General features: G+C 53.9%; 38 protein-coding genes and 1 pseudogene. 13 read left to right on the top strand and 26 right to left on the bottom strand.

All coding sequences use genetic code 11. The features are described from left to right. Positions 1–118: 118 nt before the first annotated feature. The 5 genes and pseudogenes from ACTH5D_RS08230 to ACTH5D_RS08210 all read left to right on the top strand — a co-directional run. Positions 119–358 (top strand): annotated as a pseudogene (locus ACTH5D_RS08230) (double zinc ribbon domain-containing protein); the annotation flags it as partial. 141 nt (positions 359–499) lie between these two features. Beyond that, complete coding sequence (locus ACTH5D_RS08225; protein ID WP_441670082.1) at positions 500–871, top strand: ComF family protein; 372 nt, start codon at positions 500–502, stop codon at positions 869–871. A 34-nt stretch (positions 872–905) separates the two neighbouring features. Next, positions 906–1880, top strand: a complete 975-nt coding sequence (locus tag ACTH5D_RS08220) for a serine/threonine protein kinase (RefSeq protein WP_441670078.1) — start codon at positions 906–908, stop codon at positions 1878–1880. A 280-nt stretch (positions 1881–2160) separates the two neighbouring features. Continuing rightward, positions 2161–2712, top strand: coding sequence for a GTP cyclohydrolase I FolE (gene folE, locus ACTH5D_RS08215; RefSeq protein ID WP_441670076.1), 552 nt, complete (start codon positions 2161–2163; stop codon positions 2710–2712). A 117-nt stretch (positions 2713–2829) separates the two neighbouring features. Next, the gene (locus tag ACTH5D_RS08210) at positions 2830–4287 is read left to right on the top strand and encodes an NAD-dependent succinate-semialdehyde dehydrogenase (protein ID WP_441670074.1); all 1458 of its coding nucleotides are present in this window, start codon (positions 2830–2832) and stop codon (positions 4285–4287) included. 113 nt (positions 4288–4400) lie between these two features. Here the strand turns inward: ACTH5D_RS08210 and purH are convergent, their stop codons facing one another. The 8 genes from purH to ppa form a co-directional block, all read right to left on the bottom strand. Beyond that, on the bottom strand, positions 4401–5999 hold the full coding sequence (gene purH, locus ACTH5D_RS08205; RefSeq protein ID WP_441670072.1) for a bifunctional phosphoribosylaminoimidazolecarboxamide formyltransferase/IMP cyclohydrolase: 1599 nt from the start codon (positions 5997–5999) through the stop codon (positions 4401–4403). A 64-nt stretch (positions 6000–6063) separates the two neighbouring features. Next, positions 6064–6387 carry a DNA-binding transcriptional regulator Fis gene (fis, locus tag ACTH5D_RS08200; protein ID WP_441670070.1) on the bottom strand — a complete coding sequence of 108 codons (324 nt, stop codon included), beginning with the start codon at positions 6385–6387 and terminating at the stop codon, positions 6064–6066. Then, positions 6384–7412 carry a tRNA dihydrouridine synthase DusB gene (dusB, locus tag ACTH5D_RS08195; RefSeq protein WP_441670080.1) on the bottom strand — a complete coding sequence of 343 codons (1029 nt, stop codon included), beginning with the start codon at positions 7410–7412 and terminating at the stop codon, positions 6384–6386. Before dusB ends, fis begins: the two co-directional genes overlap by 4 nt. A gap of 110 nt (positions 7413–7522) precedes the next feature. Next, positions 7523–8437 (bottom strand): 50S ribosomal protein L11 methyltransferase, encoded by a 915-nt coding sequence (gene prmA / locus ACTH5D_RS08190; RefSeq protein ID WP_441670068.1) that lies wholly within the window; start codon positions 8435–8437, stop codon positions 7523–7525. 117 nt (positions 8438–8554) lie between these two features. Continuing rightward, positions 8555–9895, bottom strand: coding sequence for an acetyl-CoA carboxylase biotin carboxylase subunit (accC, locus tag ACTH5D_RS08185; protein ID WP_441670066.1), 1341 nt, complete (start codon positions 9893–9895; stop codon positions 8555–8557). 31 nt (positions 9896–9926) lie between these two features. Further along, a complete protein-coding gene (gene accB, locus ACTH5D_RS08180; protein ID WP_441670064.1) occupies positions 9927–10382 on the bottom strand; it encodes an acetyl-CoA carboxylase biotin carboxyl carrier protein in 456 nt (151 codons plus the stop codon). A gap of 303 nt (positions 10383–10685) precedes the next feature. Next, positions 10686–12569 (bottom strand): protein-disulfide reductase DsbD, encoded by a 1884-nt coding sequence (gene dsbD, locus ACTH5D_RS08175; RefSeq protein WP_441670062.1) that lies wholly within the window; start codon positions 12567–12569, stop codon positions 10686–10688. Positions 12570–12766: 197 nt separating this feature from the next. Then, entirely contained in the window at positions 12767–13297 is a 531-nt protein-coding gene (gene ppa, locus ACTH5D_RS08170; protein ID WP_441670060.1) for an inorganic diphosphatase, read from the bottom strand. 269 nt (positions 13298–13566) lie between these two features. Between ppa and ACTH5D_RS08165 the strand changes: the two genes are divergently transcribed. Further along, positions 13567–15282, top strand: coding sequence for a protein kinase domain-containing protein (locus tag ACTH5D_RS08165; protein WP_441670058.1), 1716 nt, complete (start codon positions 13567–13569; stop codon positions 15280–15282). Positions 15283–15394: 112 nt separating this feature from the next. Here the strand turns inward: ACTH5D_RS08165 and ACTH5D_RS08160 are convergent, their stop codons facing one another. Beyond that, positions 15395–16654 (bottom strand): 6-phosphofructokinase, encoded by a 1260-nt coding sequence (locus ACTH5D_RS08160; protein ID WP_441670056.1) that lies wholly within the window; start codon positions 16652–16654, stop codon positions 15395–15397. 153 nt (positions 16655–16807) lie between these two features. Next, entirely contained in the window at positions 16808–17476 is a 669-nt protein-coding gene (gene rnt, locus ACTH5D_RS08155) for a ribonuclease T (protein WP_441670054.1), read from the bottom strand. A 226-nt stretch (positions 17477–17702) separates the two neighbouring features. Between rnt and ACTH5D_RS08150 the strand changes: the two genes are divergently transcribed. Beyond that, positions 17703–18923 (top strand): argininosuccinate synthase, encoded by a 1221-nt coding sequence (locus tag ACTH5D_RS08150; protein ID WP_441670052.1) that lies wholly within the window; start codon positions 17703–17705, stop codon positions 18921–18923. A gap of 78 nt (positions 18924–19001) precedes the next feature. After that, positions 19002–19358 (top strand): HlyU family transcriptional regulator, encoded by a 357-nt coding sequence (locus ACTH5D_RS08145; RefSeq protein WP_441670050.1) that lies wholly within the window; start codon positions 19002–19004, stop codon positions 19356–19358. A 48-nt stretch (positions 19359–19406) separates the two neighbouring features. Here ACTH5D_RS08145 and ACTH5D_RS08140 read toward each other — a convergent pair whose 3' ends face one another. Genes ACTH5D_RS08140 through ACTH5D_RS08125 form a run of 4 tightly spaced genes read right to left on the bottom strand, consistent with a single transcriptional unit; the run spans position 19407 to position 24782 of the window. Further along, positions 19407–22139 (bottom strand): ATP-binding protein, encoded by a 2733-nt coding sequence (locus ACTH5D_RS08140; protein WP_441670048.1) that lies wholly within the window; start codon positions 22137–22139, stop codon positions 19407–19409. Positions 22140–22141: 2 nt separating this feature from the next. Further along, complete coding sequence (locus tag ACTH5D_RS08135; protein WP_441670046.1) at positions 22142–22351, bottom strand: hypothetical protein; 210 nt, start codon at positions 22349–22351, stop codon at positions 22142–22144. Next, positions 22348–24411: an exonuclease domain-containing protein gene (locus tag ACTH5D_RS08130; RefSeq protein WP_441670044.1), complete on the bottom strand. Its 2064-nt coding sequence runs from the start codon at positions 24409–24411 to the stop codon at positions 22348–22350. The genes ACTH5D_RS08135 and ACTH5D_RS08130 overlap by 4 nt, the downstream gene beginning before the upstream one ends. Further along, positions 24408–24782, bottom strand: a complete 375-nt coding sequence (locus tag ACTH5D_RS08125; RefSeq protein ID WP_441670042.1) for a response regulator transcription factor — start codon at positions 24780–24782, stop codon at positions 24408–24410. Before ACTH5D_RS08125 ends, ACTH5D_RS08130 begins: the two co-directional genes overlap by 4 nt. A gap of 348 nt (positions 24783–25130) precedes the next feature. On the opposite strand from ACTH5D_RS08125, the gene ACTH5D_RS08120 reads away from it, so the two are divergent. From ACTH5D_RS08120 to ACTH5D_RS08105, 4 genes are read left to right on the top strand one after another with little or no spacing between them, the layout of a single operon-like run. Beyond that, positions 25131–26807 carry a carbon starvation CstA family protein gene (locus tag ACTH5D_RS08120; protein WP_441670040.1) on the top strand — a complete coding sequence of 559 codons (1677 nt, stop codon included), beginning with the start codon at positions 25131–25133 and terminating at the stop codon, positions 26805–26807. Positions 26808–26837: 30 nt separating this feature from the next. Next, on the top strand, positions 26838–27140 hold the full coding sequence (locus ACTH5D_RS08115) for a cory-CC-star protein (RefSeq protein ID WP_176483397.1): 303 nt from the start codon (positions 26838–26840) through the stop codon (positions 27138–27140). Between the two features lie 51 nt (positions 27141–27191). Beyond that, the gene (locus ACTH5D_RS08110) at positions 27192–28199 is read left to right on the top strand and encodes an ArsA family ATPase (protein ID WP_441670038.1); all 1008 of its coding nucleotides are present in this window, start codon (positions 27192–27194) and stop codon (positions 28197–28199) included. Further along, positions 28199–29263, top strand: a complete 1065-nt coding sequence (locus ACTH5D_RS08105) for a tRNA-queuosine alpha-mannosyltransferase domain-containing protein (RefSeq protein ID WP_441670034.1) — start codon at positions 28199–28201, stop codon at positions 29261–29263. The genes ACTH5D_RS08110 and ACTH5D_RS08105 overlap by 1 nt, the downstream gene beginning before the upstream one ends. Before the next feature lie 28 nt (positions 29264–29291). On the opposite strand, the gene nth is transcribed toward ACTH5D_RS08105, so the two are convergent. The 11 genes from nth to ACTH5D_RS08050 all read right to left on the bottom strand — a co-directional run bounded on the left by nth (position 29292) and on the right by ACTH5D_RS08050 (position 40175). Next, a complete protein-coding gene (nth, locus tag ACTH5D_RS08100; protein WP_441670032.1) occupies positions 29292–29930 on the bottom strand; it encodes an endonuclease III in 639 nt (212 codons plus the stop codon). A 66-nt stretch (positions 29931–29996) separates the two neighbouring features. Then, positions 29997–30710, bottom strand: coding sequence for an electron transport complex subunit E (locus tag ACTH5D_RS08095; protein WP_441670030.1), 714 nt, complete (start codon positions 30708–30710; stop codon positions 29997–29999). Continuing rightward, positions 30707–31342 (bottom strand): electron transport complex subunit RsxG, encoded by a 636-nt coding sequence (gene rsxG, locus ACTH5D_RS08090; RefSeq protein WP_441670028.1) that lies wholly within the window; start codon positions 31340–31342, stop codon positions 30707–30709. Before rsxG ends, ACTH5D_RS08095 begins: the two co-directional genes overlap by 4 nt. After that, positions 31339–32373: an RnfABCDGE type electron transport complex subunit D gene (locus ACTH5D_RS08085; protein WP_441670026.1), complete on the bottom strand. Its 1035-nt coding sequence runs from the start codon at positions 32371–32373 to the stop codon at positions 31339–31341. The genes rsxG and ACTH5D_RS08085 overlap by 4 nt, the downstream gene beginning before the upstream one ends. Continuing rightward, positions 32370–34052 (bottom strand): electron transport complex subunit RsxC, encoded by a 1683-nt coding sequence (gene rsxC / locus ACTH5D_RS08080; RefSeq protein ID WP_441670024.1) that lies wholly within the window; start codon positions 34050–34052, stop codon positions 32370–32372. The genes ACTH5D_RS08085 and rsxC overlap by 4 nt, the downstream gene beginning before the upstream one ends. Then, positions 34036–34647 carry an electron transport complex subunit RsxB gene (rsxB, locus tag ACTH5D_RS08075; protein ID WP_441670022.1) on the bottom strand — a complete coding sequence of 204 codons (612 nt, stop codon included), beginning with the start codon at positions 34645–34647 and terminating at the stop codon, positions 34036–34038. The genes rsxC and rsxB overlap by 17 nt, the downstream gene beginning before the upstream one ends. Positions 34648–34659: 12 nt before the next feature. Continuing rightward, positions 34660–35241 (bottom strand): electron transport complex subunit RsxA, encoded by a 582-nt coding sequence (gene rsxA / locus ACTH5D_RS08070; protein WP_441670020.1) that lies wholly within the window; start codon positions 35239–35241, stop codon positions 34660–34662. A 180-nt stretch (positions 35242–35421) separates the two neighbouring features. Further along, positions 35422–37458 (bottom strand): methionine--tRNA ligase, encoded by a 2037-nt coding sequence (gene metG / locus ACTH5D_RS08065; RefSeq protein WP_441670018.1) that lies wholly within the window; start codon positions 37456–37458, stop codon positions 35422–35424. Between the two features lie 103 nt (positions 37459–37561). Further along, on the bottom strand, positions 37562–37843 hold the full coding sequence (locus ACTH5D_RS08060) for a hypothetical protein (RefSeq protein ID WP_096280222.1): 282 nt from the start codon (positions 37841–37843) through the stop codon (positions 37562–37564). A gap of 115 nt (positions 37844–37958) precedes the next feature. Continuing rightward, complete coding sequence (locus ACTH5D_RS08055; RefSeq protein ID WP_441670016.1) at positions 37959–39140, bottom strand: 1-acyl-sn-glycerol-3-phosphate acyltransferase; 1182 nt, start codon at positions 39138–39140, stop codon at positions 37959–37961. Between the two features lie 105 nt (positions 39141–39245). Next, entirely contained in the window at positions 39246–40175 is a 930-nt protein-coding gene (locus ACTH5D_RS08050) for a recombination-associated protein RdgC (RefSeq protein WP_441670014.1), read from the bottom strand. A gap of 190 nt (positions 40176–40365) precedes the next feature. Between ACTH5D_RS08050 and ACTH5D_RS08045 the strand changes: the two genes are divergently transcribed. Beyond that, entirely contained in the window at positions 40366–40800 is a 435-nt protein-coding gene (locus tag ACTH5D_RS08045) for an acyl-CoA thioesterase (protein WP_441670012.1), read from the top strand. Here the strand turns inward: ACTH5D_RS08045 and ACTH5D_RS08040 are convergent. Continuing rightward, a partial coding sequence (locus ACTH5D_RS08040; RefSeq protein WP_441670010.1) for a hypothetical protein occupies positions 40797–40980 on the bottom strand: 184 nt, incomplete at its 5' end. The two genes, ACTH5D_RS08045 and ACTH5D_RS08040, sit on opposite strands and share 4 nt — an antisense overlap.

Below are 40980 nucleotides of genomic sequence, written 5' to 3'. Positions count from 1 at the left end.
CCTTACGGCACTAGAACCTAAATCTAGCGTGTCTACCAATTCCACCACATCCGCGAAGACGAGGCGTATAGTATCATTTTTGTGATACAAGTCAACGCCTAGTTTGATATTTGTTTAAATGGGTGAAGAGCGGTCTATGTTGTCTAAGAAATCGTTTTTGCAGCAACTATTTTTGAAGCAATGCCTGCAAAAAGGGAATTATTGGATAAAGCAAAACATGCCGGGCTATTGCGCTTTTTGCCTAGCTCCTGCGGCGCGGGGGTGTGGGTGGTGTGATGCGTGTGCCGATGAGCTTCCATGGAATTTATATGCCTGCAGCCAATGCGGTGAGCCGGTGAAGCACGGCCAGCGATTATGTGGTCATTGCTTAATAGAGCCTCCGGCCTTTTTGGCGACTCAGGCGGGGCTGCTGTATCAGGGCGTCATTAAAGAGCTAATACATGATTTTAAATTCAACGCCTCACCTAGGGCTGGGGTATTGATTTGCGAACTGATGTTAATGACGCAGCCCCAGCTAACTGGGCAAGCGTTCGTGTCAGTACCGATGCACCCTGCAAATGCCCATGAGCGTGGATTTAACCAATCATATTGGCTGGCGAAACAGCTCAGCCACAAGTTGGCGGTTCCATTGCACACTGCTCAGCGAGTTAAGAGAAGCCGTCCCCAGCGCACGTTGAATCGCCGCGAGCGAGCATCCAATTTAGCCGATGCTTTTGCATTTCAGATGCCGCCACCGGAGCATTTGGTGATCATTGACGATGTGGTGACGACCGGCGCAACTGGGCATGCAATGGCATTTGCCGCGCTGGAGGCAGGTGCTAAGCGCGTCGATATTTGGGCGGTAGCACGTACACCCCTGGGCAAGGATTGATAGAATAGGTTTTTTGTCGACCCAGGAGTGACCTATGTCACACCCGTTTAGCTCTCTTTCGCCCGATTTAGTGATGTCTGCAGCCGAGTCGCTTGATATTTGGCCAGCGGGTGAGCCTTTCGCGCTAAATAGCTACGAAAACCGCGTGCTAATGTTTCGCGATGAGGATGGCAAAAACTGGATTATTAAGTTTTATCGGCCTGACCGCTGGTCAGAGGCGGCTCTTCAGGAAGAGCATGATTTTTTACAAGAGCTGGCTGACAACGATGTACCGATCGTGGCGCCTTGGCGAAACGCTCAGGGCCAGTCGCTACATCAGTTTAAAGTATTTAATTTTGCGTTATTTCCTCACTGTCCTGGTCAGGCCCCAGAGCTTGATAACCCTGCTCACTTATTTGCGATGGGCGAGGTGCTAGGGCGCTTACACAAAATCTCCGCTAAACAAGTTTTTCAACATCGCCCGCGATTAGAGATGGCGAGCGGTATCCTTGAGGCTCAGCAGCGTGTGCGGACAAGTGAGCGATTGAATGGTCATCAGCGTCGAGCGTATGAAAACGTCATTACGAAAGTACATCAGCAGCTTTCAAAGCACAGCGTACCTGCTAGCAGCATGATTCGGTGCCATGGCGACTGTCATTTAGGCAATGTGCTCGGCCGCGATGAGCAGTTTACGCTGGTCGATTTTGATGACTGCCTTATGGCGCCCGCGATTCAGGATATCTGGATGATGCTTCCCACCGACGATCCGCAGTGCTGGGGAGCACACTTGAATGAGATTACCGAAGGGTATGAGGAAACGCTGCCGTTTCCGACGGAGCAGATGTCGTTAATTGAACCGCTAAGAAGCTATCGGTTGATTCGTCATACTGCTTGGCTGGTATCGCGCTGGAATGACCCCGCTTTCCCTCGGGCGTTTCCGTGGTTGGCGGATAGCGGTTACTGGGATCAGCATATCCGCCAGTTAGAGCAGCAGTGCCTACAGTTAGAAAACCCGCGTTGGTTGGCATAGCGCGGGAGGGGAGTGGCCGCGTAGTGTGTGGCGCTGAGCTGTGTTTTCGCATTGCCTTGTTATCTGCGACGCTGCCATAAATGAGAGGCTTACGTTAAAATAGGTTATTCCAGACAATAATGGTTCAGTAGTCTTTCTAGCTATTTATGTACATTAACTGCTGGCCAAGACACTCGTAAATTTTATATTTAGACAGATCTAATATTAATTCGCGTAAAGAAAGAATTGACGTAGGCGTCAGTCTTTTTGCATTTGTGCACCGTTTTTGATGAGGCTTAACATGTCCGATGATATTGCTCACCACTATCGCCAGATAATCACTGCTTTGGGAGAAAATCCCGATCGCGAAGGATTGCGGGATACGCCAAAGCGGGCAGCGAAAGCCATGCAGTTTTTGAATGCGGGCTATAATCAGTCGCTGGGAGAAATTATTAACGGTGCCGTGTTTGAGTCGCACACAGACGAAATGGTGCTGGTAAAAGACATTGAGCTTTATTCAATGTGTGAACACCATCTGCTGCCCTTTATTGGCAAGTGCCATATCGCCTATCTACCTAATGGCAAAGTTCTGGGACTATCTAAATTTGCGCGCATTGTTGATATGTTTGCGCGACGTATGCAGATCCAAGAAAATCTCACCCTACAAATCGCCGATGCCGTTCAAGAAGTCACGCAGGCAAAGGGCGTCGCAGTGGTCATTGAGGCTCGTCATCTTTGCATGATGATGCGTGGCGTAGAGAAGCAAAACTCCAGTATGACCTCATCCGTCATGCTAGGCAGGTTTCGCAGCGACCAGGCGACCCGGCAAGAATTCCTAATGCTGATTAATTGAATCTGGTGCCGCCTGCCGATAAGAAAGGCATGCTAGAAACTTGGTTTATAGGGGGATTTCGTCTTAGCATGAAGTGTTAATGAGCCTACACGGCCATCATTTGGTCAGGAGTCTGTCATGGAAGCGCTTAAAGAAACGCAGCTGTATTGTCCTTTTGCCTATATCGACGGCAGCTGGGTTGCAGCCGATAGCGGCGAGCAGATCACGGTCTTGAATCCGGCAACCGGTGAGGCTATCGGCAATATTCCGCGGTTAGGTAAAGTTGAGACAGAGCGGGCCATCGATGCCGCAGATGCCGCTCTGCCTGCATGGCGTGCATTGACCGCTCAGGAGCGCGCCGACTTATTATTAAAGTGGCACGACCTAATGCTTGAGCATCAGCAAGACTTAGCCATGCTGATGACCTACGAGCAGGGCAAGCCGCTTAAAGAAGCCGCGGGCGAAATTGCCTATGCCGCAAGCTTTTTGCGCTGGTTTGCTGAAGAGGCTCGTCGCGTTTACGGTGAAACGATTCCCGCGGCAAATGCCAATCAGCGTATCGTCGTGACTAAGCAGCCAGTAGGCGTTGTGGGCGCGATTACCCCGTGGAACTTCCCAGCGGCGATGATCACCCGCAAGGCGGGCGCTGCACTGGCCGCTGGCTGTACGATTGTCGTCAAGCCAGCGAGCCAGACGCCATTTTCAGCCACGGCATTAGCGCTATTAGCTGAGCGTGCGGGCATTCCGCGCGGGGTTTTTAACGTAGTGCCGGGCAGCGCCAGTGATATTGCGCAAGCGATGACGCACTCGCCGAAGGTGCGCAAAATAACCTTCACCGGTTCTACCGAAGTGGGTAGTCAGCTGATGGCGCAGGCGGCTGAGCATATTCAGAAAATCTCGCTAGAGCTGGGTGGTAACGCGCCTTTTATTGTCTTTGAAGATGCTGATTTGGATGCCGCTGTAGAAGGTGCTATGGCGGCCAAGTTCCGTAATGCGGGGCAGACCTGTGTATGCACCAACCGCTTCTTAGTCCAATCCAGTGTCATCAATGCGTTTTGCGAAAAACTGGCTGCAGCGATGGTTAGCGAACTGCATGTCGGTGATGGCACCAAGGCGAATATCAATATTGGTCCGTTAATCGATGAAAAGGCGGTTAAGAAAGTCAGCGAGCACGTGCAGGACGCGATAGATAATGGCGCTGAGCTGCTGCTGGGTGGGCATCCCCATCCGTTGGGCGGTAATTTCTTTACGCCGACACTGATTAGCTTTGCCACCGATAAGATGAAAGTGGCTCATGAAGAGACGTTTGGTCCGCTGGCCGCTGTCTTCCCGTTTGACGATGAGCAAACTGCGATAGCAATGGCCAATGACACTCAGTATGGCCTGGCCGCATATTTCTACTCGCGTGATCTGGCTCGCGTGTGGCGCGTCGCTGAAGCGCTCGAATATGGCATGGTAGGGATTAATACTGGCGCCATTTCTAACGCAGCGGCACCGTTTGGTGGGGTTAAAGCATCGGGCTTAGGTCGCGAGGGCGGTCATCAAGGGTTGGAAGAATACCTTGAAACAAAATATCTATGCATTGACCTTGGCTAGCGCTTTGAAGCCTGTCTTTTAATCGGCAGCCACTGTCATTAACAAGCCCCATTGGCAGAGTGCCAATGGGGCTTTTTATATGCTGGGCGGGCCAGCGGTGCTAGTGAAAAGGCTTAGTGGCGGAAGTGGCGCATACCGGTAAATACCATGGCAATGCCTGCTTCGTTGGCAGCATCGATCACTTCCTGGTCACGCATTGAGCCACCCGGTTGAATGACTGCGGTAATACCTGCTGCTGCCGCGGCATCAATGCCATCACGGAATGGGAAGAAGGCATCAGATGCCATGACCGACCCAGGCACTGACAGGCCTTCGTCTGCGGCTTTGATGCCCGCAATTTTGGCTGAGTAAACGCGGCTCATTTGTCCTGCGCCCACGCCCACTGTTTGCCCATCTTTGGCATACACAATGGCGTTGGACTTAACGAACTTAGCCACTCGCCAAGCAAAGGCTAGGTCGCGCAGCTCTTGCTCGCTGGGAGCGCGCTGGCTGACAACCGTCAAGTCCTCGCGTGCCACCATTCCCTCATCGCGCTCTTGTACTAATAGCCCACCGTTGACGCGCTTGAGATCAAATGCAGCCTGGTGTTCGCCTGACCAATGATCGCTGACATCCAGTAGGCGAACGTTCTGCTTGCTGGCCACAATAGCGGCAGCGTCATCGCTAATCCCGGGGGCGATAATCACTTCGACAAACTGGCGATCGATAATTGCCTGGGCGGTTTCAGCGTCCAGCGCTGTATTGAAGGCAATGATGCCGCCAAATGCACTGGTAGGGTCGGTGGCGAAGGCTTTGTCATAAGCCGCTAGCGCTGTTGAACCGACGGCAACACCGCAGGGGTTGGCATGTTTGACGATCACGCAGGCGATCTCTTTAAAAGCCTTTACGCATTCAAACGCCGCATCGGTATCGGCAACGTTGTTATACGACAACGGTTTGCCTTGCAGTATTTTTGCCGTGGCAACGCTTGGTTCGCTAGCCTGCGAATCAACGTAGAACGCTGCCTGCTGATGGGGATTTTCGCCGTAACGCATATCCTGCTTTTTATGCAGCTGAAGATTAAAGGTGCGAGGAAATGTTTCATCTGCAGCGTCAACCTTGCGGCCCAGGTAGTCGGCAATAGCGCCATCATAGCCGGCGGTGTGTTCGAATGCCTTGACCGCTAAATCGAATCGCGTTGCCGTGCTTACTTGACCATTTTGAGCGGCCAGCTCACCAAGTACGCGAGCGTAGTCAGCGGTATTCACGACTATTGTTGTATGCGCGTGGTTTTTAGCGCAGGCGCGTACCATGGTAGGGCCGCCAATATCGATATTCTCGATAGCATCTTCTAACGTGCAATCAGGCTTAGCGACAGTTGCGGCGAAGGGGTAGAGGTTAACGACGACCATATCGATAGGGGTAATGTCGTTTTCGGCCATGACCGCATCATCCTGGCCGCGCCGTGCCAAAATGCCGCCGTGAATTTTGGGGTGAAGCGTTTTGACACGGCCATCCATAATTTCGGGAAAGCCGGTATGTTCAGACACTTCTTTCACCGCAATGGCATTTTCTTGCAATAGCCGGAAAGTGCCACCGGTTGAAAGCAGTTCAACGCCGTGCTCAGTTAGACTGCGGGCGAATTCTACAATGCCAGTTTTATCAGAAACGCTTAGAAGGGCGCGGCGGACGGGAGTAGCGTTACTGTCAGTCAAAGTAGGGTTATCAGCCATGAGGATGCTCGTGTGCAGCGTTGTGAAGTCAACGCGGGTAAATAAAAACAACAACGCCCCATTGTTATGGGGCGTCGCCTTCGATAAGTCCGTAAAGCTTTAGCTTTTTACGCAGGGTGCCGCGGTTCAGGCCCAGTGCATCAGCGGCCCGGGTCTGGTTGCCGTCAGTGTGCTCCAGGACGGAGGCTAGTAAAGGAGCTTCTACTTCGGCCATCACCATGGCGTATAGGTCGGTTGCCTGGCTGCCATCGAGATGCTCGAAGTAGCGGCGCATCGCTGTTTCCACGGCCTCCCGCAGAGGCTGCGGCGGTGTGCTTGCCGCTGGGTTGGCCAGCATGCCGGTGAGGTGAGAAACAGTATCGCTAGAGAGAAGATCGCGTTCGGTCATGCAGCATAGCTTCCTTTGGCTAGCAAACGTATGGCGGCATCGGGAGCCATCGCGTCGTTGATCCAATCAAATTGCGTTTCGGGTGATGCTAACGCATTGAACTGCTGCTTCAGCGCGTGCTGTTGAGGCGGCGTAAAGCGCGGGTCGTCGCTGAGGTACCAGCCGACATGTTTGCGCGCTATGCGTACGCCCATCGTGTCACCATAAAAGTCATGGAGCGCGCCAACGTGCCCATTAAGCACCTGCTGGCGCTCGGCTAGGCTGGGTGGCGCCATTCGCGTGCCATGCTGGAAATAGTGGTTAATCTGTTGAAATATCCACGGATTTCCCTGCGCACCACGGCCTATCATGACAGCATCCGCACCGGTATAAGTGAGTACTTCGGCGGCTTTTTCAGGGCTTGTTATGTCGCCGTTAGCAATCACCGGTATCGAGAGACGAGATTTGATGTCGGCAATCGTGTCGTACTCTGCCTGTCCAGTATAGCGCTGTTCGCGATGTCGGCCATGTACAGCTAGCGCTTGAATGCCTGCGGCCTCGGCCAGTTGAGCAATGCGAAGGGCGTTATTCGATGCCGCGCACCAACCCGTGCGTATTTTAAGCGTCACGGGAATATCAACGGCGCCCACCACCGCCTGCAAAATGTCAGCGACCAAGGCTTCATCGCGAAGCAGGGCAGACCCTGCCGCTTTATTACACACTTTCTTGGCGGGGCAGCCCATATTAATATCAATAATCTGAGCACCTAGTTCAGCATTCAGGCGGGCTGCCTGGGCAAGCATATCAGCATCACCACCCGCAATTTGCACCACGCGGGGGGCCGGCTCGCCCTGGTGGTCCATCCGTAGCTGTGATTTACGAGTATGCCATAGGCTAGGGTCTGACGTGACCATTTCACCCACCACCCAGCCAGCACCCAGCTGTCGGCATAGCTGACGAAACGGGCGGTCGGTAACGCCAGCCATTGGTGCCAGGATTGCGCGATTTGATAATCGGTAGCAACCAATGCTGGGTAGGGTGTTCATTAACGTCATGGCGTAGGCTTTTTGGGTGCTGGTCTGGCGACGAGTAAGCGCGCTTTCAAGGGTGCGTATGATACGCCTACTCGCCGTTAGGTTGAAGGCAGCAGGGTGCTTTAATCTGGGCGCTGGCCTGAGAGCCTTACCCAGCCTTCACGAATCACCGGCTCTTGCATGATGATGCCCTGGGCCGTGTAGGCTTGCTGAACATCGTCGGCCTGATTGGCTAAAATGCCCGATAGCGCAATGCGCCCACCTGGGGCCACGTGCCCGGCAATCATCGGCGCTAGCTCAACCAGTGGGCCCGCTAGTATGTTAGCGGTTACCACAGAGTAACGAACGTCATCGCTTAACTGCTCAGGGTAATAAAGCGATAGCTGCTGTTCGGCAATGCTATTACGTTCTGCGTTATCACGACTAGCTTGTAATGCCTGGGGGTCAATGTCGGTAGCGTCGGCATGGTGTGCGCCAAGTTTTAGGGCGGCGATAGCCAGAATGCCCGAGCCACAGCCTACATCAAGCACATGCTGTTGCGTTAAGTGGCCCGCCACTGCCAATTCATCCAGCCACTCTAGGCACAGTGCGGTAGTCGGGTGCGTGCCGGTGCCAAACGCAAGGCCAGGATCGAGAATCAGGTTGACCGCGTCTGCCTCAGGCGGCTCGTGCCAGCTGGGCACAATCCATAGCCGCTGCCCCATGCGTAGAGGGGTGAAGTCATCCATCCACTCACGCTCCCAATCGCGGTCGGCAAGTAGCTCATACTCGATCGTGGGGCAGGGTTCGCTCGCCATTTGCTCCGACCAGGCAGCCTCGATGCGCGCTAACATATCGTCAACGCCTTCAAGGTCATCATAAAGCCCTGTCAGAATCGTGTCTTGCCAAAGCGGAGTGGTGCCGCGCTCAGGCTCAAATACCGGATCGTCGTGGGCATCTTGAAGGCCAATGGCGGTCGCGCCTTCTTCGAGCAGCAGCTCTTCAAGAAATTCTGCTTGCTCGGGTGCGACATGAGCTTTGAGTTGAAGCCAGGGCATGCAGGTTCTCCGCAAGGCGAATTTAAAAATAGTGACAGTAAAGACCACTACAGTAAAGACAACTACGGGGTGGACGTGGCCACCCCGTTGGGTATCGAACATAGCGCTGGAGTGACGTTAGCCGCCGAGTTTCTTTTCCAGGTAGTGGATGTTGACACCGCCTTCGCGGAAGTGGCTGTCACGCACCAAATCTTTCTGCAGGTCGATATTGGTTTTGATACCTTCCACAAGTAGTTCATCAAGCGCATTGCGCATGCGCGTCAGCGCTATTTCGCGGTCTGCGCCCCACGTGATCAACTTGCCGATCAGGGAGTCGTAATGGGGAGGCACGGTGTATCCGGTGTAAAGATGCGAGTCCATACGCACGCCCAAACCACCCGGCGAGTGAAACAGCGTCACTTTCCCTGGTGAAGGCATAAAGGTGCGAGCATCCTCGGCATTGATCCGGCACTCGAAGGAGTGACCAGCGATCTTCACGTCTTCTTGACGAATAGACAGCGGGAGGCCGGAGGCAATGCGCAGCTGTTCTTTGACGATATCAACGCCGGTAACCATCTCAGTAATCGGATGTTCGACTTGAACGCGGGTATTCATCTCAATGAAGAAATACTTGCCGTCTTCGTACAAGAACTCAAAGGTGCCGGCGCCACGATAATTGATTTTAATGCATGCCTGGCGGCAGGCTTCAAGCACCTGCTCGCGAGCTTTCTGATCAAGACCGGGGGCTGGGGCTTCTTCAAGCACTTTTTGATGACGGCGCTGAAGAGAGCAGTCGCGATCATACAGATGGATAGCGTTACCTTGGCCATCGGCTAGCACCTGCACTTCTACGTGACGCGGCTTCTCGAGGAATTTTTCCATGTAGACCGTGCCGTCACCAAACGCTGCTTGTGCTTCGGTACGCGTAACGGTAATCGCCGACAGCAGGTGACCTTCAGTATGCACCACACGCATGCCACGTCCGCCGCCGCCAGAGGCTGCTTTGATGATGATCGGATAGCCGATACGCTTCGCGGTCGCTAGATTGATAGCATCGTCATCGCCGAGTGGCCCGTCGGAGCCGGGAACCGTTGGTACGCCGGCTTCCTTCATTGATTGAATCGCGCTGACTTTATCACCCATCAGGCGAATCGTTTCTGCGCGGGGCCCGATGAAGGTAAAGCCTGAGCGCTCTACCTGCTCGGCAAAGTTGGCGTTTTCCGACAGAAAGCCATAGCCCGGGTGAATGGCCGTTGAGTCAGTCACTTCGGCCGCGCTGATAAGGGCCGGTATATTCAGGTAAGACTGCGCTGACGATGCCGGTCCGATACACACGGCTTCATCTGCCAAACGAACGTGCATGAGTTCACGATCAGCTTTGGAGTGTACCGCAACGGTTTTAATGCCCAGTTCTTTACAGGCCCGTAGGATACGAAGGGCAATCTCGCCGCGATTCGCGATTAATACCTTGTCCAGCATGGGAGAGTCCACCCGTGTTGAAAATGAAAGATTAAGCGATAACGATCATAGGCTGATCGAATTCCACCGGCTCGCCATCTTCCACCAGAATAGCTTCCACCACGCCGTCACGGTCAGCTTCAATCTGGTTCATCATCTTCATGGCTTCAATGATACATACGGTATCGCCTTGCTTAACGGTGTCGCCTACTTCCACAAAGGATTTAGCGCCCGGTGCCGGGCTGCGGTAAAAGGTGCCAACCATCGGTGAATTAACCGCCTCACCGCGGTAGCTGGCGCTGGCAGTTGGTTCAACATCCACAGGCGGAGCGCTTGCGGTCGGCGCATAGGCAGGTTGCGCATACTGGGGCATTGGCTGCTGCTGCCAAGTAGCACCGTTCGGATGGCGGCTTATGCGGACTGATTCTTCGCCTTCCTGAATTTCAATTTCACTAATATTGGATTCTTCGAGCAGCTCAATCAGTTTCTTAACTTTGCGGATATCCATGGCATAGCCCCATCAATGTCATAAAAGGTAGTCACAGAGCAAGCTCAGCCTCTAAGCGGAGGTGCAATGCGGCGCTGAATTAGCGCAGTAAACCAAATTTTAAAATGATGAGAACGCGGCATGTTAGTGAACGTTACCTCGTTCTCACCCCTAAAAAGGAAGTTTTTAGCTAATATGGGAGCGGAGTTTGCCGAAAAAGTGCCACGATGTCCAGCAGCAGGCCCGGCAGCCCCGAAGTCGTCGTAGAGGATGCATGTGGAGATTTGGCTGCCACTATTCACGCTGCGAGTTCTTTTTTGCATGTCATTGAGCCGCTATCCACTGGCTGACAGATTCAAGATGTTGCTGAAGCTGGTCGGCCGTGACCTCGCCCTGAATGCGGGCATCGCGCAGTTCCTGGCCTTGATTAAAAAATAGCAGACTAGGGGGGCCAAATAAGTTGAACTGGTCGAGAAGCTCTCGGCTGTTGCTATCGGTGTGTGTGACATCGGCAGCAATCAGCTTATAGCCGCTTAGCGCTGCGGTAACCCGTGCATCTGGATATACATCGCGTTCCATTAATTTGCATGAAATGCACCAGTCGGCAGTGAAGTGCACAAACACCGGCTGATGGCTGTTTTTTGCGTTAGCAATTTCATCCTCAAGAGCGCTCAATGCATCGACTTCAGTGAAGCTGAGTGCCTGTGCCTGTACAGCGTTTGCTGGATTGGAGACTGCCGCGAGTGGACGCAGCGGATTGTTGCCCCCTTGGGCGGCTCCGATCACCAGCAGTATGCCCCAGGTCAGTAGCATAAGCGCAAGCGTTTGGCGCGCACGCGGCCAGCCTAGCGGCTGATTGATGTTTAAAGCGCCTAACGCGAGCGCGCTCCCAATCGCTAGCGCAGCCCATAGCAGCAGCGCGACGGGCGCGGCGACCAGGCGTTCTATCATCCAAATAGCCACCCCCAGCAGCAGCAGGCCAAAGCCAATTTTCACGCCGTTCATCCAGGCGCCGCTGCGTGGGAGCAAGGTGGCGCCGAATGTACCGACTAAAAGAAGGGGCACACCCATGCCCAAGCCCAGCGCAAACAGCACTGCGCCGCCAAGCGCGGCATCCCCGGTAGACGAAATAAATACCAACGCGCCCGCTAACGGCGCCGTGACGCAGGGTGACACCACTAGCACTGAAAGGGCGCCCGCTACCGCTAAGCCCGCAGGGCCGCTACGCTGAGCGCGCGTCTGCCAAGCATCAATGCGGCTGGTTAAGCGCGGCGATAAATTGAGGTTGAACGCGCCAAACATTGCTAAAGCAAAGAGTGAGAAAAGCACCGCGAAGGTGATTAGGACCGGTGCTGACTGCAAGCGCGCCTGTAGATTAAGCCCGGCGCCAAACAGTCCCATCAATACGCCCACAAGCGCATAGGTTGCTGACATACCTAATACATAGCTGGCGGAAAGTACAAATGCCCGAGAGCGAGTAGGATTCTGGCCGACCACTATCGATGACAGAATGGGAATCATCGGCAGCACGCAGGGCGTAAAGGTAAGCCCTAAGCCGGCGATAAAAAATAGTCCCAGCGCCAAAGGCAGGCTTGCGCTGCTAATCAAGCTGCTGAAGCGGCTGTCTTCACTTTGGGGGGCTGAAAAGTCACTCTGCATTGCGGTGTCAGCTGTCACTTGTCCTGAAACGCTGGCCGCTGCGTCGGAGCCGCTATTATCGGCCTGCCAGTTAGCGAATTGGCTGGGTGGCTGTGTCTCACTGGCCTGAAGATCCACTTGTTCTGGGGGGTAGCAGAGTCCCGCGTCCGCGCAGCCTTGAAAGGTTAGAATGATATCTAGCGGGCCTGAATAGGGAGTGCTTAAGGGAACCTCAAAGACTAATTGATCCCTGAATACATACACATCTCCCATGAATTCATCGTTGATAAACGTGCCCTGGGGGATGTTCGGCTCGCCTAGATCGACGCTTTCGATTTGGCTGCTGACCGCAAACTGGTGGCGATAAAGGTAATATTCATCAGCAATGTCAACGCCGATATAAAGGGTGTCTTCATCATGCCAAGCCGTGGGCTCAAATGCCTCCATTACGGGTAAAAATGCGTCTTGATTGCTAGAGGGAGAGAACCACTGGGCGTGAGCCATCAGCGGTAGCCCGATAAGGAGCAAGGCGAATACAGCAAATCGGCTTAGGTGCTTAAAAGGTAACAAGGTGCATCCTCAATCAATGGCATCACAATGAGAGTAAATAGCATACCGCAAGCTGAAGTGTCTGACGTGCTCTGCGGTGACATGACGCGGCCTCTCGTGCGCTAGCTCGTATTGCTAGGCTGATAACGCAAAAGGCCGCCCGAAGGTGGCCTTTAGATGCATTAAGCGGGTATGAATTCCCTCTTAGGTGCTAATTATTATGCTTTTTGATAAGCGCTAACGGATTTTTCAATCGCTTTGCGTGCAGCATCGGCACCTTCCCAAGACTCTACTTTTACCCACTTGCCTTTTTCTAGGTCTTTGTAGTTTTCGAAAAAGTGAGCGATTTGCTGACGCAGCAGTTCAGGGAGGTCAGTGACTTCCTGAATGTTGTCGTACAGCGCGCTCAGCTTGGCATGGGGCACACAAATCAGTTTAGCGTCTTCACCGGCTTCATCGGTCATGTTCAAAATGCCAACCGGACGAGCACGGATAATGCTGCCAGGCTGAACGGGATGCGGTGTGACGACTAGGGCGTCAAGGGCATCGCCATCGTCGGCTAGGGTGTGGGGAATGAAACCATAGTTGGCTGGGTAAAACATGGGGGTGGCCATAAAGCGGTCAACGACCAGCGCGCCCATATCCTTGTCAATTTCATATTTGATCGGGTCATGGTTAGCTGGAATTTCGATCACCACGTAAACGTCGTTGGGGAGATCCTTTCCGGCAGGGATATTATCGAAGTTCATCGTTGATTCCTTGATAGTACAGTGGCTGAGTCTTGCTGCGGCTAAGCAATCGTTTCAGAGGCTTTGATGGCCGGAATTATACGAATATGGCTAGACGATTGCCAATGCGGCATAACAGGAGACCGAGAAAGGTTGGCGATTTTATAACATTTCAGCGCTTAAATAGGCGAGAGACACTTTGAATCTGCCGATAGAGACGTTTGGTGAGCATCGCTCCTGGTTCACAGCGTGTATCATAAGAGCTCGAGTCGACAGCCTAGGAGGATGCCTTGTCGCACGCCCAGTTGCTCATCAGTTATGGCCAAGCGTTTGTCGCCCCCGATCGGCGCCTACATCGAAGTTCAATGTCAGTACGCTTTCCTGAGGCACCGCTACTGCGCGCTAAAGGTGGCTGTGCCGTGATTAGCGACTCGATTTCACGCAACACCATGGCCAAGCAGGCCGGAGACCTTAGCGTACGCGGATTTCTGGCTGACTATTTTTCAACGCCTGATCACTGGGATGTCAAAACATCTGCCACCCGCGTACTGCGCGCACTGAATAGCTGGTGCTATAGCCAAAGCCAGCATGTTAAAGAGGGCAGCTTCGTTTCCTCTATGTCTGCCATGGTCTTTCGTGGCCGCGAAGCTCATCTGTTTCATATGGGCGATACGCTGGTCTTCCGCCTGCGCGGTGCAGAGTTTGAGCAGCTAAGCCGCGACCACGTGACGGACGTGGGCGGCTACCGCTATCCTTCACGGGCGCTGGGCATGGACGGCAGTGTCGACATTGATTACACCCATATCGCGTTAAAACAGGGCGATTTATTTCTTTTCACTACCCAGGGCGTACGCGGCACGCTGCTGCCGTCAGACTACGTGCGCTTGATTCGCCAAGACGCGAGCGATTTAGACGCTGCCTGTGAGCGTTTAGCGGATGAGGCGAAGCAGCGCGCCCAGGAGCGTGGCTATGGAGGCGATCAGTTTTGCTTCCAGCTAGTTCGCATAGATGAATTGCCGGAGGAAACAACCGAGCGCCCTGGGCAGCTCTATGGCGATTTGCCCATTCCCCCTGAGCTGGCGCCGGGCGATCGCTTAGATGGTCTTGAGGTGCTCGCGGTGCTCTCACGAACCGCACAGTCTCGCGTTTATCGCGTTCGCGATGTGCACACCGAACGTGAAATGGTGATGAAAGCGCCAAGCCCCGAGCTTTCGTTGCGCAATGCCTACCTTGAGCATTTTCTGCTACAGCAGTGGGTCGTGGAGCGCGTTAATTCTCCCTTTGTTGTCAAAGTGATGGAGCGGTCTCGTTCGCGTCGCTACCTCTATTACCTTATGCAGCATATTGAGGGAGAAACGCTACGCCAGTGGGCAGAGCGCCATCCGCAAGCGAGCTTGGTACAGCGGCTTGATATCGCCAATCAGCTTGGTAAGGCGGTGCAGGCTCTGCACCACCGGGATATTATTCATCAGCAAATTAGCCCTGATAATATTCTAATCGATCTACACGGTAAGCTGGTATTGACAGACTTTAGCGCTTGCCACATGCGTGATGGCGAAGGACATCGACATTCTGGCGAGCTGCTCAGTCAAGTCGGCCTTAACGAGCACACTGCGCCAGAGTATGCCCTGGGAGATGCCATCGGCCGTCGCAGCGATCAATATTCGCTAGCATCAACTGTCTATTGGCTGTTGACCGGCGCTCTGCCCTATACGTTGACGCCTAATCGGCTGCGCAGCCATACCGATCTTGAAGAGCTCTCGTTTCGCAGCGCACGCACTACGAACCCTGAAATCTCCCCCGATTTAGACGATGCGCTGCGCCGTGCGCTGGACCCTCAGCGAGCGCTGCGCTTTAGGCGCATGTCAGAGTTTATGCATGCGATACGCCTGCCACTTGGCCGTCGCTCTGCTCAGGATCAAAGCCGCCAGGAGCCACGTCGCTTCTGGCAGGGCGTCGCGGGAATTTTACTGCTGTTGCTGGTGCTTTCCTGGCTACTACGTTAAACGTAAGGTATAAAAAAACGGGGGCTGACTGATGTCATCCCCCGTTTTTTATGGTGCGTTTTACCGCTAGGCTTTTTACTGCCGGGCTGTTTCACAGAGCTAGGTTACTTGTTTACAGTGTAAAGACCGGCAGTTTGCGCTCGGCCTTGGCTAGCTTCAGCTTGGCTACTTTAGGCAGGCCGTTTTCAAACGGTGGGAAATCTTCACCTTGAATGAGCGGTGAAAGATAGTCGCGGCACGCCTGCGTAATGCCAAGTCCGTTAGCGCTAATAAAGTCGCGGGGCATGAATTTCTCTTGGTTAGCCACCTGAGACAGCGGGGCAGAAATCACATCCCACTGATAGGGGGTTTGAGAAATGCGGCGAATGGCCGGCATCATGGCATTTTTGCCAGCAAGCGCCAGCGTTACTGCTTCGTAGCCAACCGCGTAGGCTTGCTCAACGTCGGTTTTAGACGCCAAGTGGCGTGCGGCACGTTGAAGGTAGTCTGCTACCGCCCAGTGATATTTGTAACCCAGGTCTTGTTTGATCATGCCGGCAAGCGTCGGTGCTACGCCGCCTAACTGGCGATGACCAAAGGCATCGGTATTGCCCGCATCGGCCAGGAAAGTGCCGTCTTCGTAACGGGCGCCTTCTGACACCACTATCACGCAGTAACCGTACTGCTTAACGCATTCTTCAACCCGTGCCATTGCCACTTTACGGTTGAAGGGGATTTCCGGGAAGATGATTAGGTGCGGCGGCTCGCCTTCCTCTTGGCCTGCTAGTCCGCCCGCGGCGGCAATCCAGCCGGCATGGCGACCCATCACTTCAAGCACGAACACTTTAGTGGACGTGGCGCACATAGAGGCAATGTCCAGCGACGCTTCAAGCGTTGAGGTAGCAATATACTTAGCAACGCTGCCAAAACCAGGGCTGTTATCGGTAATCGGTAGGTCGTTATCCACGGTTTTGGGCACATGGATGGCCGTGAGCGGATAGCCCAATTTTTCGGAAAGTTGCGAGACTTTTAAGCAGGTATCGGCGCTGTCACCACCGCCATTGTAGAAAAAGTAGCGAATGTCGTGAGCTTTAAAGACTTCAATCAGGCGCTCGTACTGAGCACGATGTGTATCGATATCTTTCAGCTTATAGCGGCAGGAGCCGAAAGCGCCGCCGGGCGTGTGCCGCAGTGCGGCAATCGCTTCGTCAGATTCTTGGGTGACATCGATGAGGTCTTCGGTTAGAGCGCCGATAATGCCGTTATGACCGGCGTACACCTTGCCAATTTTATCGGGCGCTTGGCGGCAGGCTTCAATAACGCCGCAGGCGCTGGCGTTAATAACGGCGGTGACGCCACCGGACTGGGCGTAAAAGGCATTATGCTGGGCCATGGAACGTCTCATCTCTTGAAAACGGGTAGGGTGAATCGAAGTCATATGCCATCACTAGGAAAAATCGCTAGTGGTGGCAGGTTAAGCTTAGGTCATGCAGGGCGGCAAAGTTTAGCGCAAAGCTATGATGGCTGCATCAGCGGCTATCGCTGATCAATCGGGTCCATCCATCTCTTGCTCGCGCTGGGCTAACTCCCAGCCCCCAAGGTCTTTGTAGCGATTAACCATGGCACAAAATAGCTCGGCTGTGCGCTCGGTATCGTAGCGAGCGGAATGTGCGGCCTTGTTATCAAACTCAATGCCGGCAGCCCTGCAGGCACGCGCCAGAACCGTTTGACCATATACCAAACCTGCCAGCGTTGCCGTGTCAAAGCTCGAAAACGGATGGAAAGGGTTACGTTTAATGCCGCAGCGATTAACCGCTGCGTTCAAAAAACCTTGATCAAATGCAGCGTTATGACCCACCAAAATAGCTCGCGTGCAGTCATGCGCTTTGAGCGATTTACGGATTGGGCGAAAAATCTCTCCCAATGCGTCAGCTTCGCTCAGCGCCACTTGGCGGCGCAATGGATCGTCCAGATTGATACCGGTAAAATCGAGCGCCGACTGCGCCACATTGGATCCTTCAAAGGGCTCAATATGGTAAGCATAGGTAGCATCAGGAAGCAGGTTGCCTTCCGGATCCATGGTTAGCGTGACGGCGGCTATCTCAAGCACAGCGTCACCTTGGGCATTAAATCCCCCGGTTTCCAAGTCAATGACCACGGGTAGGTAACTACGAAAACGTTGGGCCATTAATTCGCGGGCAATTGCCTCGCTCATGCAGCTCTCCTTAGTAAAGCGAGTAATCAGTCAAAATAAGCGATATGCCACCGCTTTGAATGGATTGATTCTAGCAGCTTTACCCCCCAAGCGTCGTTGGCGGTGTTCGCTGGGCATTGAGAACGCTATACTCAGGGTCTGTTGCAAAGATATATCGCTTAGCCATGTGCTAAATGATAGTGCCTTTTTCGCTAATGAATTTCGTATAGTCAATGAGGAGCAAAGAATGTCCGATGTCAAAAAGGTTGTACTGGCATATTCAGGCGGCCTGGACACATCCGTTATTGTTAAGTGGTTGCAAGAAACGTACAACTGCGAGGTAGTTACGTTTACTGCCGACATCGGTCAGGGCGAAGAGGTCGAGCCAGCCCGTACCAAGGCGCAAGCCCTGGGTGTAAAAGAAATCTACATCGAAGACCTGCGCGAAGAGTTTGTCCGCGACTACGTTTACCCCATGTTTCGCGCCAACACTATTTATGAAGGCGAGTACTTGCTAGGCACGTCGATTGCTCGTCCGCTGATCGCTAAACGCTTGATTGAGATCGCCAACGAAACCGGTGCCGATGCCATTTCTCATGGCGCTACCGGTAAAGGTAACGATCAGGTTCGGTTTGAGCTTGGCGGCTATGCGTTAAAGCCGGGCGTTAAAGTCATCGCCCCTTGGCGTGAGTGGGAGTTGACCTCGCGTGAAAAATTGATGGCGTATTGTGAAGAACACAATATCCCCGTCGATTTTGCCAATAAGAAGAAAAAATCGCCTTACTCCATGGATGCCAACCTGCTGCATATTTCTTATGAAGGCGGCATTTTGGAAGACCCGTGGGCCGAGGCGGAAGACGATATGTGGCGCTGGAGCGTTTCTCCTGAAGCAGCGCCCGATCAGGCAACCTACGTTGAGCTAACGTTTGACAAGGGTGATATCGTAGCCATCGACGGCGAGCCGTTGAAAGCCCACGAAGTGCTGGCAAAGCTCAATAAAATGGGCGGCGATAACGGCATTGGCCGTTTGGATATTGTAGAAAACCGCTATGTGGGCATGAAGTCTCGCGGCTGTTACGAAACTCCAGGGGGCGCCATCATGCTGCGTGCCCACCGCGCTATTGAATCACTGACACTAGACCGTGAAGAAGCTCACCTGAAAGATCAACTGATGCCGAAATATGCAGAAGTGATCTATAACGGCTACTGGTGGAGCCCTGAGCGTCGCATGCTTCAAGCGGCTATCGACGAAACGCAGAAAAATGTCGAGGGCGTTGTGCGCATGAAGCTTTATAAAGGCAATGCGACCGTTGTGGGCCGTAAGTCTGACGAATCGCTCTTTGATGAGTCGATTGCGACCTTTGAAGACGACGCGGGCGCCTACAATCAGAAAGATGCAGAAGGCTTTATTAAGCTTAACGCGCTACGTCTGCGTATTGCCGCCGGCAAAGGACGTAAACAAAGCTAATTAAGCGCTGATACAACGCTGCGTTTACCTTGTAGGGCGGCAGGCACGAACCGCCGTCCTACGAGCAAAGGAATCATGATGCTTAAAAAAATCTTATCCGGACTCTTTGGTAGTCATTCCAAAGCTGCCTCAGGTGCTACTACTGATGCCGCTGAACCTGTGGAATACAAGGGCTACTGGATTTTGCCCCAGCCCGATAATCAGAGTGGCCAATACCGCGTGAGCGGTTGGATTCGCAAGCCCGGTACGTCAGAGGAAACGCTCGAACATCGCTTTGAACGTTCCGATATGCTGCCTAGCCGTGATGCGTGTGACGCCATGATGCTTACTAAAGCTCAGCGCTATATTGATGAAGTGGGTGAGGCCATGTTCGAGCCAGACCCGCGTCACGATACAGAAATGAATAGCACGGATATGAACAACGCAGACCGCTAGTCATTGTGTAAAATGGCCGATGTGCCTCTCAACGTGATAAACCGCGAATTAGCTGTTCGTCGCGGCGGGTAGTTCTAGTGTAAAGCAAGCGCCGCCCAAGTGTTTAGCATCCTCCACCCAGAGTCTTCCCCCCAGATGAACGATGATGCCCCGGCTGATCGGCAGGCCTAGACCGCTGCCTCTTGGCCGACCGCGGGGGATATCGCCGTCCTGCTGTAGTTGATGGAATTTTTCAAATACCCGCTCGCGCTCATCCATGCTGATACCCGCGCCGTTATCTTCAACGCTTAAGCGATAATGGTCACGATGGCGATACAGCGACAAACGCACTTTTGGCTGTAGTCGATCAGAAAATTTACCCGCGTTATCAAGCAGATTGATGATAACTTGCTCTAGGCGATCCTGATCGCCAACGATCATTGCAGGATCAACCTTTAAGCTGATGTCTAGAGCAACGCCGTGTTCTTCATGCAGATGCGCAATAGCGTTAATGCTGTGCCGTGCTAGCTTTGTCAGGTTGAGTGGCACCGGGTTTAGCGTTAAACGGCCGCTTTCTAAGCGAGCAAGATCCAGTATCTCTTCAATTAGGCGTGATAGCCGCTGGCTTTCATGCACGATTACGCCAAGAAAATGCTGGCGCTTCTCGCTAGGTAGCTGATCGCTATCTCGCAAGATTTCAGCAAAGGCGCGGATCGACGTTAGCGGTGTGCGCAGCTCGTGGCTGACCATGGCCACAAACTCATCTTTTAAGCGGTCTAGCTCGCGCAGACGCTCGTTGGCACTACGAAGCTCTTCGCCAATCTGCACCAGCTCCTGAGATTTTTGCTCTAACCGGCGGTTGTACTCTAGCGCTTGTGAGGTGGTGTCAAGAATGCTAAGAATCGACTCAATATCCAGCGCTTCACCGCGCACCACTGAGTTGATCAGCACCCGCGCGGAGGCGCTGCCCAACGAACCAGCGAGGGCCTGCTCGGCGCGGGTAATGAGCTCAGTGGTGGCCGGCTGATCCGCCTCAAACTTATTTTTGTTATTGCTATAGCTGAAGATGCGGCGGGTGGTATGTAGACCTAAATAGCGAACCAGTAGTTCATTCAGTGCGCCTTGGGTGGTTTGCCCACGCCACAGCGGGGCAGTGGTCAGGTTAGGGTGCATAGCCTCAGTGAAGAGTGCGGCCTGGGTTTGCTCAAGGGGCGTAGGGCGGGTAAACAGCGACACGCCCACTAAAAGCCCGACGTTTACCAGCATGCTCCACAGCAGTGAGTGGCTATAAATGTCCCAGTTCTCGAGCCCAAACAGAGCGTAGGGAGTGAGCCAACTGATCCCCCAAGGCCCTTCGGTGAGCAGCGCAGCGTTCAACCAGCCCGACTGAGCAAAGCCTGGAAGCAGCAACGTATAGCACCACACTAAAAAGCCGGCGATCAGTCCACACGTGGCCCCCTGACGAGTGGCGCCGCGCCAATAAAGGCCAATCAACAGCGCTGGGGCAAACTGAGCGGCCCCCGCGAAGGACACAAGCCCGATGGTGACGAGGCTATAGGAATCACCAATCAGGGCGTGGTAGAGATAACCGAGCAATAGAATCAGCACAATGGCGACGCGACGAATACCCAGCAGCCAGCTGGCAAGCTCTCCTTTAGTGCTCAGGTGAAGACGCCTTGAGCGAAGCAGCAGTGGCATCACCAGTTGATTGCTGACCATGGTGGAAAGAGCAATGGTTTCAACAATCACCATGCCGGTGGCCGCCGACAGGCCACCGATAAACACTAACAGCGGTAAACCGTCAACGCCGGCTGAGAGCGGCAGCGTCAGCACAAAGCTGTCAGGATCGCCTGCGCTAGCACCTAGCAGCATGCCCGCCAGAGCAATCGGTATGACGAAGAGATTAATCAGCAGCATATAAAGTGGAAATAGCCAGCTCGCCCGGGTTAAATGCTGCTCATCAACGTTTTCGACGACTAATACTTGGAATTGGCGAGGCAGCGTTAAAAATGCCAGAAAGGCCAGCACTAGCATGCCAACCCAGCCGGTAACACCACCCGGCACGCGATCGAGCCGCATGCTGCCTATTAGCTCGGGCGTGGCCGCCACCTGCGAAAATAGCGCGCTGGGTCCTTCAAACATCACAAAAACTACGAAGATACCGACCGCCATAAAGGCCACTAGCTTGACCAGCGATTCTAAAGCGATAGCGGCAACCATACCTTCGTGGCGTTCGCTGGCATCCAGGTGACGGGTGCCAAAGAGAATTATAAACACGGCCAATACCAACGCGACCCAAAGCGATTTATCCATCCAAAAGCGTTCATCGATCAGCGTGGTATCGGGTGTGTAGGGGTAGTTGATAAGCACCGCATGACTAACGGTAATCGCTTTTAACTGCAGCGCAATATAGGGCGTGATGCTGATCAGCGCCATTAGCGCTACCAGTGCTCCTAAGCTGGCACTTTTGCCATAGCGGGCACTAATAAAGTCGGCAATAGAAGTGATGCGCTGGCGTGCAGCGATACGCACCATTTTACGAATAACGGAGGGCGCCAGCAGCATGGCCAGCGTAGGGCCTAAGTAGATAAGCAAAAAGCTAGGGCCATGCGCTGCGGCTCGGCCCACGCTGCCATAAAACGTCCAGGCGGTGCAGTAAACAGCGATAGAAAGGGCATAGACAGTGGGTGATCCGATCAGCGAGCGGCCCTGCTCAGCCCGTCGATCACCCCAGGCAGCGACTACAAAAAGTAGCGCAAGGTAGCCAAAGGCTGTGCCAAGAATAATCGGCTCAGTGCGCATAGTCAGCGATCCGCATGATGTTCCATCAGCCACGCAGTTAAGCCGATCACGACGGCCCAAGCGCTAAATAAATACAGCGGCAGCCAGCCTGCGTGGAGCGTGGTTAAGCGGTCTACGACGATAACCAGGGGCGGGCAGAACAGCAGCAAGGCAACGGCCACTAAGGCCATTAAGCGTTCTGCTTTGCGTGATTTTTCGCCGCTGTGTTTCATAAGGCGCTGGCATCCTGTCGGTCAAAGGCATTCGCTTGCAGCGCTAGCAGTTGTTCAAGCGTATCAATGCTACGTGCTTCTAGGCGAGGCAGCAGTGCAAGCCACAGCTTGGCCGTTACGCGCGCATCTCCCAGGGCGGTATGGCGAGTGTCAGGAGGGAATGTCAGGCCATAGCGCTGAGCAAGGCTGTCGAGGTCGTGGCCGACCAACGCTTCATCCAACGCTCTAGAAATCAGTAGTGTGTCGATTACCGGTATATCAAAGGCGACGCCCTGCTGGCTAATCGCAAGTAGATCAAACGCGGCATTATGAGCCAGAAGCACGGCTTCACCCACGTAGTCGCGAAAGCGAGTAAGTACGACATCCAGCAGCGGCGCGCCCGCCACATCAGCATCAACAAGGCCATGGATGGCGGTACTCGACGGCTGTATCGGGCGCTGTGGGTCGACTTTTTGATCGAAGGTCTCACTTGCCAGCAGGCGCGCATTGACGACGCGGCAGGCACCCAGGCTGATGACTGTGTCGCCCCGGCGCAGCTCAAGCCCCGTGGTTTCAGTATCAAACGCGACCACTTCGAGGCTGCGCAGTGAGCGGCTGGCGAGCGCTTCGCTGGGTGGTGGAAGGTCGGCAATGCCAAAATCGTGAAACTCAGGGCGGGGAGGCGCAATTTCACGCGGGGCTCCCACGCGCTCCATGGCGGGTAGCGGCAGGCGCAAGCGTGCATATACGCCGTTGTCGTCGGCAAGGCTCCAAATGTCGCTAGCATGCTGACGCAGCACATCCGCAACGCTTGGGTTTAGCGGTAGCGAGGTCAAAGGCTGCTGGCGCCATCCGGCCAGCTCATGCTCCGGTATCGCTTTGCCGCGCCAAATAAGATCTAAATAGACGCGTTTATTGCCCAAGCATATTTCACCTTCAAAACCACTGTCAGGTAGGTAGTTACTGAGGTGCTTTACCAAAGAGTTAAACAGGGCGATCAGCGCGGGCGCGTCGCCCTTAAACCAGGCGGGCATTCCTACAGGGGTAATTAAACGCCGCGCAGGATCAAGACGTTCATCCAGTGCTTGCCAGAAGTCGTTGGACCACATGGGCGTTAAGCGCTCACCTTGATGCTGCATATCGTCGAGCAACTGGCCGATTTTTGCGACGTGCTCGCCGAGCGTAGCGCCTTCCTCTTGAATAACGCGCTCGAAACGTTGGCGTAATAACGATGTGCTGGGGTCATTTTGATCACGTAGTTGAATCAGCGCATCGGCCGCGCTGGTCAAGCTCGCGGTATGCTGGCGGAGTGGCGTAAGTATATGGGCAAGCTCTGCTCTCACGCCCATTTCATTCGACCAGGACGCTGTTGCATCGCTAAAAGTGAACAGCGTTTCGCCGTCACTGCCCGGTACGCGGCGCAGTATCACTTTTAGCCAGCGATTATCGCAGGGCACCAAAAATTCGCGCGGGGAGCCTTCGTAAGGCAGCTGGCTAAGCGCTTGCTGAAGGCTGCTAACGGGGAGTAGAGCGTCCAGGCGTTTGCCTAAACCAAGCCCCGAATTGTCGATAAAAAAATCTTCTGCGGCTTGATTGAATAGCATCACGCGGCGATGGTGATCGCACAGCAACAGAGGCGTTTCGAGGACTTGCAGCAGCGTTTCAAGCTCCTGGCGAATACGTGCAGCGCTGCGTGCGCCTTCCGCATGGGCGGTCGACAAACGGCTGCGATCTGCTCGCCAGTTTTCGCTGACACGGCGTAAATCTGGCCCAAGCCCTTTTAGCCAACCTTCAGGCAACTGTTCATCATGGGCATCGGGATTGCCAACCAAGCGCACAAGCTGGGCTTGGAGGTGCCGCAGCGGGGTAAACAGCATGCGTTCAAGAATCAATCCCGCTACAAAAATCGTGGCGCCACCAGAGAGGCTGCCGATCCATAGGGCTGCTCTTGCCCAACCGGCAGGAGCCAACTGAGTATCCAGCCAAACGGCAAACACAGCACCGCCAAATAGGCTAATACCGCTAATCAGAAGCCATAAACCAACAAGACGCTGGCGTTTGGGCAGCCCATCTCGCGTCATGGCTGCTTTCCAGCCAGCAGCGCTTTAACTTTTTCCACCAATGATTGGGTTGAAAACGGTTTAGTGATGTAGTCATCGGCGCCCAGAGCCATGCCTTTTTCACGCTCTACGTCGCGGCCATGCGCGGTTAGCATAATAATCGCCAGATGCGCGGTGGCAGCATCGCCACGCAGGCGTTCTAAGACGTCAAAACCGTTCATACCCGGCAGGCTAATATCGAGTAATAGTAAATCGGGCTGACTATCGTTAACGCACGCCATTGCCTGCTCGCCGTCTTCAGCCGTCACTACTTCGAAACCTGCCTGCTCCATCAAAAACTCCAGCGATAGCACGATATTGGGCTCATCATCGACCACAAGCACTTTGGCCATGAAAATCTCCTGTCTTTATCAGTGGTAGTGCCGGGCGCACCGTGTGCATAGCTCTGAGTGCATGCGTGATCAATCGTTAACTATCAGTGTAGTGAGCTAGGGGAGTGCGGCCAAGACGACCTTGGCCGAATGCTGTTAAATGATTTTGCTAAATAACTCGGCGGGCTAATAAGGCTTATATCGAGATTTACGCTGCTTTAAATACAACTTTAGAATCAACTCCCGCGATTAGCGACGTATTGTTATGGACTTAACCGTTTCCTCATACCACTCTGTAAAGTGATAAGAGCAGCAATTCTCAGGTTTATTAAATAAACAATAACAATCAAACCCAAAGGAGCGGCGCCCATGAGTGCTATTTTCCTTCTAGTGGTAGGTCTTGGTGCAATGGCCGTAGGGTACTTCGTGTACTCCAAGTTTATTGCTGAGAAGATTTACCAGCTAGATCCTGATTTTAAAACCCCTGCCCATGAGTTTGAGGACGGCATTGACTATGTGCCGACCAATCGATTCGTCTTATGGGGTCATCACTTTACCTCCGTTGCGGGAGCAGCTCCGATTGTGGGGCCTGCGATTGCCGTTATATGGGGCTGGGCACCGGCTTTTTTATGGGTAGTGTTCGGCACTATTTTCTTTGCCGGTATTCATGACTTCGGTGCTATTTGGGCCAGCGTACGCAATCGGGCTAAATCGGTCGGGGCATTAACCGGTGACGTGGTTGGTAAACGTGCTCGTAGTATCTTTATGATCGTTATCTTTCTAGTGCTACTGATGGTTAATGCGGTCTTCGCCGTGGTGATTGCCGGGTTAATGATGAACTTCCCTAGTGCAGTCGTTCCGGTTTGGGGCGCGATTATTGTGGCGCTCATCGTCGGGCAAATGATTTATCGCCGTATTCTGAGCCTGGCGGTAGTGTCGGTTATCGGCGTCATTGCACTCTACGCGCTGATTGGTATTGGGCCTTCTGTGCCGATTCAAATGCCTGCTGAAGTGGCCGGTATATCAGGCAATGCTATTTGGATTGTTATTCTGTTCGGTTACGCGGCGATTGCGTCATTGTTGCCGGTGTGGATGCTGCTGCAGCCACGGGATTATATTAACGGGCTGCAGCTCTTCATTGGCTTGCTGATTCTTTATGGGGCCCTGGTGCTGTTGAACCCGGTGCTGGTAGCGCCTGCCTTTAACAGCGATGTTCCTGAAGGCACTCCGTCGCTAATACCGCTGCTGTTCGTCACTATTGCCTGTGGGGCCATCTCGGGCTTTCACGGGCTTGTTTCATCCGGCACTACGTCTAAGCAGTTGAATAAAGAAACCGATGCTCGTTTTGTGGGTTATTTCGGCGCGGTGGGCGAAGGCATGTTGGCGCTAGCGGCTATTTTGGCAGCGACCGCCGGTTTTGCCACCTTCGGTGACTGGCAGGCGATGTATAGCGCCTTCGGGCAGGGCGGCGTCAATGCCTTCGTGCAAGGTGGCGCCTTTATTATTCATAACGGCCTTGGGTTGCCTGAGGTGACCGCGGCGACGCTGCTTACTGTTATGGCAGCGCTTTTCGCGGGCACTACCATGGACACGGGCCTTCGCCTACAGCGCTACATTTTTCAAGAGTGGGGCGATATTTACGATCAGCCGTGGATGAAAAAACCATCGATTGCCACGGGGCTAGCGGTAGGCACTTGCTTGCTGCTAGCGTTTGGCGCAGGCGGTGCCGATGGTTCGGGTGGTCTGATTATCTGGCCTCTGTTCGGCACCACCAACCAGCTACTGGCAGGCCTAACGCTACTCGTAATTACCGTCATGCTTGTGCGCCTGAAGCGCCCCATGTGGTATACGCTGGCGCCGCTATGCTTTTTATTGGTCATGACGATTCTGGCGCTGCTGATACAGCTGCGCACGTTCTGGAACCAGGGCAACATGTTCCTACTGGTGATGGATATTGTGGTGCTGGTGGCGGCTATTATGGTGGCGATGGAATGTGCCTCCGCACTCAAGCGTTCGCGCGCTGAAATGGCTGCCCAAGGTGATTAACGCACGTATGACTGAAAGGGAGTAAGCGCTATGCATGATGACCCGATGCATGGGTCATCGCCGCGTCGTGACAAGTTACGGGCCTGGCTGAATCAGGCCCGTTTCTTTTCTGAAGAGGTATATAACTCGCGCTATCGAGGCGCTATTGCGCGAGCGCGACGCGACGAAGACGACCTGTTTATGCTGTTGGTGTTCTCTGAAATGATGGGCTTACAGAATCCGGCCTCGTATTACACCCTTGAGCTTCAGCCGCTGTTACTGGAGCGTTTCCATGATTGGCACACACGAATGGGCATGGAGCGTTCGCCGCTGGACCACTTCCGTTGCTGCTGATGGCTATTGTCTTGCCTTAGAGAGTGCTACGTCGAACAAGTGAGGGATGCCATGCAAGCAGTACTCAATCGTCGTCTGCTGTGGGTAGGCGGTAAAGGTGGTGTTGGGAAAACCACGGTAGCGGCTTCTTTAGCCGTGCTCGCGGCCAGTCGAGGAAAGCGTGTGCTGGTGGTGTCGACCGACCCGGCGCATAGCTTAGGCGATGTCTTCGATCGCTCGTTAGGTGATGCTCCCCAGCGACTGCTGCCCAACCTGGATGCGATGGAAATTGATCCTGATATCGAGGTGGAAGCCCACCTTCAACGCGTGACCCAGCAGATGCGTCGCTACGCGGCTCCTGAAATGATGCAGGAGCTGGAGCGCCAGATGCGTCTAACCCGCCAATCTCCCGGCACCCAGGAGGCTGCATTGCTGGAACGGTTAGCGCGATTAATGATCGACGACACCGCGCCCTACGATCTGATTATTTTCGATACGGCGCCGACCGGCCACACGTTAAGGCTGTTAACATTACCTGAAGCGATGGCCGCCTGGACCGACGGGCTACTGGCTCACAACCGCAAGTCCGCAGAGCTTGGTAAGGTACTGGACCACCTCACCCCAAAGCGGGGCCGTGATGTGGCAACACCGTTTGATGATCCTAGTGAAGACCCTTTGAATGATTTAGACGAGCGTACCCGGGAAGTGGCCACGACATTGATCAATCGACGCCGGCTGTTTCATCAGGCGCGACGACGCATTGAAGACACCACAGCCTGTAGCTTTCTGTTTGTGATGACGCCCGAGCGGCTGCCCATTCTAGAAACAGATCGCGCCGTTCGAGCGCTCGAAGAGGCGCATATTCCCGTGGTAGGGACGCTGGTTAATCGAGTGATCCCAACGGATGCGGACGGTGCTTTTTTACAGGCGCGGCGCGAGCAGGAAGCCAGCTATCTTGCGCGTATAGATACGCTATTTGCGCGATTCCCGCGGCCAAGTTTGCCGTGGCTACCAACCGATGTTCAAGGTATTGAGGTATTAGAAATGCTGGCGGGTAAGCTTGAACAACAGGGGTTTTAATGCGGGTATTACTGTTATCTGCCTATGAAGCAGTTAGCCATCGATACTGGGCGCAGAGCTTGATGGCACAGCTGGATGATGTGTCATGGACACTATTAAGCCTTCCGCCGCGTCACTTCGCTTGGCGAATTCGCGGTAACCCGCTGAGCTGGATGTTAAAAGAGCATGCCACTCTCAGCCAGTCGTTTGACCTGGTGTTGGCGACTTCAATGGTCGATCTCGCAACGTTAATTGGGCTGTTTCCGCATCTTGGTCAAGCGCAAAAGATCGTCTACTTTCATGAGAATCAGTTCGCCTATCCGGAATCCAGCGACCAGATGCCACAAGTAGAGGCCAAAATGGTCAATCTCTACACCGCCTTGGCAGCCGATAGCGTTGTATTTAACAGCGCCTATAATCGCGATTCTTTTATTGATGGCGCACGGGCATTTCTGAAAAAAATGCCGGAAAATTTGCCTGCCGCCAATCCGCTTGAAGCGCTGCGTAAACGCGCTTATGTGCTGCCAGTACCTTTATCAATAAGGTCAGCCGCTTTGCATGATACGCCTAGACGCCCTCAGCTTATTGTATGGAACCACCGATGGGAGTATGACAAGAACCCGAATGATTTTTTTGAGGTGCTGTTTAGGCTAAGTGCTGAAGGCGTAGCGTTTGAGCTTGCCGTGCTGGGGCAGCGTTTTCGTCAATCCCCCGACATTTTTGAGCAAGCGGAACAGCGTCTAGCTAAGCATGTTGTTGCCTGGGGCCCGCAGCCAGAGACTGAATACCGCGCGCTGCTAGAAGGCGCGGGTATTGTGGTCTCAACTACCTGGCATGAGTTTCAGGGGCTGGCCATTATGGAGGCAGCCCAGCGCGGGGCGCTTCCGCTGGTACCCGACAGGCTTTGCTTCCCGGCGCTATATCCGTCAGCCTATCGCTATGACGGCACGCGGGAAGGGCTTTATCAACGGCTTTACGACTGGTTGACAGACTCGACGACGCGCCCGGCACCCCTGGCGACCACCGCATGGGAATGGCCCGCCTGGCGCGGTGCGTATCGCCAGCTATTAGCTGCCAGCGCATAAGCCGTGCGCTGGCGTTAGGTGTTAGGTATTAGACAAGCTCAGTTTTGTCTTTAAAGTCGCATAGATCTTCAATGATACAGCTGCCACAGCGGGGTTTTCGCGCGATACAGGTGTAGCGTCCGTGCAGTATCAGCCAGTGATGTGCATCATGCAGAAACGCTTTGGGTACATGGCGCAGCAGCTTTTGCTCTACCTCGACAACGTTTTTACCTGGTGCGATGCCGGTCCGATTAGAGACTCTGAAGATATGCGTATCGACCGCCATGGTGGGCTGGCCAAACGCCGTATTAAGAATCACATTCGCCGTTTTACGGCCGACGCCGGGCAGTGCTTCTAGCGCTTCGCGAGTATTAGGCACATTGCCAGCGTGCTGATTGACGAGCATATGACAGGTTTTCATCAGATTTTCGGCTTTAGTGTTATATAAACCGATTGTTTTGATGTGGCTTTTAAGCGCATCGATCCCTAAATCAATAATCCCCTGCGGCGTGTTGGCCACCGGGTAAAGTCGCGCAGTGGCTTTGTTGACACCGACATCTGTGGATTGAGCTGATAGCAGTACGGCGGCCAGCAGCTCAAACGGTGTATGCCAATTAAGCTCAGTGGTCGGGTGTGGGTTTTCTGCCTGCAGGCGGGAGAAAATTTCATGGCGCTTTAGGGCATTCATGGATGTTCTCTTAAATGATAAAACAAAACTGCGTATTAAACCGACGCGTTGATTAATGTGTGCCGATTATTTAATCGTACCGGTCACGCGTACGCGCCGCTCTGTGCGAGGGGCTACTACCGGGCTGGCTCGGGAGCGTTGGCGCTGGTCGAGAACATTTTTTAGCGCGATTAGCATCCCAGCCACGAAAAAAGCCCCCGGCGGCAGCACAAAGAATAGAAACTGATAGTCATCGGCAATCGTAAGCTGCCAGCCGGCTGCCGCCGAGCCGAACAGCAGCGCCATATCGCTAAACAGCGTTCCTTGGCCCAGCAACTCACGCAGCGCGCCCAGCAGTATCAATACGGCGCCAAAACCTAGGCCCATCATAAAGCCATCTATGGCCGCGGGCAGCACGGGCTGGCGCGAGGCAAACGCATCTGCGCGACCCAGAATGGCGCAGTTGGTGACAATCAAGGGAATAAAAATCCCCAGCACTTGGTAAAGCGGGTAGGCATACGCGGCCATCAGTAGCTCAGCGCAGGTAACAAAGGCCGCAATCACCATCACGAAGGCGGGCAGGCGTACCGCGCTGGGTACCTGGTGGCGAATCAGCGAAATGGTGGTACTGGCAGCGACCATCACCATCAGCGTGGCAAGCGCTAATCCCAGTGCGTTAACGACGCTAGTGCTAACGGCAAGCAGCGGGCAAAGCCCTAGCAGCTGCACAAGTGCAGGGTTATTGGACCACAGGCCCTCGCGAGTAAGCTGCTGCCAATGGCTCGAGGCGTTGGATTTCATGTGCCTGGCTCCTCATTTGGAATAGCTAGCGGCGTGTCGGCGGCGTATTGCAATGCGCTGTGCACGGCATTAACCACGGCGCGAGGCGTAATGGTGGCCCCCGTAAAGGCATCAAAATGACCGCCGTCTTTATCAACCGCCCAATCGCCGGGTGGCAGGCTGGCCAAATCCAGGCCGTCAAAACCGGTAATCCAGTCACTGCGGCGGCGCTCAATATCATCGCCTAAACCCGGCGTTTCCTGGTGCTGGGTCACACGAACGCCGGTAATTCGCTGCTGTTCATCAATGCCAATTAAAAGACGAATTTCGCCATTATAACCCTGTCGTGTCACGACCGGGAAAACCAGTGCGTGGTGGCCTCGGTCGCTAATTCGCCAGCCCTGAGCACCGGAAGCTAGCCCAAGTCGTTCAGCGTTGGGAAGCGTGAAGCTACTCTCTAATACGCGCTTCATAGGCGTATTAGCCAGCGCGCTTGGCAGTACTTGTTGAAGCTGACGGTGTTGATAAGCCAACTGATGCGTCACTATGCGGTCGGCGGTTAATGTGCGCGTAACAGCAACGCTACCGGCGGTTACCAGTGCAAAGGTGCCCAGTGCTAGAGCGCCACGCTGCATGGCTTGGCGTGGCGTCATCGCCGACCTCCGCGCGCTGCGTGGCCCGTTGGGCGAGGCACGCTATACAGATCCAGCAGCGGTACGCAGAGATTCATTAACAGCACCGCAAAAGCAACCGCGTCGGGATAGCCACCCACGCTGCGGATTATCATGATCAGTGCGCCAATACCGGCGCCATAGATGAGTTTTCCACGCCGGCTGGTGGCCGCAGAAACGGGGTCGGTGGCGATAAAAAATGCCCCGAATAGCGTTGCACCCGTCACCAGATGAAATAGCGGAGAGCCGGCGTGGTTTGGATTGCTAAGGTAGAAAAGCGTAGCCAGTAACATCATGCTGCTCAGCATCGCTACCGGAATGTGCCAACTGATAATGCGCTTCACTAATAAAAGCACGCCCCCCGCTAGCCAGGCGATAGCAATTAAACGCCAGGCGGTTAACGTTCCTGCGGGCAGTGGCTGAGCTGCCCAGAATTCGCTGGCAAGCATCGCCTCGCTTTTATGTTTAAACGCATCCAGCGGTGTGGCGCCGCTCAAGCTATCAAGCTGCGCTGCTGGTAGCGATCCGCTAATTTGAGCCCATAAGTCGCTGGGTATAGCGCCCTGAGGTGGTGCCCACAGCGTCATATAGGTGGGAAATGATACTAGCAGCAGCGCGTAGCCGACCATGGCGGGATTAAAAGGATTATGCCCTAATCCACCGTATAGCTGTTTGGCTACGATGATGGCTGCCACCATGCCCACGCCGATTAGCCACCAGGGGCTGGCAGGCGGCAGTGATACGCCGAGAAGAATACCTGTCAGCAGGGCGCTTGAGTCATTCAGGGTGACGCGTATCGGTCGTTTGCGTAGCCGCAGTATGGCCGCTTCAAACGCCATACCGAACGCTGCAGCTAACAAAACGTTGCTCAGTACGCCAAGGCCGAAAAAATAGCTCATCGTGACGATGCCCGGTAGGGTGGCAATGATCACCCAGCGCATGATGTTAGCAGTTGATGGTCTTTGGGCTGTGGCGTTCTCACAGCCTGTCTGAGAGGCCTGCATCATGCTCATAATGATTCCTTATTCTCAGCGGGCACGGGCGCTTCAACAGCCTGCTGCTTGCGTGCCTGGGCCAGTTGTAAATCGGCAGCGCGAAAATTTTCCTGCGCGGTCGCAAGCTGTATTTCGAGATCTTCAAGCGGCTGTTTTGGATCTTCCTGGGCCACCCGAGCCAAGGTTTTTTCGGCTTTTTTGACCGACGCTTTGGCAGCGGCATGAGCAATGCGTAGGCCACGCAGGTCTACTTGTTCACTGCTAGCGGTGACTGCATCGCTGGGATTGCGTCGGATTTGTGCTTTGCGCGCGTGACGGCGGGCCTGTTTTTCAGCCTCTTCTCGTGCCAGTCGTGCTTGGCGAAATTCAAAACGGTGTTTAGCGTGCTCGGCTTTCAGCGTTTCTATACGCTGATGGCGTAGGCGGTTTTTGGCATCGCGGTAATCCGCCACTAGTGGAATATGGCTGGGGCAAACATAGCTACAGGCTCCGCATTCAATGCAGTCAAACAGATGATAGCGCTCCATCCTGGCATCGTCTTTGGCGCGTGCGTACCAGTGCAACTGCTGTGGCAGTAGCGCCACCGGACACACGCTTTCGCACTCGCCGCAGCGAATGCAGGGCGATTCAGCTGGAGCCTGCGGCAACTCATCGAACGTTGCGGCGATTAAACAGTTGGTGAGCTTCGTGACCGGTGTCGCCAGCGTTAGCAGCGGGGAGCCCATCATGGGGCCACCTTGGATGACATGGCTCAGCTGTGCGCGGTCAAGGCCTGCCTGCTCCAGCAGTTCCTGAATAGAGGTGCCTAGTCGCACCCAGCGATTGCCAGGATATGTAATGGCGTCGCCTGTCAGCGTTACCACTCTGGAAACCAGTGGCTGCCCGTCGCGTACAGCCTGCAGGCAGGCCAGCAGGGTGCCGGGGTTATGGCACACCACGCCTACGTCTGCGGGCAGGCCATCGCTTGGCACGTTAAGATTGAGCAGCTTTTTAATCAGCTGTCGCTCGCCGCCGCTGGGGTAGCGGGTAGGAATGACGTTGAGTTGAACGGCCAGAGGTTGGCTAAGTGGCAGCGCCTCGCGAAGCGCTTCAATGGCCTCAGGCTTGTTATCTTCAATGCCAATGACGATGTGCCTTGCACCGCACAGTTTGGCTATTAGCTGCGCGCCTTCGAGCACATCACCGGCATAGTGGCGCAGCGAGAGGTCATCGGCTGTGATGTAAGGCTCACATTCGGCGGCGTTAACCACCAACGTATGAATCGAATACTGTTCCATCACCCGTGCCTTAATGTGGGTGGGAAAGCCTGCGCCGCCTAATCCAACAATGCCGCTGTCATTTAAGCGCTCTAAAAGGGCAGGTGGCTCGCTAAACTGCCAGTTCATCGCAGGCAAGCGCTGCCAGTCATCACGTCCATCGCTGTCGATGGTGATCTGGGTCGCGCTAATCTTGACAACGACGCCGCTAATGCTGGCGTGTAGGTGGCTTGAAATCATGCCTTCTTGGCGGGCGATAATGCTGCCGACCTTCACCGCATCACCTTCGTTAACGCAGGGCGTGGAGGGCTGGCCGCTATGCTGCTGCAGGGGCAGTATCACCTGGCGAGGAAGCGGCGCTTCAAGCAGTGCCGATTGCTGAGAGCGATGCTTGCGCTCGGGCGGGTAAATACCGCCTGGAAAATCAAACGCGGTAGGCATGAGCATCCTCAGGCAGCGCTGATCGGTCGCTGGCAATGACGTTAGATGACTGCGCCATCAGTGGCTGCCAATCGTTGAGAGGCGTGCTGCGCGTTAGCATATCGATACAGTCAACGGGGCAAGGATCTAAACACAGGTCGCAGCCGGTACATTCATCTTCAATCACGGTGTGCATGAGCTTGGCGGCACCAATAATGGCGTCGACGGGGCAGGCTTGAATACATTTTGTGCAGCCAATGCACTCCGCTTCGCGAATAAACGCTACCTTAGCTTCGCTTTGCACTTCGCCATCCAGCGGCGCTGGCTCGCGGCCTAACAAATCAGCCAGCGCGTGAATCGTTGCTTCGCCACCTGGGGGGCATTTGTTGAGCGCATCGCCCTGGTTTATCGCCTCGGCATAGGGGCGACACCCAGGATAGCCGCATTGGCCGCACTGGGTCTGAGGTAAGAGCGCATCAATTTGCTCAACTAAAGGGTTATCTTCACGTTTGAAGCGCTCGCTGGCGAGGCCTAACAGGGCACCAAAACCAATGCCTAGGCCCGTTAGCACCGCCACTGCGCTAACAATACTGATGATATCCAGTGTGTTAATCATTGTGGGCTGCCTTCATCCCTGCACTAATCCAGAAAAGCCCATAAATGCTAACGACATAAGGCTTGCGGTAATCATCGCAATGGCTGCACCTTTAAACGGCGCCGGGATGTCTGCACCCGCTAAACGTTCGCGCATCGCGGCAAACAAAACCAAAATCAATGCGAACCCTAGTGCCGCCCCTAGCCCATATAGCGTGGTATGAAAGAAGCTAAGGTTGCGGTTTAGCGATAGCAGCGCGACGCCTAATACCGCGCAATTAGTTGTGATAAGGGGCAGGAAAATACCCAGCACTTGATGCAAAAGGGGGCTCAGCTGGCGCACCATAATTTCGGTGAATTGAACCACCGCGGCAATGACCACAATGAAGCTGATAGTGCGCAGGTACGTTACGTCCAGCGGCACTAGTAGGCCGTGATAAACCACAAAGCTTGCTGCCGATGCCAAGGTCAATACAAAAGTAGTGGCCAGCGACATTCCCATGGCCGACTCCAGCTTATTGGAGACGCCCATGAAGGGGCACAGCCCCAAAAACTGGACTAATACAAAGTTGTTAACCAGCGCAGTGCTGATCAAAATAATAAATAGCTCACTCATGATGGCGTATTGTGCGAACAAAACTCGGCAGTTGCTAGGGGAAAGATTGAATGATTGATGAGGGGCTAGCCTATAGGTTGCTCGGCACTAACGTCGCACGAAGTGGCAGTATGAATGTTTGAAAACGTAAAAGGGCAGAGCGCGCTGTCTCTGCCCTTAACATCGAGTGCTTTATATACGTTACGTGACGCGTTGGCCTGGTTCGGCTCCGTTGTCAGGCGTTAGTAAATAAATGCCTTCTTCATTAGCACTGGCGAGGACCATGCCTTCTGATAGGCCAAAGCGCATTTTTCGCGGCGCTAGATTAGCTACCATTACCGTTAAGCGCCCTTCAAGTGCTTCTGGTGCATAGGCCGAGCGAATGCCAGAGAACACGTTGCGCGTTTCGCCGCCTAAGTCGAGCGTCAGCTGCAACAGTTTATCAGCGCCTTCGACATACTGAGCTTTAACGATTCGCGCGATGCGCAGGTCAACCTTGGCAAAGGTTTCAAAGTCAATTTCGGCAGCGATTGGGTCTTTTGCCAACGGGCCTTTCGGTGCTTCTTTGAGTTTTTGCTCTTCCACAAGATCTTCCTTCGATGCTTCAATCATCGCATCGATTTTGTCGCGCTCAACGCGGGTCATTAAGGGTTTAAATTTATTGATCGAATGGCTGGTCAGTATGCGTTGGCGGCTGTGCCAGTCTAACGAGTCAACGTTAAGGAACTCGCGCGCTTGTTCAGCCATGGCCGGGATGACCGGGGCAAGGTAAACCATTAGCTGGCGGAACAGGTTAATGCCGACCGAGCAGATCTCAAGCACGTCGGCTTCGCGACCCTCTTGCTTAGCCAGTGCCCAAGGCTCTTTTTCAGCGATATAAGTGTTTGCTTCATCCGCCAACTCCATAATATGGCGCATGGCACGGCTAAATTCACGTGCTTCAAAGTCTTGGGCGATCTCGTCACCGGCCGCAATAAAGCGGGCGACCATTTGAGGTTCGGCGCAGTGCTCCGCTAGCTGGCCGCCGCCGAGCTTTTTCACAAAACCAGCGCAGCGGCTGGCGATGTTGACCACCTTGCCAACTAGGTCTGAATTTACCCGTGCGGCAAAATCATCCAAGTTTAAATCCAGGTCATCCACTTTGGATGTCAGCTTGGCGGCAAAGTAATAGCGCAGGTATTCAGGGTTTAGATGATCCGCGTAGGTGGCTGCCTTGATAAAGGTGCCGCGAGATTTTGACATCTTGGCACCATCAACGGTCAGGAAACCGTGGCAGTTGACGGCAGTGGGCGTGCGCAGGTCTGCACCATGTAGCATGGCAGGCCAGAATAGCGCATGAAAGTAGACAATATCTTTGCCGATAAAGTGATAGACCTCGGCCTCAGAGCCTTTCTTCCAGTAGCTGTCGAAATCAATGCCTTCTCGGTCACACAGATTCTTAAAGCTCGCTAGGTAACCAATCGGCGCATCTAGCCATACATAGAAGTATTTGCCTGGCGCGTCGGGAATCTCAAAACCGAAATAGGGGGCGTCACGGGAAATGTCCCACTCGTTAAAGCCAGATTCAAACCATTCCATCAGCTTATTGCGAATTTGCGGCTGTACGTGGCCATCATCAATCCAGCGCTGTAAGAAATCCGCGAAGTCGGGCAGCTTAAAGAAGTAGTGCGTCGAGGTGCGTACCTCGGGCGTCGCGCCGGAAATAGCCGAGACCGGGTTAATCAAGTCCGCGGGAGTGTACGTTGCGCCACACTTCTCACAATTGTCGCCGTACTGATCGTCAGAAGCGCATTTAGGGCAGGTGCCTTTGATAAAACGGTCGGCGAGAAACAGTCCTTTTTGCGGGTCGAACATCTGCTCAATATCGCGGGTGGCGATATGGCCTTTGTCACGCAGGCGCTTATAAATCATCTCGCTGAAGAGGCGATTTTCAGCGGAGTGGGTCGAGTGATAGTTGTCGAACCCAACCCCAAACCGTGCGAAGTCCGTTTGATGATCCTGTGAAACGCGCTCAATCAGCGCTTCAGGCGAAATGCCTTCCTGTTCAGCGCGCAGCATAATAGCGGTGCCATGAGCATCATCTGCACACACGTAGTAGCACTGTTGGCCACGGCTTTTCTGGAAACGTACCCAGATATCTGTCTGGATATACTCAAGTAAGTGACCGAGGTGAATGGCTCCATTGGCATAGGGGAGCGCGCTAGTCACCAAAATATTGCGCGTGGCGGTGTTAGACATGGTGAAGATTAGTTCCGAGTGAATAAGAGTGCGAATGAGGCGGGAACAAACAAGACGGCGAAGTCGCTAAACACTTCGCCGATGGCGCTGCCGTGAGTAACGCTTAGTACAGCGCCTGCTCTTCTTGAACCACTTCGCGCAGTAGCTCTAAAAAGAGTTTGTCGGCGTCAGAGTGCTCAGCGGGATCTTCTGGAATATGTACACTGGTGGTGTCAGAGATTTCGTTGGCGATACGCACCATTGCCGCAGGGCTGTTGCCCTCGGTTAGCTGCTGACGTGCTATGGCCAGTGATTGCTCGAGAATTTTCGGGTCTTCCAGCAACTTGCGAATGAAACCACGTAGCTCGTTGATGACGCGTGTTTTCTGAATTTCTGAACCGGACATGGGTGTCTCCTTAAGATCGCGATCAGCATTAACACCAAGCGAGACCAATCAATATTTTGACCATAGCATTTTTTCAGCTAACGGGCATGGCTTGTCTGCTGTAAGCGGCCTTACCTTAAAGCGTCAAACGGCCCGCTTTATGCTTAACAGGGTTTGCGTACTGCGCAAGCCAGTAAGGGCGCAGCGGCGCCGGTACCTCGGCTAGTCGAGCATTAAAGCGCTCCCTATCTTGTCGAGTGATGGCCTTGCGTGCCACCAGCTCGGGCGCTTCCCCAAGTGCTTCCAAGGCCAGGTAATGGCTTGGAAAAAGTCGATATCCGCCGATAACTTGGCGATCAATTTCGGCGGCTACTTCATCAGGCGTTGCCATGTCCGAGCCAACAGGGCCGCCAAAATGCAGCCTTACGCGTCCTTTAGAGCCTGTGATGCCGGCCACAATAGAGCGAATATCTTCAAATTCACCCTTAGCGTAGCCGCCCTGAGTGTCCACATCATGTAGCTCCTGGGCCTTTTGCAAATCGCAAGGATCATACTCATAGCTAATCGATACGGGTACCAATTTTAGCTCGGCGATGGCTTCACCAAAGACCATGTCGCGCTCTGAAAGGCGCTTGGCCATGATGAGCATTTTGATTATGGCCGGCTCGGTGTGGTCAATGCCGTTCTTAGCGCGGCCTTCACGCTGCGCCATCCAAATCGAGTGCTGGTCTTCGGTAATGGTGTGGCGAATGTAGGCTGAAAGCTGCTGATAGGCCGCCAGCATTGCTCTCTTGCCCCGCGCGCTGCGCGGAACAATGAAGCTTTTGTTGAGCCGCATCAGATCGGTGACATAGGGCTTTTTAAGCAAATTGTCGCCAATCGCAATACGCACCGTGTCGCGATTGGCCTGGTACAGCGCGTAGTTAACGAAAGCAGGGTCCAGGGAGATATCTCGGTGGTTACCAATAAAGAGGTAAGCGCCATTAGGATCGAGTTTGTCAAGCCCGGTGACTTCAAGCGCATCCGTCGTGGTGCGAATCATGCGTTCCATATAATGCGCAATGCGCATTTGAAACTCATAAACGCTCGATACACCTTTGACTTCACGGCGCACTGCACGGCTAGCAAACGTACGTGCAATCGAAGGGGCCCAGCGCGCTAGGCGAGGCAGCCGAAAACGCGTCAGCGCATCCAGCAGCTCGTTATCGCGGGAGAGCCTGGCAAGCACATCGGCCACTTCATTATCCATAAAGGGCCGAATATCGGCCCATGGATCTGCCGTGGTAGAGACGTTGGTAGCGTTATTGTATTGAGTCATGCGAACCGTTGGCTGATAAATAAAAAGTGTCGACGAATAGCATCGAGACGAAGGAATGCGCTATCCCTGCGGAGAACTGAGCCCCTATAAAGAACTGAGAACCCATTACTGAGCCGCAGGTTCCCGCTGCGTCTCGCCGCCTAACCATTCTATTAAGCGAGGAATGTCTTCAGACAAAGCTTGCGCCATTAAAATAAAGTCCGTTTCCAGACGAGCAAGGGCGTCATCGCCGTCGTCAGCATGGTCGGCTTCTTCAATGAGTGCATCGCCAAACCGCAATGATTTCAACGCAAGATCGTCATGCAGTACAAAGCTTAAGCGTCCTTCCAGGCTAATGGCGAGCTTGCTAGCTTGGCGGCCGCTTTCAAGCAGTTGCTGAATTTCATCGCTATCAAGATCGACTTGCCGGGCCCGCAGCACGCCATCATCGCCTTTTGCTTTGAGCTCTACCTGATCGCCTAGCTGCAAATCGGCAGGGCGGCTGGCGGCGTCGCCTAGCCACGTCGTCATCGCACGGATAGGGAGCGTTTGCGAGCTGAGCGGCGTGACTTTCAAACTGCCTAGCGTTTCACGCAGCAAATCCAGAATATCCTCGGCGCGGGTGCGCGAACTGGCATTGATGCCAATCAACTGGCCGCGGGTATCCCACCAGAGATCAATTTTCTGGCTGCGCACAAATGCACGGGGTAGCAGGTCTTCGGTGACCTGCTCTTTGAAGGCGGTCTTCTCTTTACGAGTCACTTTGCGGCCTTCACTGGCCTCGATGTCTGCTACCAACTCGTCAACTTCTTCTTTTACGACGGATGCAGGCAGTAGGCGCTCTTGGCGCAGAGCTGAAAGCAGGCGATGCCCTTGAATTTCATGTGCTAGCTGCCCGCTACTCAGACGTCCTGCTGGCGCTGTCCAGCCAAGTCGGCGCGCATCGGCGTTGCCCAGTGGTTTGGCGGAATGCTCGTCTAAAGCGCTAGCGAGCGCATCGATGCTCAATTCAGGCGCGTCGTGAAGACGGTATAAATGCAAGTGCTTAAACCACATGAGGCCAATCCTGTTCAAAAGGTGGCACATTATGGCGAAAGAGTAGCATTCCTACCAGTATGCTACCGGCAATCCACATTGTTGCGCTTGTTTCAAGCTTGTGTTTGATTGGCTTTTTGCACAACTAGCTTTTTTAACAGCTAGTTTTCGAACAACTAAATTTTTTTAACAACCAAAAAGAGAAATGACTATGACAGCATCGTTGTCGCGAGTGCAGCTGCGCGTGCGGGGGTATCATCTGGATGGCTACGGCCATGTTAACAACGCCCGCTACCTTGAGTTTATGGAGGAGGGACGCTGGAATTTTTTTGATCAATATCCCGAAATGATTCAAATGCTCCATAAGGCAGGCAGGGCGTTTGTTGTCGTCAATTTGAATATTGATTATCTCGCCGCGGCACGCCATGGTGATGACTTAGAAATTCTTACTGGTATTGTCCATGTTGGCGAGCGTAGTGGGCTATGCCACCACCGTATTATCCATAAGGACGGTACGCTGATCGCCCAGGCAGATTTAACGTTTGTGCTATTGGAGCTAAAGGCTGATAAAGCCGCCGCTATAGAGGGTGATGTGCGTGAAACGCTGAGCGCATTAACGATCACAAAAGAGGCATTTAGCCTCTAAAAGGCTTGGCTGGGCTCTCTGGCTGCCCTTGCCGCTTTTGCGGTGGTATGATGGGGAATATTTGCGCGCCCAGATGCTGTGCCTTCATGGGCGGTATTTTTAAGCGCTTTCAACTCTCGCAGTGCCAAGGATCTGACTTTCATGGGTGACATCGCCAGAGAAATCTTGCCCGTCAATATT

It is taken from the genome of Halomonas sp. (assembly GCF_052095695.1).
Classification (GTDB): domain Bacteria; phylum Pseudomonadota; class Gammaproteobacteria; order Pseudomonadales; family Halomonadaceae; genus Vreelandella.
This window is presented reverse-complemented; position numbering and strand designations above follow the sequence as displayed.

Coding starts and splice junctions, on each gene's coding strand:
- ACTH5D_RS08225 (WP_441670082.1), top strand. CDS start 500: ATGACGCAGCCCCAGCTAACTGGGCAAGCGTTCGTGTCAGTACCGATG.
- ACTH5D_RS08220 (WP_441670078.1), top strand. CDS start 906: ATGTCACACCCGTTTAGCTCTCTTTCGCCCGATTTAGTGATGTCTGCA.
- folE (WP_441670076.1), top strand. CDS start 2,161: ATGTCCGATGATATTGCTCACCACTATCGCCAGATAATCACTGCTTTG.
- ACTH5D_RS08210 (WP_441670074.1), top strand. CDS start 2,830: ATGGAAGCGCTTAAAGAAACGCAGCTGTATTGTCCTTTTGCCTATATC.
- purH (WP_441670072.1), bottom strand. CDS start 5,999: ATGGCTGATAACCCTACTTTGACTGACAGTAACGCTACTCCCGTCCGC.
- fis (WP_441670070.1), bottom strand. CDS start 6,387: ATGACCGAACGCGATCTTCTCTCTAGCGATACTGTTTCTCACCTCACC.
- dusB (WP_441670080.1), bottom strand. CDS start 7,412: ATGAACACCCTACCCAGCATTGGTTGCTACCGATTATCAAATCGCGCA.
- prmA (WP_441670068.1), bottom strand. CDS start 8,437: ATGCCCTGGCTTCAACTCAAAGCTCATGTCGCACCCGAGCAAGCAGAA.
- accC (WP_441670066.1), bottom strand. CDS start 9,895: ATGCTGGACAAGGTATTAATCGCGAATCGCGGCGAGATTGCCCTTCGT.
- accB (WP_441670064.1), bottom strand. CDS start 10,382: ATGGATATCCGCAAAGTTAAGAAACTGATTGAGCTGCTCGAAGAATCC.
- ppa (WP_441670060.1), bottom strand. CDS start 13,297: ATGAACTTCGATAATATCCCTGCCGGAAAGGATCTCCCCAACGACGTT.
- ACTH5D_RS08160 (WP_441670056.1), bottom strand. CDS start 16,654: ATGGCCCAGCATAATGCCTTTTACGCCCAGTCCGGTGGCGTCACCGCC.
- rnt (WP_441670054.1), bottom strand. CDS start 17,476: ATGAGCGAGGCAATTGCCCGCGAATTAATGGCCCAACGTTTTCGTAGT.
- ACTH5D_RS08150 (WP_441670052.1), top strand. CDS start 17,703: ATGTCCGATGTCAAAAAGGTTGTACTGGCATATTCAGGCGGCCTGGAC.
- ACTH5D_RS08145 (WP_441670050.1), top strand. CDS start 19,002: ATGCTTAAAAAAATCTTATCCGGACTCTTTGGTAGTCATTCCAAAGCT.
- ACTH5D_RS08140 (WP_441670048.1), bottom strand. CDS start 22,139: ATGCGCACTGAGCCGATTATTCTTGGCACAGCCTTTGGCTACCTTGCG.
- ACTH5D_RS08135 (WP_441670046.1), bottom strand. CDS start 22,351: ATGAAACACAGCGGCGAAAAATCACGCAAAGCAGAACGCTTAATGGCC.
- ACTH5D_RS08130 (WP_441670044.1), bottom strand. CDS start 24,411: ATGACGCGAGATGGGCTGCCCAAACGCCAGCGTCTTGTTGGTTTATGG.
- ACTH5D_RS08125 (WP_441670042.1), bottom strand. CDS start 24,782: ATGGCCAAAGTGCTTGTGGTCGATGATGAGCCCAATATCGTGCTATCG.
- ACTH5D_RS08120 (WP_441670040.1), top strand. CDS start 25,131: ATGAGTGCTATTTTCCTTCTAGTGGTAGGTCTTGGTGCAATGGCCGTA.
- ACTH5D_RS08115 (WP_176483397.1), top strand. CDS start 26,838: ATGCATGATGACCCGATGCATGGGTCATCGCCGCGTCGTGACAAGTTA.
- ACTH5D_RS08110 (WP_441670038.1), top strand. CDS start 27,192: ATGCAAGCAGTACTCAATCGTCGTCTGCTGTGGGTAGGCGGTAAAGGT.
- ACTH5D_RS08105 (WP_441670034.1), top strand. CDS start 28,199: ATGCGGGTATTACTGTTATCTGCCTATGAAGCAGTTAGCCATCGATAC.
- nth (WP_441670032.1), bottom strand. CDS start 29,930: ATGAATGCCCTAAAGCGCCATGAAATTTTCTCCCGCCTGCAGGCAGAA.
- ACTH5D_RS08095 (WP_441670030.1), bottom strand. CDS start 30,710: ATGAAATCCAACGCCTCGAGCCATTGGCAGCAGCTTACTCGCGAGGGC.
- rsxG (WP_441670028.1), bottom strand. CDS start 31,342: ATGACGCCACGCCAAGCCATGCAGCGTGGCGCTCTAGCACTGGGCACC.
- ACTH5D_RS08085 (WP_441670026.1), bottom strand. CDS start 32,373: ATGAGCATGATGCAGGCCTCTCAGACAGGCTGTGAGAACGCCACAGCC.
- rsxC (WP_441670024.1), bottom strand. CDS start 34,052: ATGCCTACCGCGTTTGATTTTCCAGGCGGTATTTACCCGCCCGAGCGC.
- rsxB (WP_441670022.1), bottom strand. CDS start 34,647: ATGATTAACACACTGGATATCATCAGTATTGTTAGCGCAGTGGCGGTG.
- rsxA (WP_441670020.1), bottom strand. CDS start 35,241: ATGAGTGAGCTATTTATTATTTTGATCAGCACTGCGCTGGTTAACAAC.
- metG (WP_441670018.1), bottom strand. CDS start 37,458: ATGTCTAACACCGCCACGCGCAATATTTTGGTGACTAGCGCGCTCCCC.
- ACTH5D_RS08060 (WP_096280222.1), bottom strand. CDS start 37,843: ATGTCCGGTTCAGAAATTCAGAAAACACGCGTCATCAACGAGCTACGT.
- ACTH5D_RS08055 (WP_441670016.1), bottom strand. CDS start 39,140: ATGACTCAATACAATAACGCTACCAACGTCTCTACCACGGCAGATCCA.
- ACTH5D_RS08050 (WP_441670014.1), bottom strand. CDS start 40,175: ATGTGGTTTAAGCACTTGCATTTATACCGTCTTCACGACGCGCCTGAA.
- ACTH5D_RS08045 (WP_441670012.1), top strand. CDS start 40,366: ATGACAGCATCGTTGTCGCGAGTGCAGCTGCGCGTGCGGGGGTATCAT.